At 64.1% G+C, this 54,146-nt stretch carries 61 protein-coding genes (2 of these 61 only partly in view); 25 read left to right on the forward strand and 36 right to left on the reverse strand.

Translation table 11 applies throughout. The features are described from left to right. From D8Z78_RS10105 to D8Z78_RS10115, 3 genes are all read right to left on the reverse strand, one after another. Positions 1-48, reverse strand: the 5' end (the start) of a protein-coding gene (locus tag D8Z78_RS10105; RefSeq protein ID WP_121630543.1) for an RbsD/FucU family protein. 381 nt of this gene lie to the left of the window's left edge; the window shows 48 of its 429 coding nt (coding positions 1-48); it begins with the start codon at positions 46-48; its stop codon lies off the left edge, out of view. A gap of 84 nt (positions 49-132) precedes the next feature. After that, a complete protein-coding gene (locus D8Z78_RS10110) occupies positions 133-339 on the reverse strand; it encodes a cold-shock protein (protein ID WP_121630542.1) in 207 nt (68 codons plus the stop codon). Positions 340-576: 237 nt separating this feature from the next. Continuing rightward, the gene (locus D8Z78_RS10115) at positions 577-783 is read right to left on the reverse strand and encodes a cold-shock protein (RefSeq protein ID WP_121630541.1); all 207 of its coding nucleotides are present in this window, start codon (positions 781-783) and stop codon (positions 577-579) included. 217 nt (positions 784-1,000) lie between these two features. Between D8Z78_RS10115 and D8Z78_RS10120 the strand changes: the two genes are divergently transcribed. After that, positions 1,001-1,474, forward strand: coding sequence for a DUF2938 family protein (locus D8Z78_RS10120; RefSeq protein ID WP_121630540.1), 474 nt, complete (start codon positions 1,001-1,003; stop codon positions 1,472-1,474). A gap of 35 nt (positions 1,475-1,509) precedes the next feature. Here D8Z78_RS10120 and D8Z78_RS10125 read toward each other — a convergent pair whose 3' ends face one another. Then, positions 1,510-2,343 carry a hypothetical protein gene (locus D8Z78_RS10125; RefSeq protein WP_128910763.1) on the reverse strand — a complete coding sequence of 278 codons (834 nt, stop codon included), beginning with the start codon at positions 2,341-2,343 and terminating at the stop codon, positions 1,510-1,512. Between the two features lie 134 nt (positions 2,344-2,477). Then, on the reverse strand, positions 2,478-4,133 hold the full coding sequence (ettA, locus tag D8Z78_RS10130; protein WP_121630539.1) for an energy-dependent translational throttle protein EttA: 1,656 nt from the start codon (positions 4,131-4,133) through the stop codon (positions 2,478-2,480). 299 nt (positions 4,134-4,432) lie between these two features. Here ettA and D8Z78_RS10135 point away from each other — a divergent pair, with 299 nt between their 5' ends. From D8Z78_RS10135 to dacB, 3 genes are all read left to right on the forward strand, one after another. Next, entirely contained in the window at positions 4,433-6,847 is a 2,415-nt protein-coding gene (locus D8Z78_RS10135) for a methyl-accepting chemotaxis protein (RefSeq protein ID WP_164932940.1), read from the forward strand. 87 nt (positions 6,848-6,934) lie between these two features. Then, the gene (locus D8Z78_RS10140; RefSeq protein WP_240672078.1) at positions 6,935-7,555 is read left to right on the forward strand and encodes a nicotinate-nucleotide adenylyltransferase; all 621 of its coding nucleotides are present in this window, start codon (positions 6,935-6,937) and stop codon (positions 7,553-7,555) included. A gap of 56 nt (positions 7,556-7,611) precedes the next feature. Beyond that, complete coding sequence (gene dacB, locus D8Z78_RS10145) at positions 7,612-9,114, forward strand: D-alanyl-D-alanine carboxypeptidase/D-alanyl-D-alanine endopeptidase (protein ID WP_121630537.1); 1,503 nt, start codon at positions 7,612-7,614, stop codon at positions 9,112-9,114. A gap of 4 nt (positions 9,115-9,118) precedes the next feature. On the opposite strand, the gene D8Z78_RS10150 is transcribed toward dacB, so the two are convergent. Continuing rightward, entirely contained in the window at positions 9,119-9,547 is a 429-nt protein-coding gene (locus tag D8Z78_RS10150) for a L,D-transpeptidase (RefSeq protein WP_121630536.1), read from the reverse strand. Between the two features lie 201 nt (positions 9,548-9,748). Next, positions 9,749-10,171 (reverse strand): tellurite resistance TerB family protein, encoded by a 423-nt coding sequence (locus D8Z78_RS10155; protein WP_121630535.1) that lies wholly within the window; start codon positions 10,169-10,171, stop codon positions 9,749-9,751. Between the two features lie 100 nt (positions 10,172-10,271). On the opposite strand from D8Z78_RS10155, the gene D8Z78_RS10160 reads away from it, so the two are divergent. Further along, entirely contained in the window at positions 10,272-11,849 is a 1,578-nt protein-coding gene (locus D8Z78_RS10160; protein ID WP_121630534.1) for a lysine--tRNA ligase, read from the forward strand. A 51-nt stretch (positions 11,850-11,900) separates the two neighbouring features. Here D8Z78_RS10160 and D8Z78_RS10165 read toward each other — a convergent pair whose 3' ends face one another. Next, positions 11,901-12,518, reverse strand: coding sequence for an ImmA/IrrE family metallo-endopeptidase (locus D8Z78_RS10165; RefSeq protein WP_121630533.1), 618 nt, complete (start codon positions 12,516-12,518; stop codon positions 11,901-11,903). Positions 12,519-12,686: 168 nt separating this feature from the next. Here D8Z78_RS10165 and D8Z78_RS10170 point away from each other — a divergent pair, with 168 nt between their 5' ends. Next, the gene (locus tag D8Z78_RS10170) at positions 12,687-13,100 is read left to right on the forward strand and encodes a DUF4864 domain-containing protein (protein ID WP_121630532.1); all 414 of its coding nucleotides are present in this window, start codon (positions 12,687-12,689) and stop codon (positions 13,098-13,100) included. 120 nt (positions 13,101-13,220) lie between these two features. Beyond that, positions 13,221-15,512 (forward strand): right-handed parallel beta-helix repeat-containing protein, encoded by a 2,292-nt coding sequence (locus D8Z78_RS10175; RefSeq protein ID WP_121630531.1) that lies wholly within the window; start codon positions 13,221-13,223, stop codon positions 15,510-15,512. A 68-nt stretch (positions 15,513-15,580) separates the two neighbouring features. Here D8Z78_RS10175 and D8Z78_RS10180 read toward each other — a convergent pair whose 3' ends face one another. Further along, entirely contained in the window at positions 15,581-16,249 is a 669-nt protein-coding gene (locus D8Z78_RS10180; protein WP_121630655.1) for a hypothetical protein, read from the reverse strand. A gap of 123 nt (positions 16,250-16,372) precedes the next feature. On the opposite strand from D8Z78_RS10180, the gene parA reads away from it, so the two are divergent. Both parA and D8Z78_RS10190 read left to right on the forward strand, forming a co-directional pair. Further along, complete coding sequence (gene parA / locus D8Z78_RS10185) at positions 16,373-17,014, forward strand: ParA family partition ATPase (RefSeq protein ID WP_121630530.1); 642 nt, start codon at positions 16,373-16,375, stop codon at positions 17,012-17,014. Between the two features lie 23 nt (positions 17,015-17,037). Continuing rightward, on the forward strand, positions 17,038-17,883 hold the full coding sequence (locus D8Z78_RS10190) for a DUF6206 family protein (protein WP_121630529.1): 846 nt from the start codon (positions 17,038-17,040) through the stop codon (positions 17,881-17,883). A gap of 28 nt (positions 17,884-17,911) precedes the next feature. Here D8Z78_RS10190 and D8Z78_RS10195 read toward each other — a convergent pair whose 3' ends face one another. Further along, positions 17,912-18,346 (reverse strand): thiol-disulfide oxidoreductase DCC family protein, encoded by a 435-nt coding sequence (locus D8Z78_RS10195; protein WP_164932941.1) that lies wholly within the window; start codon positions 18,344-18,346, stop codon positions 17,912-17,914. Between the two features lie 124 nt (positions 18,347-18,470). Then, the gene (fsa, locus tag D8Z78_RS10200) at positions 18,471-19,124 is read right to left on the reverse strand and encodes a fructose-6-phosphate aldolase (protein WP_121630527.1); all 654 of its coding nucleotides are present in this window, start codon (positions 19,122-19,124) and stop codon (positions 18,471-18,473) included. 93 nt (positions 19,125-19,217) lie between these two features. On the opposite strand from fsa, the gene D8Z78_RS10205 reads away from it, so the two are divergent. From D8Z78_RS10205 to uvrC, 6 genes are all read left to right on the forward strand, one after another. Further along, positions 19,218-21,407, forward strand: a complete 2,190-nt coding sequence (locus tag D8Z78_RS10205) for a primosomal protein N' (RefSeq protein ID WP_121630526.1) — start codon at positions 19,218-19,220, stop codon at positions 21,405-21,407. Positions 21,408-21,559: 152 nt separating this feature from the next. Next, positions 21,560-22,354, forward strand: a complete 795-nt coding sequence (locus tag D8Z78_RS10210) for a S49 family peptidase (RefSeq protein WP_121630525.1) — start codon at positions 21,560-21,562, stop codon at positions 22,352-22,354. Between the two features lies 1 nt (position 22,355). Beyond that, a complete protein-coding gene (locus D8Z78_RS10215; RefSeq protein ID WP_121630524.1) occupies positions 22,356-22,544 on the forward strand; it encodes a hypothetical protein in 189 nt (62 codons plus the stop codon). Positions 22,545-22,546: 2 nt separating this feature from the next. Further along, positions 22,547-23,494: a calcium/sodium antiporter gene (locus D8Z78_RS10220; protein ID WP_121630523.1), complete on the forward strand. Its 948-nt coding sequence runs from the start codon at positions 22,547-22,549 to the stop codon at positions 23,492-23,494. Between the two features lie 10 nt (positions 23,495-23,504). Then, a complete protein-coding gene (locus D8Z78_RS10225) occupies positions 23,505-24,293 on the forward strand; it encodes an SDR family oxidoreductase (RefSeq protein ID WP_121630522.1) in 789 nt (262 codons plus the stop codon). 308 nt (positions 24,294-24,601) lie between these two features. Further along, the gene (gene uvrC, locus D8Z78_RS10230; protein ID WP_121630521.1) at positions 24,602-26,470 is read left to right on the forward strand and encodes an excinuclease ABC subunit UvrC; all 1,869 of its coding nucleotides are present in this window, start codon (positions 24,602-24,604) and stop codon (positions 26,468-26,470) included. Here the strand turns inward: uvrC and D8Z78_RS10235 are convergent. Continuing rightward, complete coding sequence (locus D8Z78_RS10235) at positions 26,467-27,348, reverse strand: sulfotransferase domain-containing protein (RefSeq protein WP_164932942.1); 882 nt, start codon at positions 27,346-27,348, stop codon at positions 26,467-26,469. The genes uvrC and D8Z78_RS10235 overlap by 4 nt on opposite strands. A gap of 157 nt (positions 27,349-27,505) precedes the next feature. Between D8Z78_RS10235 and D8Z78_RS10240 the strand changes: the two genes are divergently transcribed. Then, positions 27,506-28,261, forward strand: coding sequence for a dienelactone hydrolase family protein (locus tag D8Z78_RS10240; protein ID WP_240672080.1), 756 nt, complete (start codon positions 27,506-27,508; stop codon positions 28,259-28,261). Positions 28,262-28,308: 47 nt separating this feature from the next. Here D8Z78_RS10240 and D8Z78_RS10245 read toward each other — a convergent pair whose 3' ends face one another. From D8Z78_RS10245 to D8Z78_RS10275, 7 genes are all read right to left on the reverse strand, one after another. Next, complete coding sequence (locus tag D8Z78_RS10245) at positions 28,309-28,740, reverse strand: acyl-CoA thioesterase (protein WP_121630518.1); 432 nt, start codon at positions 28,738-28,740, stop codon at positions 28,309-28,311. Next, positions 28,737-29,492, reverse strand: a complete 756-nt coding sequence (locus tag D8Z78_RS10250) for a TIGR02186 family protein (protein WP_121630517.1) — start codon at positions 29,490-29,492, stop codon at positions 28,737-28,739. The genes D8Z78_RS10245 and D8Z78_RS10250 overlap by 4 nt, the downstream gene beginning before the upstream one ends. Next, positions 29,492-30,400 (reverse strand): sulfite exporter TauE/SafE family protein, encoded by a 909-nt coding sequence (locus tag D8Z78_RS10255; RefSeq protein WP_121630516.1) that lies wholly within the window; start codon positions 30,398-30,400, stop codon positions 29,492-29,494. The genes D8Z78_RS10250 and D8Z78_RS10255 overlap by 1 nt, the downstream gene beginning before the upstream one ends. A 199-nt stretch (positions 30,401-30,599) precedes the next feature. Next, positions 30,600-31,568 carry an ABC transporter permease gene (locus D8Z78_RS10260; RefSeq protein ID WP_121630515.1) on the reverse strand — a complete coding sequence of 323 codons (969 nt, stop codon included), beginning with the start codon at positions 31,566-31,568 and terminating at the stop codon, positions 30,600-30,602. Further along, positions 31,568-31,987, reverse strand: a complete 420-nt coding sequence (locus D8Z78_RS10265) for a hypothetical protein (protein WP_128910764.1) — start codon at positions 31,985-31,987, stop codon at positions 31,568-31,570. Before D8Z78_RS10265 ends, D8Z78_RS10260 begins: the two co-directional genes overlap by 1 nt. Continuing rightward, positions 31,984-33,078, reverse strand: coding sequence for an ABC transporter permease (locus D8Z78_RS10270; protein ID WP_121630513.1), 1,095 nt, complete (start codon positions 33,076-33,078; stop codon positions 31,984-31,986). Before D8Z78_RS10270 ends, D8Z78_RS10265 begins: the two co-directional genes overlap by 4 nt. A 74-nt stretch (positions 33,079-33,152) precedes the next feature. Then, the gene (locus D8Z78_RS10275) at positions 33,153-34,754 is read right to left on the reverse strand and encodes an ABC transporter ATP-binding protein (protein ID WP_128910765.1); all 1,602 of its coding nucleotides are present in this window, start codon (positions 34,752-34,754) and stop codon (positions 33,153-33,155) included. A gap of 130 nt (positions 34,755-34,884) precedes the next feature. On the opposite strand from D8Z78_RS10275, the gene D8Z78_RS10280 reads away from it, so the two are divergent. Further along, the gene (locus D8Z78_RS10280) at positions 34,885-35,616 is read left to right on the forward strand and encodes a helix-turn-helix domain-containing protein (protein WP_121630511.1); all 732 of its coding nucleotides are present in this window, start codon (positions 34,885-34,887) and stop codon (positions 35,614-35,616) included. A gap of 73 nt (positions 35,617-35,689) precedes the next feature. Further along, positions 35,690-36,070 carry a VOC family protein gene (locus tag D8Z78_RS10285; protein WP_121630510.1) on the forward strand — a complete coding sequence of 127 codons (381 nt, stop codon included), beginning with the start codon at positions 35,690-35,692 and terminating at the stop codon, positions 36,068-36,070. Between the two features lie 166 nt (positions 36,071-36,236). Here D8Z78_RS10285 and D8Z78_RS10290 read toward each other — a convergent pair whose 3' ends face one another. The 3 genes from D8Z78_RS10290 to tsaB all read right to left on the reverse strand — a co-directional run bounded on the left by D8Z78_RS10290 (position 36,237) and on the right by tsaB (position 38,338). Next, complete coding sequence (locus D8Z78_RS10290; RefSeq protein ID WP_121630509.1) at positions 36,237-37,241, reverse strand: BMP family lipoprotein; 1,005 nt, start codon at positions 37,239-37,241, stop codon at positions 36,237-36,239. Between the two features lie 120 nt (positions 37,242-37,361). Then, positions 37,362-37,775: a GNAT family N-acetyltransferase gene (locus tag D8Z78_RS10295; RefSeq protein WP_121630508.1), complete on the reverse strand. Its 414-nt coding sequence runs from the start codon at positions 37,773-37,775 to the stop codon at positions 37,362-37,364. Further along, positions 37,772-38,338, reverse strand: coding sequence for a tRNA (adenosine(37)-N6)-threonylcarbamoyltransferase complex dimerization subunit type 1 TsaB (gene tsaB / locus D8Z78_RS10300; RefSeq protein WP_121630507.1), 567 nt, complete (start codon positions 38,336-38,338; stop codon positions 37,772-37,774). Before tsaB ends, D8Z78_RS10295 begins: the two co-directional genes overlap by 4 nt. A 110-nt stretch (positions 38,339-38,448) precedes the next feature. Here tsaB and D8Z78_RS10305 point away from each other — a divergent pair, with 110 nt between their 5' ends. Beyond that, a complete protein-coding gene (locus tag D8Z78_RS10305; protein ID WP_121630506.1) occupies positions 38,449-38,784 on the forward strand; it encodes a cupin domain-containing protein in 336 nt (111 codons plus the stop codon). 119 nt (positions 38,785-38,903) lie between these two features. Here the strand turns inward: D8Z78_RS10305 and D8Z78_RS10310 are convergent, their stop codons facing one another. After that, on the reverse strand, positions 38,904-39,467 hold the full coding sequence (locus D8Z78_RS10310; RefSeq protein ID WP_121633433.1) for a NifU family protein: 564 nt from the start codon (positions 39,465-39,467) through the stop codon (positions 38,904-38,906). A gap of 132 nt (positions 39,468-39,599) precedes the next feature. On the opposite strand from D8Z78_RS10310, the gene gdhA reads away from it, so the two are divergent. Beyond that, entirely contained in the window at positions 39,600-40,943 is a 1,344-nt protein-coding gene (gene gdhA / locus D8Z78_RS10315) for an NADP-specific glutamate dehydrogenase (RefSeq protein ID WP_121633431.1), read from the forward strand. Here gdhA and D8Z78_RS10320 read toward each other — a convergent pair. Genes D8Z78_RS10320 through D8Z78_RS10335 form a run of 4 tightly spaced genes read right to left on the reverse strand, consistent with a single transcriptional unit; the run spans position 40,940 to position 43,363 of the window. Beyond that, the gene (locus D8Z78_RS10320) at positions 40,940-41,323 is read right to left on the reverse strand and encodes a VOC family protein (protein WP_121633429.1); all 384 of its coding nucleotides are present in this window, start codon (positions 41,321-41,323) and stop codon (positions 40,940-40,942) included. The two genes, gdhA and D8Z78_RS10320, sit on opposite strands and share 4 nt — an antisense overlap. Before the next feature lie 12 nt (positions 41,324-41,335). Continuing rightward, positions 41,336-41,791 (reverse strand): universal stress protein, encoded by a 456-nt coding sequence (locus D8Z78_RS10325; protein ID WP_121633425.1) that lies wholly within the window; start codon positions 41,789-41,791, stop codon positions 41,336-41,338. 54 nt (positions 41,792-41,845) lie between these two features. Then, a complete protein-coding gene (locus D8Z78_RS10330; RefSeq protein ID WP_121633423.1) occupies positions 41,846-42,496 on the reverse strand; it encodes a hypothetical protein in 651 nt (216 codons plus the stop codon). A 3-nt stretch (positions 42,497-42,499) separates the two neighbouring features. Next, positions 42,500-43,363: a branched-chain amino acid aminotransferase gene (locus D8Z78_RS10335; RefSeq protein WP_121633420.1), complete on the reverse strand. Its 864-nt coding sequence runs from the start codon at positions 43,361-43,363 to the stop codon at positions 42,500-42,502. Positions 43,364-43,493: 130 nt separating this feature from the next. On the opposite strand from D8Z78_RS10335, the gene D8Z78_RS10340 reads away from it, so the two are divergent. Further along, positions 43,494-44,696, forward strand: coding sequence for a hydantoinase/carbamoylase family amidase (locus tag D8Z78_RS10340; protein WP_121633416.1), 1,203 nt, complete (start codon positions 43,494-43,496; stop codon positions 44,694-44,696). A 30-nt stretch (positions 44,697-44,726) separates the two neighbouring features. Beyond that, positions 44,727-44,915, forward strand: coding sequence for a hypothetical protein (locus D8Z78_RS10345; protein WP_121633413.1), 189 nt, complete (start codon positions 44,727-44,729; stop codon positions 44,913-44,915). Here D8Z78_RS10345 and D8Z78_RS10350 read toward each other — a convergent pair. From D8Z78_RS10350 to D8Z78_RS10360, 3 genes are all read right to left on the reverse strand, one after another. Then, positions 44,912-45,652: a sulfite exporter TauE/SafE family protein gene (locus D8Z78_RS10350; RefSeq protein ID WP_121633410.1), complete on the reverse strand. Its 741-nt coding sequence runs from the start codon at positions 45,650-45,652 to the stop codon at positions 44,912-44,914. The genes D8Z78_RS10345 and D8Z78_RS10350 overlap by 4 nt on opposite strands. 158 nt (positions 45,653-45,810) lie before the next feature. Continuing rightward, complete coding sequence (locus D8Z78_RS10355; protein WP_121633407.1) at positions 45,811-46,113, reverse strand: chorismate mutase; 303 nt, start codon at positions 46,111-46,113, stop codon at positions 45,811-45,813. Between the two features lie 28 nt (positions 46,114-46,141). Beyond that, entirely contained in the window at positions 46,142-46,738 is a 597-nt protein-coding gene (locus D8Z78_RS10360) for a TetR/AcrR family transcriptional regulator (RefSeq protein WP_121633404.1), read from the reverse strand. 87 nt (positions 46,739-46,825) lie between these two features. Between D8Z78_RS10360 and D8Z78_RS10365 the strand changes: the two genes are divergently transcribed. Genes D8Z78_RS10365 through D8Z78_RS10375 form a run of 3 tightly spaced genes read left to right on the forward strand, consistent with a single transcriptional unit; the run spans position 46,826 to position 48,377 of the window. Further along, positions 46,826-47,233, forward strand: a complete 408-nt coding sequence (locus tag D8Z78_RS10365; RefSeq protein WP_121633402.1) for a hypothetical protein — start codon at positions 46,826-46,828, stop codon at positions 47,231-47,233. After that, positions 47,233-47,736 (forward strand): anthrone oxygenase family protein, encoded by a 504-nt coding sequence (locus tag D8Z78_RS10370; protein WP_121633400.1) that lies wholly within the window; start codon positions 47,233-47,235, stop codon positions 47,734-47,736. The genes D8Z78_RS10365 and D8Z78_RS10370 overlap by 1 nt, the downstream gene beginning before the upstream one ends. Continuing rightward, on the forward strand, positions 47,736-48,377 hold the full coding sequence (locus D8Z78_RS10375) for a LysE family translocator (RefSeq protein ID WP_206169666.1): 642 nt from the start codon (positions 47,736-47,738) through the stop codon (positions 48,375-48,377). Before D8Z78_RS10370 ends, D8Z78_RS10375 begins: the two co-directional genes overlap by 1 nt. Positions 48,378-48,575: 198 nt before the next feature. Here D8Z78_RS10375 and D8Z78_RS10380 read toward each other — a convergent pair whose 3' ends face one another. The 6 genes in view from D8Z78_RS10380 to xdhB are tightly spaced (at most 27 nt apart) and all read right to left on the reverse strand, a layout consistent with a single transcriptional unit that may run on beyond the window. Beyond that, the gene (locus D8Z78_RS10380; RefSeq protein WP_121633395.1) at positions 48,576-49,652 is read right to left on the reverse strand and encodes a BMP family ABC transporter substrate-binding protein; all 1,077 of its coding nucleotides are present in this window, start codon (positions 49,650-49,652) and stop codon (positions 48,576-48,578) included. Between the two features lie 27 nt (positions 49,653-49,679). Beyond that, positions 49,680-50,603 (reverse strand): ABC transporter permease, encoded by a 924-nt coding sequence (locus tag D8Z78_RS10385; protein WP_206169667.1) that lies wholly within the window; start codon positions 50,601-50,603, stop codon positions 49,680-49,682. Positions 50,604-50,615: 12 nt separating this feature from the next. Continuing rightward, on the reverse strand, positions 50,616-51,701 hold the full coding sequence (locus D8Z78_RS10390) for an ABC transporter permease (RefSeq protein ID WP_121633393.1): 1,086 nt from the start codon (positions 51,699-51,701) through the stop codon (positions 50,616-50,618). Positions 51,702-51,722: 21 nt separating this feature from the next. Beyond that, positions 51,723-53,246: an ABC transporter ATP-binding protein gene (locus D8Z78_RS10395; protein ID WP_121633390.1), complete on the reverse strand. Its 1,524-nt coding sequence runs from the start codon at positions 53,244-53,246 to the stop codon at positions 51,723-51,725. After that, positions 53,213-54,139, reverse strand: a complete 927-nt coding sequence (xdhC, locus tag D8Z78_RS10400; RefSeq protein WP_121633389.1) for a xanthine dehydrogenase accessory protein XdhC — start codon at positions 54,137-54,139, stop codon at positions 53,213-53,215. Before xdhC ends, D8Z78_RS10395 begins: the two co-directional genes overlap by 34 nt. Further along, positions 54,129-54,146 carry the 3' end of a xanthine dehydrogenase molybdopterin binding subunit gene (gene xdhB, locus D8Z78_RS10405; RefSeq protein ID WP_121633387.1) on the reverse strand. It continues 2,430 nt past the right edge of the window, so the window shows 18 of its 2,448 coding nt (coding positions 2,431-2,448); the start codon falls outside the window, past its right edge; the stop codon is at positions 54,129-54,131. Before xdhB ends, xdhC begins: the two co-directional genes overlap by 11 nt.

Raw genomic sequence — 54,146 nt, forward strand, 5'->3', positions numbered from 1 at the left:
CGTCCAGAGCAGGTCGGGCGAGAGAATGGATGGGATGTTTCGTAGCATGGTGTCCTCCTGCGCGGCAGGAGAGACGTTTCTTGCGTTCAGCGCAAGAGGGTGGGCGGGGCCGAGGCCCCACCCGGAAACCGCTCAGAGCAGTTCCAGATCCGAAGCGGAGACCTTGCCGTCGCGGCCTTCACGCAGTTCGTACTGGATTTTCTGGTTGTCGGCGAGGCCGGTCAGACCCGAACGTTCCACGGCGGAGATGTGGACGAACACGTCCTTGCCGCCTGCGTCGGGTTGAATGAAGCCGTAGCCTTTGGTGGTGTTGAACCATTTCACGGTGCCAGTGGCCATCGTGGAGTCTCCTGTAAATTACCGCTCGCGGGAGTGCAGCGGCTCGGCGTAGGTCAGAGCAGTATCGGTTGCTCTGTCGCCGGATGAGGGAGACAGGTAGGCGATAGTGGTAACTTTAGCGCATCCCGTATCGCAGATTGCGTGATTCTGGGCAAGAACGATTGCGTTAACGTTGTATGAAGATCGCGCAGGTTTGGCCGGGCGGAGGCCGCCCGGTCCGGTCATGTCAGGCGCTGCTTAGAGCAGTTCGAGGTTGCCTGCGGACTCTTTGCCGTCACGGCCGGTCTGCAGCTCGTAGCTGACTTTCTGGTTGTCGGCGAGGCCGGTCAGGCCGGAACGCTCGACTGCAGAGATGTGCACGAACACGTCCTTGCCGCCCGATTCCGGTTGAATGAAGCCGAAGCCTTTGGTGCTGTTGAACCATTTCACGGTGCCGTTAGCCATCGTGATGTCTCCTGTCAAATATCCGCACGCGGAAGTGCTGCGGGTCGGCGTAGGTCAGAGCAAATCCGGTGCTCTGTCGCCGTATGAGGGAGACAGGAAAGCGAGTCTGGTAACTGTAGCCCCCCGCACATGACAGGTGTGCCGAGTCGGCACAAGGATAATCGTGTTTGCGTTGTCGGTTGTTTCCGGACAGGTTGACTCAAAACGGGAGGGGACGATGGGTTTGATCTGGGCAGGCGTGCTGATCGGGATCGGCGGGACGGTGGCGATGGACCTGTGGGCTTTGGTCTTGAACCGGGTGTTCGGGCAGGGCTTGCCGAACTGGGGCAACGTCGGGCGCTGGGTCGGCTGGTTGTTCCGGGGGCGGGTGTTCCACGACGATATCGCCGCGGCGACCCCGGTGCGGGGCGAAGTCGCCTTGGGCTGGGCGTTCCACTATTTTGTGGGTGTGGTCTATGGCGTGGTGTTCGCGCTGATCGTCGGGCGCGCGTGGTTCGGAGACCCGACGTTCTGGCAAGCGTGGCTGTGGGGGATCGTGACGATCTCGGGCGGCTGGTTCCTGCTGCACCCGGGACTGGGGCTGGGCTGGGCCTTGTCCAAGGTCGATAAGCCGTGGAAGGCGCGGGGCATGGGCTTGGTCGCCCATACGGTGTTTGGGTTCGGGATGTGGGTAGTGGCGTTGGTGGGGTGATGCAAGAAGAACACCGCCTTCCTGCGCGACACCCTCTATAAATGTCGTGTCTTTGCGCGTGCCGCGCCAAACTTTAGCGCCAGTGCAAAAAGTAGAATAAATTTCCAGAGGTTATCTCGAAAGTCAACAATCCTCTGCGCCCTCTCTGCGCGTGATTTGTCCCTTGCGATCAGATTCGCAACATACTTCTTTTGCTCCGAGGTCATTCTTGGAGCGTAGCTGTCTGGGTTGAATGTGTGTGGCTTAACTGGTTTCAGGAAAGTGCAAACAAACGAAGAATAATAAAAACTCTGCATATGCTCTGCGGCTGTTCCGATGTAAGCTCCGATCTTCTCGTATTCTTCAGAGGTTGTGTGGCGAGTCCAAGATCTCAGTTGTCTATCTCTGAAACTTCGAATTTGTTCGCGTACAACTATGGAGTCTGCTCGGCTCGTGTATCGATTTGAATTTTTTGCGATTTCGCGCCTCATGTCACGTGCCATGAAGCCAATTACTCCACCGGCCTCTATCATCTTTCCGACTTCTTGAGAGAAACCCCTGCAGACTGCAGTGGCCGCATCGCCATCATTTTCAAATTGTTGGTCAAAAACAGGGCTCACCTTGCTCGTATACTGCACCATTTCAGCTGTCGCTCGACAGTACTGGGACACCCTTGCAGATGGGCAGAGTGCATTCGCCTCTTCTACAGTTCTTAGTAGGCTACCTAAGGATTTTCTGAGTTCCACAGGAAACGAGATTTCACCCGCGTCGGCACTAACCGAAATAGTTGCACTATTTCGGAATGCTTCTTGGGCTCGGCGTTCAGCGAGTTGCTTGACCTTCTCCTCGTCAAACGGTGCCGGATTGTAGGATATGAGCAAGATGCCCATCGCCGCCAAGGGAATATATAAAAGGTCGACCCTATCCCACTTTGCTGAATTACTGGTCCAGTGGCCCAGTAGAAATGATAGGGCGAAAACTAAAACTGCATAAATCGTTAAAGTCTGCCACCCTAGCAAATCGGCTACCTCACAAATTTCTTGAACTTCACCCGCTTCGGCTCCAGCGCATCTGCTCCCAGCCGACGTTTCTTGTCCTCTTCGTAGTCGGCGAAGTTGCCTTCGAACCACTCTACGTGTGCCTCGCCCTCAAACGCAAGGATATGCGTGCAGATGCGGTCGAGGAAGAAACGGTCGTGAGAGATCACCACCGCGCAGCCGGCGAAATCCACCAAAGCGTCTTCCAAGGCGCGGAGGGTCTCGACATCCAGATCGTTGGTCGGTTCGTCGAGCAGGATGACGTTGCCGCCCTCCTTCAGCAGGCGCGCCATGTGGACGCGGTTGCGTTCGCCGCCTGACAGCAGGCCGACCTTCTTCTGCTGGTCGCCGCCCTTGAAGTTGAAGGCGCCGCAATAGGCGCGGGAGTTCTGCTCGGCGTCGCCCAGCTTGATGATCTCGGCCCCGCCAGAGATCGCCTCCCACACCGTGGCGTTCGGGTCCAGATCGTCGCGGGACTGGTCGACATAGGAGAGTTTCACCGTGTCGCCGAAGTCCACCGTGCCCTCGTCAGGCTGTTCCTGACCGGTCAGCATCTTGAAGAGCGTGGATTTGCCCGCGCCGTTCGGGCCGATCACACCGACGATGCCACCGGGGGGCAGAGAGAAGTCCAGCCCCTCGATCAACAGCTTGTCGCCCATGGCTTTTTTCAGGCCCTCGACCTCGATCACCTTGGCACCAAGGCGGGGGCCGTTGGGGATGATGATCTGGGCGCGGCCCAGCTTTTCGCGCTCGGACTGGCCCGCCATCTCGTTGTAGGCGGCGATACGTGCCTTGGATTTCGACTGGCGCGCCTTGGCCCCCTGCCGCATCCATTCCAGTTCGCGTTCCAGCGTCTTTTGCTTGGCCTTGTCCTCGCGCGCTTCCTGCGCCAGTCGCTGGGCCTTTTGTTCGAGCCACGCGGAATAGTTGCCCTCGTAGGGAATGCCGCGGCCGCGGTCCAATTCCAGAATCCAGCCGGTGATGTCGTCAAGGAAGTAGCGGTCGTGCGTGACGCAGAGGATCGTGCCCTTGTACTCGATCAGGTGATTTTGTAGCCATGCGATGGTTTCGGCGTCGAGGTGGTTGGTCGGTTCGTCGAGCAGCAGCATCTCGGGCGCTTCCAGCAGCAGCTTGCACAGCGCGACGCGGCGGCGTTCACCGCCCGACAGGGTGGCGACATCCGCATCATCCGGGGGGCATCGCAGGGCCTCCATCGCGACGTCGATCTGGCTGTCGAGATCCCAGAGATTCTCGGCGTCGATCTGATCCTGCAGTTGCGCCATCTCGTCGGCGGTCTCGTCGGAATAGTTCATCGCCAGTTCGTTGAAGCGATCCAGCTTGGCCTTCTTCGCGGCGACGCCCAGCATGACGTTTTCACGGACGTTCAGGCTTTCGTCCAGATGCGGTTCCTGCGGCAGGTAGCCGACGCGCGCGCCCTCGGCGGCCCAGGCCTCGCCGGAGAAATCCTTGTCGATGCCGGCCATGATGCGCAGCAGGGTGGATTTACCGGCACCGTTGACGCCGACCACGCCGATCTTGACCCCCGGCAGGAAGGAGAGGCGGATGTTCTCGAAACACTTCTTGCCGCCCGGATAGGTCTTGGAGACACCGTCCATGTGATAGACATACTGGTAAGAGGCCATCGTTTCGCTCCCGGAAAAAGACGTTTGATGCGGGTTATCGTGTCTGGTGCGTCCGTGCAATGGCGGGCGGCAGCATCCCGCGTCGCAAGCGGCCGCTGGTCCGCCTGAAAAACTGTGTCGTGCAATCCGTTGGGCTGCCGCTTCGGCCAAGCGGCTGGGGGCAGGGGATTTTGCCGCCCCGGCGACGGCCTGGCCCCTGAAAATCGGATTTGCGATTAATTTGATCTAAACCTGTCCGGTTCATGACTTGCTGCCAGTAACGAGAAATGCTTGCCGAGAACGGATCGGAGACTCGAGAGATGAGCCAAACTGCCCCGCGCAATTCCACCAATTTCTGGAGCCGCCTTACGCTGAACTGGAAGATGCCCATCCAGATCGCTGTCCCGACGCTGGCCATCGCGGTTGCGGTTTCGCTGTTCAGCTATTTTCAGGCGAGCAAGGCGCTGGACGAACGCCGTGAGGCAAGCTTCGAGTCGACGCTGCACCAATATTCCCACGGGCTGAAAACCCTGCAAGAGGAGACGGTCGAGGACCTGCTGCTCAAGGCCGAAGACCGGACCGTGGTCGAGGCGGTCAAGCTGTTCACCATGGCGTTCGAGCGGATCGGAGAGGGGGCGGGCGACCGTATCCGCGAAATCGCCTCGGCAGAGTCCGTCACGCTGGCCGAGGAATTGGCCGACCCGACATCGGTCTGGCGGCAGACGCATATCAACTATCACAACACCATGAAACGCTTTCTCGACGCGCGGGGATATTACGACGTGTTCCTGTTCGATCTGGCCGGCAATGTCGTCTACTCTGTCGCTGCCGAAGCCGATCTGGGCACGAATTTCGTCACCGGCCCCTACGCCTCTTCGGGCTTGGGCAAGGTGTTTCGGGACGCGCTGCGGGCCGAGGACGGAACGTATGTCGCGACCGCCTTCGAACCTTATCTGGCAAGGGGGGGCGCTCCGGCGCGTTTCGTCGGCGCCCCGGTCCACGACCAGACAGGGCGCACCATCGGTGTCGTCGCGTTCGAGACTTCGACTGCGCGGTTGAAAAGCCTGATCGGCGACAACGAGTTGCTGGGCGAGACCGGGCAGGTCTATGTCATGAACGACGATAGGCTGGCGCTGACCCCGGCGCGGTTCGAGGGCGGCCATGCGGCGTTCCAGAAGCTGCCGCCAAAGCCGTATCTTACGGCCTTGCTGGCCGAGGGCGGCGAAATTTCCCTCGATGATGCCATCGGGCTGCGGGGCGAAGTGGCGGTGGTGCGCTCGCACAGCGAACCGATCGACGGGACCAACTGGCATCTCATCCTCGAACAGGACAGGGCCGAGGCCATGGCCGTCGAGGCTGAAATGTTCAACAGCTTGCTGATCCAGTCGGTCGTCGTGCTGCTGGTGGTGCTGGGTGTCGCGTTCTTGGTGGCCCGCCTGCTGACCGGGCGGATTGCGGCGCTGTCGGGCACGGTGACGGCCATCGCAAACGGGGATTTCGGCGCGGCCAATCCACAGGCCCGGACAGGTGACGAGATTGGGGGCATCGCCCGCGCGCTCGAAAGCTTCAAGTCGGGGCTGGCCGAGGCAAAGGCCGCCGAACAAGAGCGCGAGTCGCGGGCCCGGCATCAGGAAACCGTCGTCGAGACGCTGCGCAGCGCATTGGCACGCCTGTCCGAAGGCGATCTGAATTGCCAGATCCACGAGAAGATGGGTGCCGAATACGACGCGTTGCGCGGTTATTTCAATGAAACAGTCCAGTCACTTGGGGTGATCATCGGCGAATTGCGCGCCAGCGCGGAGGCCATCGATGCGGATGCTCGCGACATGAATGACGGCGCTGACGCTCTGTCGCAGCGGACGGAGAACCAAGCCGCGACCCTCGAAGAGACCGCCGCCGCCATGGACGAGATCACATCGAGCGTCACCTCCACCGCAGACGGAGCGCAGCGGATCGTCGAGGCGATTTCCGTTGCCCGTGACGAGGCGCAGCGCGGCGAAGAGGTCCGCAGCCGGGCGGTGCAGGCCATGAGCAAGCTCGAGTCGTCCTCCAAGGAGATCGGCCAGATCATTCAGGTCATCGAGGATATCGCCTTTCAGACCAACCTGCTGGCGCTGAATGCCGGGGTCGAGGCGGCCCGCGCGGGCGAGGTCGGCCGGGGCTTCGCGGTCGTCGCCTCGGAGGTGCGCTCGCTGGCCCAGCGTTCGTCCGACAGTGCCGCCGAGATCCGCAGCCTGATCGTCAATTCCAACGCCAACGTGACGAATGGCGTGCAACTCGTCTCCGAGATGGGAGAGGCGATCGAGAAGATACTGGGCGAAGTCGTCTCCGTGTCCGACCGGGTGAAGGATATCGCAGCTGGGGCATCTGATCAGGCGACCGGCTTGGCCGAGATCAACAACGGCATCGCCATGCTGGACCAAGTGACCCAGCAGAATGCCGCCATGGTCAACGCAAGCGTGGCCTCTGGCCGGGCGTTGCGGGAAAAGGCGACGGGGCTGCGTTCGCTGGTCGCGCGCTTCCGTATGGACGGTGGTGCCTACGCAAGCGCGACCGTTCCGGCCCGCAAGGCCACGGACCACCGGCCCAGCCCGCATGCGGACACATCCGACTTGGGCTGGAACAGCGCAGACGCGCAGCCCATAGCCAGCCAAGGCATCGGCGCTGCGGCCATCGGTGGGCTGCCCCCTGCTGCCCATGCCAAAGGCGGATCGACGCTCTGGCAGGACTTCTGACCGCGGATCGGGCACCTTCGGGTGCCCGTTCTTGATGCCGGTCCCCGAAGCGCCTAAGCCTGTCGGAGGACGACAAGGGGGTGCCGCGTGACGACGGAGCGATGTCTGGCCGGAACTGACGGTCTGCGGGTCGGGCTACTGGGCGGGTCCTTCGATCCGCCGCATACCGGGCACCTGCACCTGTCGCTTGAGGCGCTGAAGCGTTTTGGTCTCGACCGCGTGGTCTGGCTGGTAAGTCCCGGCAATCCGCTCAAACCCGATGCGCCTGCCGCCATGTCGCGCCGGATGCAGGCCGCCGCAGCCCTGATCGATCATCCGGCGATCTGTGTCAGCGCCTTCGAGGAGCGACAGGGCACCCGCTACACTGCGGAAACGCTGCGGGCGTTGCAGCATCGCCATCCCAAGGTGCGTTTCACTTGGCTGATGGGGGCGGACAACCTTGCCCAGTTCCACAGGTGGCGCGACTGGCAGGACATCGTTGCGCGCGTGCCGATCGGTATCGTCGCGCGCCCCGGACATCGTCAGAAAGGCCTGAATGCCAAAATGGCCCGGGTCTTTTCCAAGGCGCGTTTGCCAGCCAGCGCCTCGACCGCGCTGGGCGGGGCGCAAGCGCCCGCTTGGTGCTTTGTCAACATGCCGATGCGGGCCGACAGTTCGACAGCCTTGCGCGCCGAGGGGGCTTGGTCCCGGGTGGCTGCGAAGTTGTGATCAAAATGCCTCAGAGTCCTGTTGAACGCGCTCATGGGATTCGCTTAGATCGCAGCATGACGAACCGTATTTCCAGACGCTTTTTCCTTGCGGGCGCCGGCGCGCTTGCAGGCCTTTCGGTCGGTCCGGCCCTCGCTGCGGCACCGGAGACCTCGCTGCGGCCCGTGGCGCGCGGCGCCGACCTGTTCAAGCTGAGCCAGACACCCGTCGACGAACTGATCGCCAAGGCCCGGCTCAACGGCACGGTGGGCTTTGCGGTGTCCGATGTGACCACCGGCGCCGTGCTCGAAGAGCATGGTGCCGAGACCGGTCTGCCCCCCGCCAGTGTCGCCAAGGCGCTGACCGCCAGCTATGCGCTGGAAACGCTGGGGCCGGGTTTCCACTTCGAAACCCGTATCCTCGCCACCGGTGGCGTGGTCGAGGGCGTCGTGCAGGGGGACCTGATTCTGGCCGGGGGTGGGGACCCGACCCTCGATACGGACGCGCTGGCGGGATTGGCGGCGAAGCTGTCCGAGGCGGGCGTGACCGGCGTCAAGGGACGCTTCCTAGTCTGGGGCGGTGCCTTGCCGGAAATGCGGGATATCGATCCGTTGCAGCCCGACCATGTCGGCTACAATCCTGCGGTGTCCGGGCTGAACCTGAACTACAATCGCGTGCATTTCGAATGGCGTCGCGCGGGCGGGGCCTATGATGTCACGATGGAGGCCCGGTCCGCCGCCTACCGACCAGCGGTCAACATGGCCCGTATGGAGGTCGTCCCGCGCAGCTTGCCCGTTTACACCTATGTCGATCGCGGGGGCCGCGATGAGTGGACGGTCGCAAAAGGCGCATTGGGCGATGGCGGCGCGCGCTGGTTGCCGGTGCGCAAGCCGGTCCTCTACGCGGGAGAGGTGTTTCAGAGCTTGGCCAAGGCCTACGCGATTTCCCTGTCTCCGCCGGAGCTTGTGACCGATCTGCCAGAGGGCAGGCTGATGGCGACGCATGAAAGCGCGCCCTTGCGGGTGATCCTGCGTGACATGCTGAAATGGTCGACCAACCTGACCGCAGAGGTGGTTGGTTTGACGGCATCGCGGGCGCGGATGGGCGCGACGCCTGCCAATCTCAGGGCCTCGGCCGATGAGATGAACCGCTGGGCGCGCGAGACGCTTGGCCTGAGCGATATTGCCTTGGTCGACCATTCCGGACTGGGCGAGGATAGCAGGATCAGTGCCGCCGAAATGATGATGGCGCTCGGGAAGCTGCGCAAGCGCCTCGGGCTCAAGCCGCTGCTCAAGGCGTTCCCCATGCGCGATGCCAAGCGTCGCGTCATCGAGGACCACCCCCTGAAAGTGCATGCCAAGACCGGGACATTGAACTTCGTCAGTGGTCTTGCGGGCTTCATCGATCTGCCCGACGGGACCGAACTGGTCTTCGCAATCTTCACCGCCGACCACGACCGGCGCGCCGAGCTGTCGGATGCCGAACGGGAAAATCCCGAAGGCGGCAGCGCCTGGAACATTCGTGCCAAGACGCTGCAGCAAGGCCTGATCGAGCGCTGGGGCGCGCTCTATTCCGGGTGAACCGTCAGTTCTGAATCACCACCTGCATGTTCTGCTTGCCCACTTCTTGGGTCAGGCGAAACAGCACGGCAGCATGTTCCGGATGCAGACGCACGCAGCCAGCCGAGGCCGGACGCCCGAGCCGGCTAATCTGATTCGTCCCGTGGATCGCGTAATTCCCGTTGAAGAAGATCGAGTAGGGCATCGGCGCGTTGTTATACAGGCTCGACTTGTGATGCCGCGACAGCCACTTCGCCGTCCATGTGCCGCGTGGCGTGTACTTGCCCGACCGGGCCGTCGACACCGGCCAGTTATACGCCACCTTGCCGTTATAGATCACGGTCATGGTCTGGGTGGAAATGTCCACCTTGGCCACCAGCGGCGCGGCGAGCGTTGCCAGCGGCATCAGGCACAGGGCGGCCACGCCCAGAACACTGGTCAAAAATCGGTTCATTAATGTCCCTCCAGGTAGGTTCTGCGTCCAAAAGGGCAGCGGACGTTTTTCTACTGAAACAATATTAGCCAATGCTGAAAATTTGAGTCCGGGAATCCTGACCCTGAGCTGCACGAATTGTGACAATCCTGCAATGATTGCACGGGTTTGGGTCATCCCGGCAGCCAGCGGGACGCTTTTTCCATGCAATTTTGCCGATTATTACAGCGACAGGTGGCGCGCCCGAGCCCCGCGTTCGATCGCGGCGGCGTGCAGGCGGTCGATGTTCAGCTCATAGCGAATCTCTTCGAGCAGGCGCAGTTCGGTTTCCTGAAGCGTGCCATCCGCCGCGGCGACGTCACAGGCCAGTGCGTAGGCGGTCTCGAACAAGCGTTCCGGCAGGTTGTCGCGAATCAGGCCAAACAGCGCGTCAAGTCCGTCTTCCTGCTCGAACAGGTCCATGACCAGCGCCGAGACGACACGCACTCGGTCGGTGTCGTAACTCGCAAAGATCGGCAGCATGTTTACCGCCGAATCGATCTTGACCAGTTCCACGGTGCGCACGTTCTCGTCCGAGGCAGAAATGGCGATCATCAGGGCCACGAGGCAGTCCTGAGGGGAAAGCGGATGGGCGGTGTCTTGCATCTTGCGGCCTTTCGCATCTGCGGCATTCGCTGCAATTTATTGACGCGGGAGCCCGCGCACAATAGGAAGCGCGCGTCCATCCCTACAGGAGTGTCTTGAGATGTCCGAACTGCGCGACGCCGCGATGAGTGCAAAGGCCTGGCCTTTCGAAGAAGCGCGCCGGATTCTCAAACGCTATGAGAAGAAGCCGCCCGAGAAGGGTTACGTCCTGTTTGAAACGGGTTACGGCCCGTCCGGCCTGCCGCATATCGGGACGTTCGGCGAGGTGCTGCGCACCACGATGATCCGGCGTGCCTTCGAGGTGATCAGCGATATTCCGACGCGCTTGATCTGTTTCTCGGACGATCTGGACGGCATGCGCAAAGTGCCGGGCAACGTGCCGCAGCAGGACATGCTGCGCGAGCATCTGCAAAAGCCCCTGACCTCCGTGCCCGATCCCTTTGGCACGCATGAGTCGTTCGGCCATCACAACAACGCCATGTTGCGGCGGTTCCTCGACACGTTCGGGTTCGAGTACGAATTCTACTCGGCGACCGAGTTCTACAAGTCGGGCCAGTTCGACGAGATCCTGCTACGCGCGGCTGAAAAGTATGATGACGTCATGGCGATCATGCTGAAATCGCTGCGCGAAGAGCGCCGTCAGACCTATTCGATTTTCCTGCCGATCCACCCGGAGACGGGGCGTGTGCTGTACGTTCTGATGAAGAATGTCGACGCCGCCAAGGGCGAGATCACCTTTGACGACGAGGACGGGCGCGAATGGACGTTGCCGGTGACGGGGGGCAACGTGAAACTGCAGTGGAAGCCGGACTTCGGCGCGCGCTGGGCGGCGCTGGGCGTCGATTTCGAGATGTACGGCAAGGACCATTCGACCAACACGCCGATCTATGATGGCATTTGCCGGGCGCTTGGCGCACGCGCGCCTGAGCACTTCACCTACGAGCTGTTCCTTGACGATCAGGGGCAGAAGATATCGAAGTCCTCTGGCAACGGCATCTCGATCGACGAATGGCTGACCTATGCGTCGACCGAGTCGCTGTCATATTTCATGTTCGGCAAGCCGAAGACGGCCAAGCGGTTGTATTTCGACGTGATTCCGAAGGCGATGGATGAATACCATCAGCAGCTGCGGGCCTATCCGAAGCAGGATCTGACCGCGCAGTTGAACAACCCGGTCTATCACATCCATAACGGCGATGTGCCCGAAAGCCGGATGGTGGTGCCGTTCTCGATGCTGTTGAACCTAGCCAGTGCGGCGGGCGCGCATGACAAGGAGACGCTTTGGGGCTTCATCCGCCGCTACGCGCCCGATGCGACCGCCGAGACGCATGCCGATCTGGATGCTGCCGCCGGGTATGCGGTGAAATATTGCGAGGACTTCGTGCTGCCGACCAAGACGTTCCGCGCGCCGGACGCACAGGAGCGTGCCGCGATGGAGGATTTGGCCGAGCAATTGCGCGCCCATGACGGCGCCACGGATGATGAAACCTTGCAAAGCATGGTCTTCGCCGTGGGCAAGGCCCATGGGTTCGAGAACCTGCGCGATTGGTTCAAGGCGCTGTACGAAGTGCTGCTTGGCCAGTCGCAGGGCCCGAGGTTCGGCGGGTTCATCGCGCTGTATGGCGTGGCCGAGACCGTTGCGCTGATCGAAAGAGGCCTGAACGGCGAACTGGGCTGATACAGCCAACGAACTTGCAAAGGGCGTTCGCGTTGCGGGCGCCCTTTTGCGTCAGATGCGCCGTCCGACGGTGATGCGACCGCTTGGGCGCGCAGGTTCCTCTGGCGCTGAGGCGGGCGGGGGCGCGAATTCCTCGGCATGGGTCAGGGTCAGCCACTTCGCCCGATCGTAGACCGCCTGCGTCGGGACGTTCAGGGTTTCTGCGCAAAGCTGCGCGCGGCCCTCGTACCAGAGGCTGCGGAACTTGTCGGCGGGCATCAGCAGGGCAAACGCGAAGCGGCGCGCCTCTTGCACGATGTCGTCATTGCCGGCGTAGAGCGCCTGAATGCCCTTGCCCGGCTGCGCGTCGCGCGTATGCGGCACGTGCAGCAGCCAATGCCCGATACCACAGGCGGTGGCCAGTCGGTCATGGCGGGGCTTGCCGTTCTTGGGCAGCCAGATCACCGCGCGCCGGTCCAGCGGCACGTCCAGCAGAATTTCGTTCGGCTTGTCGGAATATTCCACGTCGACATTCAACGCCCGGCACAGCGAGTCGAGCGGCCCGCCGTCGTTCAGCGACATTTGCGGGTTTTGCGCGAGAAGGTCGTCTATGATGGAATGGATTTCCCCGTCTGTGTAGCCGGGCGTTTCCGGCTCCGTGTAGGGGTAATTCGGATAGGCCCTTGGCATGTTGCGTGTCCCTGATTGTCAAGCGATCGAACTGGTCACTCCCGCCAATGCAGCGCGGGATTGAACGGGCTTAGCACGCGATTCCTTTCAAGACCCTGAATGTGAGAATTTGCCACGCTTTTGACCTAAGCCGGGCGAGGCCTATCTGAAATGAGAGAGGAGAAGCTCATGCGCAGAACGGGATTGGCACTGATTTTTTCACTGGTGATGACCGGCACGGTCATGGCCCAGTCGGCCGAAGACGGCGCGGCGATCCAAGGCGTGATCGGCGACCAGATCGAGGCTTTCAAAGCGGATGATTTCGGGCGGGCCTTTACCTTTGCCGGCCCCGGCATTCAGGGGATGTTCCGCTCGCCCGAGAATTTCGGCGCGATGGTGCGCGGCGGTTATCCGATGGTCTGGCGGCCGCAATCTTTGCGCTTTGGCGACCTGCGCGAAGAGCGCGGCGCGCTGATGCAGCGGATCATCGTGCAGGATGCGCAGGGCATGACCCATGTTCTGGATTATCGCATGGGTTTTTATGATGGTGAATGGCGGATCGATGGCGTCACCATGGTGCGCGCGCCCGATGTCGCAGCCTGACCGGGGTGTTGCGCGCCGCCGACGCGCAGCGCGCGGTGCGGTTCCAGAGCGTTAGGACTCCGTTGATACTTCCCTTTCCCGAGCGGGGCGACATGGCCCGATGCGAGGAAAGGGATCTCGATGAACAAGGCGATTACCGACGGATTGGTCTTCATGCCGCCGCAGTTTGCGGTGGACACCCTGGGGCAATGGTCGCGCGGCGATGGCACGCCGGGCTCCGACACCTATGCAAGCCTGCCCTCGGCGGCGTTCGTCCCGGCGGATCAGGATTTTGGCGGTTGCCTTGAGATCCAAAAGACCACCAGCACGCAAAAGCTGCGTTACATGGGCCAGACGCCGCTGCCGACCGGCTGCTATCTGCGCATCACCGCGCGGGTGAAGTGCACAGGCGGTGCGCTGCCCACGGTGCGTATCGCGGCCTGGGCCGGGAATGCCGGTGGCAACGCGGTGACCGGGATCGACCTGACAGGCCCGCAGGTCACGCTCCAGAATTATGGTGAGATCGTCGAGGTCACGGCCATCGTCGGCGCGGGCGACCGTGGTGGCGTCGATATGGTGTGGGGCAATGAACCGATCTATGGCCATTTCGGTCTGGATCTGACCGGCCCCAATGGCGGCGTCGTCCGCATCGACGACATCGAGATCGAGGACGTCACGGGCGTTTTCCTGCGCGACATGCTGGGTTGGGTCGACGTGCGCGATTACGGGGCCAAGGGTGACGGGTCGACCGATGACACGGCTGCCTTCGTCGCTGCCGACAATGCCGCGAACGGTCGCCGGGTGCTGGTGTCGGCGGGCACCTACCGCCTGGCGCAATCGGTGACCATGAACAGCCGAGTGGTGTTCGAGGGCACCCTGACCATGCCGACCGACGCGATCCTGTCGCTGACCAAGGATTTCAGCCTGCCGGTTTATATCGATGCCTTCGGCGGCGACGAGGAGCTTGCCTTCAAGAAGGCCGTTCAGTCGCTGATGAACGGTGCCGATCACGAAAGCCTCGACATGGCGGGTCGGCGCGTGTCGATCACCGAGCCGCTCGACCTTCAGGCGGCTGTACCCAATCGGCTGTTCTATGCGCAGCGCCGCGTGATCCGGAACGGCCAGTTGCGCGCCGAGGGCACGACCGCTTGGGACAAGGACGTCGTCACCTCGGCGGCGACCTACTCGGCCTCGAACGATGGCAAGCTCACGCAGGTGAACAATGCCGCCAACATTCAGGTCGGCAGCCTTGTCGAAGGGGCAGGTGTCGGGCGCGAGGTCTATGTGCGGTCCGTCAACGTCTCGGCGCAGGAGGTGACGCTGTCGCAGCCCCTGTCCGATGCGGTGGGGCGGCAGACCTACACCTTTACCCGCTTCAAATACATGCTGGACCTCAGCAATTTCGAGCGTCTCAACGTGTTCGAACTCGAAGGCATCGAGTTCCAGTGCAACGCCGTCGCCTCCGGCATCCTTCTGCCGCCGCTGGGCGCGATCAACGTCATCCGCAACTGCGTCTTCAACCGGCCCGGTGATCGCGGCATCACCTCGATCGGCGATGGCTGCCAAGGCATGCTGATCGACCATTGCCAGTTCCTGTCGAACGAAGGCGGCCTGCTGAGCCAGAACCGCACCAGCATCGGCCTGAACACCAACGCCAACGACGTCAAGATCCGCAATTGCCGGGCCTCGCAGTTCCGCCATTTCGCGGTGATCAGTGGCGCGCATAACATCCTGTCCGGCAACCACTTCTTCCAAGGGGACGATGCCTCGAACGGGACGCGCTCGGCGGGGATCGTGATCACCACGCGGGCCTGCAATACGCAGATCACCGGCAACTACATCGACAACGCCTTTATCGAATGGACGAACGAGCGCGAGCCGGAACCGGACTATACTGGCGGCTTCGGTTTCGCGGGCCTGTCGGTCACCAACAACGTGATGCTGGCGTCGAATGTTGCGCCGTGGTTCAGCCATATCGTGATCAAGCCCTATGGCTCGGGGCATTTCGTCAACGGCATGAACGTGTCGGGCAACACCTTCCGCTGCGTGCAGGCCACGATGTACCGCGCCGAGCGCGTCGACACGACCTATGCGCCGCTTGACCTGACCCGGATGCGCGGTGTGAATTTTCAGGGCAACACCTATCACAACATCGTCTCGGGCGGGGAAAACCCGCTGCGAATCCAGCATTCGCAGAACAGCCATGACGCGACCTGGGAAGTCGACACGCTCTACCGTCTGCCGTTCGAGGGCTACGCGCTGGATGTCGAAAGCGTCGTCACCCGCTCGCGTCCGCGCAACCCGTCGAACGTCTCCAAGTTCGACATGCCCTACACCCTGACCGAACAGGGCGGGCAAAAGGACAAGGTCCATCTCGTCTGGAACGAGCCGATGGTCGGCGACGTGACGGTCGTCGTGCGGATGGACAAGTAAGCGTTCAAAGGCACTGGCCGGTGGTCGGTGTGGCCGGTTCCCGTGCGGGGGACCGGCCTATTGCGTGTTCAGAAGTCCAGCCAGACCCCCATCTTGAGCCCCATGGACGTATCCCCGGTCAGGCCCCAGGTCGCGCCTGTTTCCAGCTTGACCCGCTTTCTGCGGCCAAGGGGCGTCACGAGCGACGGCGCGAGGCGCACGAAGGCCGGGTCGAGCGCGGTTTCCCCGGTCTGGATCTGGACGATCAACTTGCGGTCGCGTGGCAGGTTTCGCCCCCAGGTGACGTCGAGCTTGTAATCGGTGGTGCCGCGATCAAGGTGGATTTCGGCGACGCTGTCGATCGACACCCAGCCATTGGGACGCCCCCAGCCAAAGGACACACCGGGGCGCAGCACCCAATCGCCGGAAATCTGCCCGAAGCCCAACTGCCCGGAGACCACCGGCCCACGATCCTTGTTGCGCAAGGGCAGCTGGAAGAAGGCGATCTTCTTGCCGGAACCGGACACGGCGTGGCCGAGATCGAAGCCGATGGTCAGGCGGTCGGTCAGGCCATATTCGAGATAGGTGGTATAGTAGTTCGAGGTCGGCTCCGCCGAGACCCAAGTCGACACGTCCTGGGGCCATGACAGCCGCACCGCGGAGGAGGCAAAGCCCGCCCCCTTCTGTCGCGGCCATGCTCCCGCCTGCGCCTGAACGGCGACGAGAAACGTCAGGAACAAGGCCAGGATGCGCGTCATGATGTCCGAATGTCGCCCGAAGAAGGTTAAGAGCGCGTTAAGCAAGGTCATAGGCACGGCGAAGGGCTGGATTGTTCCATGCTGCGGGTGCAAAGTGGCGCGGGTGACGCAGGGGGACGATTCATGGCCGGTCAAGTGATTACTGTCGCGCAACAGAAGGGCGGATCTGGCAAGACCACTCTGGCGGTGCACATGGCTTTGGGCTTTCGGGCGCGCGGGCAAAGCGTCGCGCTGGTCGATCTCGACCCGCAGGGCTCGCTGGGCCGGTGGTTCATGATGCGGCTCGAAGACGACCCGTCGCTGTGCGAGGCCATGGATTTCGCCACGTCCTCGGCTTGGGGGATTTCCTACGAGTGCCGCAAGTTGGTGGCCAGCCATGATATCGTCATCGTCGACACGCCACCCAAGGCGGATAGCGACCTGCGCCCGGCGCTGCGGGTGGCGGATCTCGTGCTGGTGCCTGTGGCGTCCTCGCATGTGGACCTGTGGGCCACCGAGGGCGTGCTGGACCTTGCCGAGCGGGAAAACAAGGCAGCGCTGCTGGTGCTGAACCGGGCCCGTCCGGGCACGCGTCTGGGGGCCGAGGTGGCCGAGGCCGCGCGCGGTCTGGGCGCGGAACTGGCGGACACCGTATTGGCCAACCGCGTCGGCTATGCCGAAAGCATGGGACGCGGGCGCGGCGTGACCGAGGGGCCCAAGGGGCCGGGCCGCGACGAGGTCATCGCCCTGACGGCAGAGGTGGCGGACCGGCTGGCAAAGGTTTAAGGGTCGCCGCGAAGGAGACGCCGATGACCGATCTTGCCGCCCTGTCCGACCTGATCCGCCGCGACGCCAGCGCGCGGGGCCAGACCATTTCCAAGCTGGGCTATTTCTGCGCGCCCTTCCAGCCGCAAGACGGGCCGTATGCCGACCGGGTCATCAAGGTCTATCGCGGCTTGCGCGATGCCGCGGCTCTTGACCGGCTCAAGACCTGTCACGACGACTACGTCGAGGCGCTGAACGCAGCGGATGTGGGCTTGCCCGAGACAGATTTTCACCTGCTGGACATGGACGGGATACGGGTGCCGGTGATCGTGCAGGCGGCCCTGCGGACGGATCGTCTGATGCGCCCGCTGATGCAATCGGAACCTCTGGATACGACCCTTGAGATGATGGAGGCCGCCGGCGCGGTGATCGCGCGGTTCTGGCACTGGGCCGAGGGACAGGAGAGGCGTATCGGCTTTCATCCCTCGATCCGGAATTTCGCCTATGTCGATGGGACCGCACGGTTTTTCGACACCTTCCCGCCGCTGATCCACTATTCGCGCGACGAGATGGGGCAGATGTTGCTGACCTTCTCGGACAAGCGGCTGATGCGCATCGTGGGCCCGCTCTTGAAACGCAAGGTGACCGGCATTCAGGACGAATGGTACGATCCGGCAGAGACGCTGGTGGGGCTGGTGGGCTCGGCCTGTCGCTTGCGGCCTGCCGATGCGCACGCCTACCTCGACTGGGGGCGCGACTTCGCAAGGCGCGAGATGGCGCCATGGGCGGATGCCGCGCTGTCCGGCATGCAAGAGCCGCCGCGCCTGCCGGGCTACTGGACCGGGTTCCGCAAGCTCTTGGGCCTTCAGGGAGAGCCGAACCTGAAATAGGATCGGGTTAACCCCATCCTACCCCCGGTCACACCCGTTTGTTCAGTTTGCGGGGCGGGGCTGCGGGTCTGGAGGCAAGGATGAACCTTTCGCGATCCTGCGCAGGCGGCACATAACAATCCCTGCGTCCGAACCACTTGTATCGATTGCGCGCCACGAGGTCATAGACCATGTCGCGCAAGGGGCGCGGGACGAAACGCAGCTTGCGCAGGTGGTGCCAAGGGGCCTCCAGCGTGTTCACCAATGCCAGCGCAGCATCCGACCGGGTCAAGGCCCGCGGCCCGTCGACCACGACAAACGTCCGGTCCAGCATCCGCTGGCTGATCCCGTGCTGCTTGGCGAGCGCCGTGCCCTCGGGCGACCAAGCCGACAGGAACCGCGTTTCGCGGCGGGTCTCATGGCGCAGCAGGAATTGCACCCAGCGCGAACACAAGACGCATTCGGAATCGAAGATGACGATCACGCGCGACCTTTTCCTTTCCCCCGGGGACGTGCCTAGCAGGGCAGGGTAAACAGATGTCAAACACGCTGCAACAAAGTAGGGCGGGGATGAACCCCGCCCTGCCAAAAGCCGTTCAAACCCCGGATCAGAGGATCTTGATGCCTGCCGCTTCGATATCGGCGACAAACGCGGCAAGGCCTTTGTCGGTCAGCACGTGGTTCGCCATGCCCTTGATCACGGCGGGCGGGGCGGTGGCCACGTCGGCGCCGATCTTGGCGCATTCGCTCATGTGGTTGGCGGTGCGGATCGACGCGGCAAGGATCTGCGTCTCGAACCCATAATTGTCATAGATCTCGCGGATATCCGCGATCAGTTCCAGCCCGTCCACGTTCAGGTCGTCCAGACGCCCGATGAAGGGCGAGATGAAGGTTGCGCCAGCCTTGGCCGCCAGCAGCGCCTGATTGGCGCTGAAACACAGCGTCACGTTGACCATCTTGCCCTCGTCCGCGAGCACCTTGCAGGCCTTCAATCCGTCCCAGGTCAGCGGCACCTTGACGGCGATGTTGTCGGCGATCTCGGCCAGCTTGCGGCCCTCGGCGATCATCGTCTCGGCGTCGGTGGCGGTCACTTCGGCGGAAACCGGGCCGTCGACCAGATCACAGATTTCCTTGGTCACTTCCATGATGTCGCGACCCGACTTCTTGATGAGCGAGGGGTTGGTGGTTACGCCATCCACCATGCCCAGATCGTTGAGCTCGCGGATTGCATCGATATCGGCAGTGTCGACGAAGAATTTCATGGGGGCGGCCTCCGGGCTATCAGCTTGGCATTCGATGCGGCGTGTCTTACCTGAAAGAAGGGCCGCCCGAAAGCCCGGAGTTCAGGGGCAGCGATGCAGTCATTCTATGCACATGGGGACTTGATCGGCGTGTTGACGACGCAGCCGATCGACCGTGTGCTGGATTACAAGGCGCCCGAGGGTGGCTGTTTCGAGGGCGCTTTCGTCGAGGTGCCTTTGGGGCCGCGCAAGGTGCTGGGCGTGGTCTGGGGGCCAGGGAAGGGCGATTTCGACCGGTCCAAGGTGCGCAGCGCGATCCGGGTGTTGGATGCGCCGCCCATGCGCGCGGAAATGCGCAGCTTTTTGGACAAATGCGGCGCGTATACGCTGACGCCCCCCGGTGCGATGCTGCGGCTGGCAACGCGCGCGCCGGGCTTGGGCGATCCGCCTTCGATGCGCAAGGTCTATCGCCGGGGCGAGGGCCTGCCCGACCGGATGACAGATGCGCGCCGCAGGGTGATCGACGCCTCGGAAGAGATGGGTGGGCTTGCCCTGACACTGGCGGAACTGGCCGAGGCGGCCGGGGTGACGACATCCGTGGTCAAGGGCCTGCTGGCCTCCGGCGCGATTCGCGAAGAAGAGTCCACGCGCGACACGCCCTTTCCGCTGCTCGACCCCGAATACGGCGCAAAGGACCTGACAGAGGATCAAGCGGCCGCCTCCGAGGTGTTGCGCGCGGGCCAGCGCGCCGGTGACTACGAAACCGTCCTGCTGAAGGGCGTGACCGGCTCGGGCAAGACCGAAGTCTATCTCGAAGCCGTGGCCGAAGCGCTCCGCCAAGGGCGGCAGGCGCTGGTCCTGCTGCCGGAAATCGCCCTGTCCGGAGAATTCCTGCTGCGGCTGGAGGCGCGGTTCGGCGCGCGCCCCGCCGAGTGGCATTCCGGCGTCACCATGACCGAACGCCGCCGCGTCTGGCGCATGGTGGCCGAGGGCCACGCGCAGGTCGTCGTCGGCGCACGCTCCGCGTTGTTTCTGCCGTTCCAGCGGCTGGGCTTGATCGTTGTCGATGAGGAACACGATACCAGCTACAAACAGGAAGAGGGCGTGATGTATAACGCCCGCGACATGGCCGTGCTGCGCGCGTCGATCCTTGGCGCGCAGGTGGTGCTGGCCACCGCCACGCCCAGCCTTGAAAGCTGGGCCAATGCCGAGGCGGGCAAGTATAAACGTCTGACCCTGACCAGCCGCTATGGCCCCGCGATCCTGCCCGAGATGCGTACCATCGATATGCGGCGCGAGGACCTGCCCGCCTCGCGCTGGATTTCGCCTACGCTGCGCCGCGCCGTCATGGCGCGGATGGAGAAGGGCGAGCAGGCTTTGCTGTTCCTCAACCGGCGGGGCTATGCGCCGGTCACGGTCTGCCGGGCCTGCGGCCAGCAGATCGGCTGTGACCACTGCGACGCGCGCATGGTCGAGCACCGTTTCCTCAAACGGCTGGTCTGTCACCAATGTGGTGAGAGCAAACCGATCCCCACCGTCTGCCCGCATTGCGAAGCCGAGGACAAGCTGGCTCCGGTTGGCCCCGGTGTCGAACGCCTTGCCGAAGAGGCGGCCAGCCTGTTCGAGGGCGCGCGGATCGCCGTGCTGTCTTCGGACCTCTACGGCACGGCGCGCGAACTCAAGGCGCAGATCGAGGCGATTGCGCAGGGCGGGGCCGATATCATCATCGGCACGCAACTGGTGGCCAAGGGACACAACTTTCCCAAGCTCACTTTGGTGGGCGTGATCGACGCGGATCTGGGCCTGCAAGGCACCGACCTGCGCGCGGCAGAGCGGACCTTTCAATTGATGCGGCAGGTCGCCGGGCGCGCGGGGCGGGCGGACAAGCCGGGGCAGGCCTTGTTGCAGACATTCCAGCCCGAACACCCGGTGCTCCGCGCCATCCTGTCGGGCGATGAAGAGGCCTTCTGGTCGGTCGAGGCGGATGAGCGTCGCGTGGCCGGCATGCCGCCCTATGGCCGGCTGGCGGGGATCATCCTGTCGGGCGAGGACGTGCAGAAGGTCTTTGACCTTGGCAATGTGCTGGCGAAGAAGGACGTGCCGCTGCGCCGCATCGGCGCGGTGGTCTATGGCCCGGCACCGGCCCCGATCGCCCGGGTGCGCGGGCGCCACCGGGTGCGGCTGCTGGTGCGCGCCGACAAGGGCGCACCGCTGCAAGCGGCGCTGGCCGAGTGGGCAGGGCAGGTCCGGCTGACCGGCGATCTGCGCTTGCAGATCGACATCGACCCGCAAAGCTTCTTTTGACGGGCAAAAGGGGCTCTGCACCTCGGCCTGCGGCCTCACCCCGAGGTATTTGTGGACCAAAGAAGCCCTGACGCCGGGTTTGTAGGTCACGGTGCGGCGCAATTTCGGCGTTTGGCTTGTTTGTCCGTTGGGGCGCCTCTACATGCAGGCACATGAAACGCTGGATCCCTTTCCTGAAAAGCGGCCCCCGGGTGCATGTGGTGCGCCTGCAAGGGGCCATCGGTGCGCCGGGGCGCAGTTCCATGAGCGACCGGTCCGTGGCGCCGATGCTGGAAAAGGCGTTCAAGGGCAAACCGGATGCCGTCGCGCTGGAGATCAACTCGCCCGGCGGCTCGCCGGTGCAGTCCTCCCTGATCGGCGCGCGCATCCGACGGCTGGCCGAAGAGAAGGACGTGCCGGTTTACGCATTCTGCGAGGATGTGGCGGCGTCTGGCGGGTACTGGATCGCGTCGGCGGCGGATGAGATCTGGGGCGATGCGTCCAGTATCCTTGGGTCCATCGGGGTGATTTCCTCGGGCTTTGGCGCGCATGTGCTGCTGCAACGGCAGGGGATCGAGCGGCGGGTACACACGGCGGGCAAGTCGAAAAGCATGCTCGACCCGTTCCGCCCCGAGACCGAAGAGGACGTGGCGCGGCTGAACCGCCTGCTGGAACAGCTGCACGCGACCTTCATCGCGCAAATCAAGGCGCGGCGTGGCGACAAGCTGGCGGATGACCCCGACCTGTTCACCGGCGAGGTCTGGATCGGGCAATCGGCGGTCGATGTCGGGCTGGCCGATGGTGTGGGCCATCTGGTGCCGATGATGAAGAAGCGATTTGGCGACAAGGTCAGCTTCCGCCGCTTCGAGGCAAAGAAGCCGCTGCTGCCACGGCTGGGCATGCAGGCGGTGCAGGGGGCGTTGGGCGAGATCGAGGAACGCGCGGAATTCGCGCGGTTCGGGCTCTGACGTGATTGCAAAGATCGTCTTCATTTTTCTCGCGGTCATCGCGGTGCTGGGCATGTTCGGCAAGTGGCGCATGCCCGGCAAGGACGCGCTGAACGCAATGAAGCGCAAGACGCTGGATGCGCGCAAATGCCCGAAATGCGGGCGCTATTCGATTGGCAAAGGGCCGTGTGACTGCGGCAAGAGGGGCTAGGAATGGTCTTTGTCTACGCGGTGATCGGTCTGCTGATCCTGCTTCTGGCGGGGGATGCGCTGGTGAAGGGCGCGGTGAACCTGTCGCTGCGCGTCGGTATTCCGGCGCTGATCGTCAGCCTGACGATCGTGGCCTTTGGCACATCCGCCCCGGAGCTTCTGATCTCGGTCAAGGCGGCGACGGAGGGCGTGCCGGGCATCGCGCTGGGCAACGTGGTGGGGTCGAACACCGCCAACGTCCTGCTGGTGCTGGGCATCCCGGCGCTGATCACCGTCATGCACACCAGCACCTGCGACACCCGCAAGAGCTATGCCCAGATGATCGTCGGCACGCTGCTGTTCATCGTGCTGGCCTTTCGGGGCGTCTTTGACTGGATGGCGGGGCTTGTTCTGCTGGCGGCGCTGTCGTGGATCCTGTTCACCCAGCTGCGCGAGGCGCTGGCGCACCGGCGCGCGGGCAAGGCCGATGCCGAGTTGGAAGAGCCCGAAGGCGCCGACCCGGACATGCCGTGGTGGAAGATCATCCTGTTTCTCGCGCTGGGTCTCATCGGCCTGCCGCTGGGCGCCGATCTGCTGGTCGACAGCGCACGCGAGATCGCGCTGATGTATGGTGTGCCGGACACGGTGATCGGCCTGACGCTGGTGGCGGTGGGCACCTCGCTGCCGGAACTGGCGACGACGGTCATGGCGGCGCTGCGCAAGCAGGCGGATGTGGCCATCGGCAACGTGATCGGCTCGAACACCTTCAACCTTCTGGCGATCATCGGCATTGCGTCGCTGATCGCACCGATGCCGGTCGACCCGGAATTCCTTGAATTCGACCTGTGGGTCATGCTGGGCGCATCGCTGATCCTGATCCCCTTCGTCTATTTCGGGCGCGATCTGGGTCGCGTCTGGGGCGCGCTCTTGTCGACGCTTTATGTGGGCTATGTGATCCTCGTATTGATCTAGGAGAGGTTGCATGAGCGAGGCAAAGAGGGCGCTGGTCACCGGCGGCGGCAAGCGATTGGGGCGGGCCATGGCCTTGGCCTTGGCCGAGGACGGCTATGACGTGGCGGTGCATTACGGCAGCTCGGTTTCCGAGGCGCGCGACACCGCTGGCGAGATCGCCATGCTGGGGCGGCAGGCGGTGACCGTGCAGGCCGACCTGCTGGACGAGGCACAGGTCGAGGCCTTGCTGCCCGCCGCGTCCGAGGCGCTGGGCGGCCCGATCCATGTGCTGATCAACAATGCGTCGATCTTTGAACACGATACGCTTGCATCGGCCACGCGAGAGGGCTGGGACCGGCATATCGAAAGCAATCTGCGCGCGCCTTTCGTGTTGACGCAGGCCTTGGCGGAGCAGATCCCCGAGCCTGCGCGGGACGCGCGCGGCGAGCCTGTGGCGCAGGGGCTGGTGGTCAACATGATCGACCAGCGGGTGCGCAAGCTGACGCCGGAATTCATGACCTACACGATTGCCAAGATGGGGCTTTGGGCCTTTACCCAGACGGCTGCGATGGCGCTGGCGCCGCGCGTTCGGGTCAACGGGATCGGTCCCGGCCCGACGCTGCGCGGCGGCCGCCAGAGCGAGGAACAATTCGCCCGCCAGCGCGCGGCGACGGTGCTGGAACGCGGGGCCAATCCGGATGATATCTGCGCCGCCCTGCGCTATTTCCTTGGCGCCCCGGCGATCACCGGCCAGCTGCTTTGTGTCGATGGCGGACAGCACCTGAACTGGCAGACGCCGGACGTGGTGGACGTGGAATGATGCGGGGGCGGCGCAAGTTTTGCACCGGTCACGAAGTCTTAACAAACCCGTTACAAATTTGCTAAGAAAGCCAAGGGTTTGCACTTCGCGTGATTTTTTCATTAATGTAATCAGGTGCTTATAGGATTGCCCAAAAATTGTGCAATCCGGCGAAGTGGCGAAAACTTAAGGAAAAAAACCGGATGCCAAGAATGTACCTACAGACTTATCCACAGAAAGCGTGGATGTAATCCCGCTTGATCCCGGCGCTGCTGCATTGCAGCCAAACACGGGAATCGGACACTGACGCAAGGTAAGGGAATACCGCGATGACAGAGGTGGACAGCACCCAGCCGCAGCCCAAGGGGCACGAGGTCATCCAGTCTTATTTGCGCCTGCTGGACAGCTCTCCGGGGGTGTACCGGATGCTCGATGAGCAGAGCCGCGTCCTGTATGTGGGCAAGGCGCGCAACCTGCGCGCGCGGGTGTCGAATTATGCCCGGCCCACGGGCCATTCCCGGCGGATCGAGCGGATGATTTCCGAGACTGCCAGCATGATGTTCCTGACCACCCGGACGGAGACCGAGGCGCTGTTGCTGGAACAGAACCTCATCAAGCAGCTCAAGCCCAAGTTCAACGTGCTCTTGCGCGACGACAAGTCGTTCCCGAACATCCTTGTCACCGATCACGACTTTCCGATGATCACCAAGCATCGTGGCGCGAAGAAGGACAAGGGCAGCTATTACGGCCCCTTCGCCAGCGCCGGTGCGGTCAATCGCGTGCTCAACCAGTTGCAAAAGGCGTTTCTGCTGCGCAACTGCTCCGACAGCCAGTTCGAGACGCGCACGCGCCCCTGCCTGCAATACCAGATCAAGCGCTGCACTGCGCCCTGTGTGGGCAAGATCACCCCGCAGGACTACGCGCGCAGCGTGGCCGATGCCAAACGCTATCTTTCGGGCAAATCGACGGAAATTCAGGCCAAGCTGAAGGACCAGATGGTCGAGGCCTCCGAGGCGATGGAGTTCGAGCGCGCCGCCGCCCTGCGCGACCGCATCCGCGCCCTGACACAGGTGCAGACGGCGCAAGGCATCAACCCGCAGACCACCGCCGAGGCCGACGTGATCGCGCTGCATATGGAAAGCGGGCAGGCTTGCGTTCAGGTCTTCTTCATCCGGGCGAACCAGAACTGGGGGAACCGCGATTTCTATCCGCGCGTGGCCGAGGATGTGGGCGCGCCCGAGGTGATGGAGGCCTTCCTCGGCCAGTTCTACGACCAAAAGGACCCGGCGCGGCTGTTGCTGCTGTCCCACGGTATCGAGGATGAGGACCTGATGGTGCAGGCCCTGTCCGACAAGCTGGGCCGCAAGGTCGAGATCAACGTGCCCCAGCGTGGCGAAAAGGCCGAGCTGGTGGATGGGGCCCTGCGCAACGCCAAGGAAAGCCTCGCGCGCAAGATGTCGGAAAGCGCGACACAGGCGAAACTGCTGCGCGGTGTGGCCGAGGCGTTCGGGCTGGACAATCCGCCCCAGCGGATCGAGGTCTACGACAACTCGCATATACAAGGCACCAATGCCGTTGGCGCGATGATCGTCGCGGGGCCCGAGGGCTTCATGAAGAACCAGTACCGCAAATACAACATTCAGGGCGACGACCTGACCCCCGGCGACGATTTCGGCATGATGAAAGAGGTGCTGAACCGCCGCTTCAAGCGCCTGCTGAAAGAGGACCCGGACCGCGACAAGGGGCTGTGGCCCGACCTGTTGTTGATCGACGGCGGCGCGGGGCAGGTCAGCGCGGTTGCCGAGATCATGCGCGAGCATGGCGTCACGGACGTGCCGATGATCGGCGTCGCCAAGGGCGTGGACCGCGACCACGGCAAGGAGGAATTCCACCGTCTGGGCGAGCGCCCCTTTGCCCTGCGGCGCGGCGATCCGGTGCTGTATTTCGTGCAACGCCTGCGCGACGAGGCGCACAGGTTCGCCATCGGCACCCACCGGGCGAAACGCGCAAAATCCCAGATGGCCAACCCCTTGGACGAGATCAGCGGCGTCGGCGCCTCGCGCAAACGCGCGCTGCTGGCCCATTTCGGCTCGGCCAAGGCGGTCAGCCGCGCCAACCTGTCCGACCTGACGGCGGTCGAGGGCGTGTCAGAGGCGCTGGCCGAACGCATCTACGCGCATTTCCACGAAAAGGGCTAAGGCGCGCCAGCGCTGCCGAATTCCAGCCAGACGCGGTCCGCTTGGGTCAGTTCTGCATTCATCATCGTGTCATAGGCGGCCACCTCCGCCTGTGTCAGCACATCGTGCCATTGCCCGCAGGTGCCGCGGTGAAAGAAGTCGCTCTCCGAGGCAAACGCACCCTTGCGCGCGGCGGGCACATAGCGGTCCGCATGCGCCTTCATGTTGTCGAAGGTCGCGGCCTGCACAAGCTGCGCCATGAGGTCGTCGGGATGGGTGATGCCCATGATCCGGGCGACACGCGCCACCGCGCCGGGCAGGTCGCGCAACATGTCGGCATAGTGGAACAGGTGCACGTTGGGCCGGTCCGCCAAGGCCTTGGCGGCTTGATAATGGCGCAGGATATGGGCGAGGGGCGCAAGGTCGCCGTCGAACCCTTCGGGGCCACCGTCCAGAAAATGGCGGAAGGTGGCGCCGTTGGGGTCGTCCTCGGGATACCACGCCTTGAAGACCGGCATCGGCACGATCCGGGTGTGGTTGCGAAAGGAAAAATGGACGTCCAGCGGATGGCGGAAGACGCAGATGTACTGCGCCTGATCGTGAACGGGCAGGCCGTCCATGGGCGTGTGGCTCTTCATGCTGCGACGGTCGCTGCGGGCGTCGAGCCCTTTGGCGAGGTCGTCGACCGCGCGCAGGCGGATGTCGACCCAAGGCATGTTCTGCGCCAGTTGCGGATCGACCTCCGGATTGCCGGACAGCAGCAGCGCGATGATCGTCTGCATCCACGTGGTGCCGCTTTTCGGCGGGGTCGCGACGATCACGTCATCGGGTCGGATCGCCACCCTGTCCCACCGCCGGTTGTCGGTCAGCGGACCGAGATAGAGCTTGCGCTGCGTCATGCCGGGCGTCTCCTCGTGTGGCGTGCAGGATGTGGGCCGCAGCCATCCTAGCAGGCCCCGGCGAAACACCAACCCGCCGCATGTGTTGTGCGGCGCCGTTGAAACCTGCCGGGCCGCTCTACCTTTGAGGGGCATCGTTCAGACAGGGAGGCATATGATGATCCGGACGACCATGACTGCCGCGGTACTTGCACTGGCCTTTGGGCAATCGGTTTCAGCCGAGTTGATGGGCCAGTCGTTCGAATACGAGGTCGATGGCACGACCTTTCAGGGCTATGTCGCCCGCAACACCGACCTGCCCGAAACCAAGGGCACGGTGCTGATCGTCCATGATTGGGACGGGCTGACCGAATACGAGGAAAAGCGCGCCGACATGCTGGCGGCGCTGGGCTATACGGCGGTGGCCATCGATGTCTATGGCAAGGACAACCGCCCCACCAACATGGATGAGAACCGGGCCCGGTCGGGCGAGCTATATGGCGACCGCGAGATGTTCCGCGCGCGCCTGTCGGGCTCGCTGGAGGCCGCACGCGGCCTCGATGGTGTGACGGATGACGTGGTGCTGATGGGCTATTGCTTTGGCGGGGCTGCGGCGCTCGAGGCGGCGCGCTCGGGCATGGAGATCGACGGGTTCGTGTCTTTCCACGGCGGGTTGCCGACGCCGGAGGGGCAGGATTACAGCGCAACGGCTGCGCCGGTTCTGCTGCTGCATGGCACCGCCGATCCGGTGTCCGGTCCGGCGGATCTGGCGCAGATCGTCGGCGAGATGTTGGAGGCCGGGGTCGAACATGACGCCCAATTGTATGGCGGGGCGCGGCATTCGTTTACCGTCTGGGGGTCGCGCGACTACGATCTGGCGGCAGATCAGGCCAGCTGGGACGCGCTGCTGAGCTTCCTCGACGACCGGCTCTGACGCGGGACGGGCGCGCAAGGCTTTTCGAAAAGCCTTGCACGCGCGGATTACATCATAAGCGTGCTCAGGGCTTTGCGCACATCCTTCGGCAGGGGGGTGGGGCGCCCCTGCGTGTCGGTGAGGACCATGGTAAAGAACCCCTCGGTGCAGGCCGTGTCCGCGTCATTGCGGAACAGTCCGACCTCGTAACGAAACGACGACCGCCCGAGATGGCCGATCCGCAGCCCGGCATGGATCATGTCCGGAAAGCCGGCCTCCGCGAAGAAGCGGATGCCGGTTTCCACCACGACAAAGCGCAGGCTGTCGGGGCCGGTGATGGACAGGCCCTGATCCAGCTGCCACAGGCTGACAGCCGTGTCGATGATCGAGAGGTATTCGGCATTGTTCATGTGACCCAACGCGTCATTGTCTTTCCACCGGGTCGGGATGGCGTGAAAGGCGCGATAGGCGCTGCGGGAGGCGGGGCCGGGGCGTGTCATTGCTGTCTGATGATCCTGAAGAGGGTCGAGGCGCCCCAGCCGGCAATGGCGGCGATGGCCAGCGACAGCAGGCCATAGACCAGCGGCTGCTGTCGCGACAACGTGAACAGCCAGCGTTCCAGCCCGACCTTGCGCACCTCGATCTCGGTTTCCAGCTTCGACACCACGGCGCCGCCGCGTGTCAGGAAGATGCGGGTGGGGTAGGTGCCTTCGGTCAGGTTGGCGGGCAGGGTGATGGAAGTGTCGAACAGGGTTTGTTCGCGCAGGTTCACGCTGGCTTCGTTCAGTTGGTACAGGTCGTTGCGCTCGCGGATGCGGATCAGCGCCTCGGTGAAGCTTTGGGAATCCGCGATTTCCATCGGTGCACCGACCGACCGGATCGCCTGTGGGATCGAGACCCTGTGGCGCAGGTCCTCGACATGGCTGATCGACTCGGACCAGGCGGCAGAGGTGGCGATGGCGTAGAAGGAGGGCGCGCGGTCGACCTCGACGCTCAGCGTGTTGACCCAGATCCCGGCAACACGCGACTTGCGGCGGACGTCGACGGGCACCGATGGCCCGGCCACGGTGACGATGACCTGAAGCGGTTCGGCGTTGATCGGCGTCTCGCGCTTGATCGCGCCGAAGATCAGGATTTCGGACCCGTCGAAATCGGTCGAGATCGAAATCTGATCGCGCGACAGCCCCAGAACCACCTCTTCGGCCTCGACCGGCAGGGCCAGACAGGTCAGAAGGGCCAGCAGCCATCGCATCACTGCACCTCGGCGATGGAGTAGAGCTCGGACGGTTCGATCAGCAGTTCCAGCCCCAGTTTCAGGCAGACCGCCAGCACCAGCGCCGCCAGCAGGACGCGCAACTGCTCGGCCTTCAGTCGCGTGCCGATCACCGTGCCGAATTGCGCGCCGATCACGCCGCCGACCAGCAGGAACAGCGCCAGCGCGATGTCGACCGTGTAGTTGGTCGCGGCGTGCAGCGTGGTGGTGAAGGCCGCGACGAAGATGATCTGGAAGAGCGAGGTGCCGATGACGACCTTGGTCGGCATGCCGAGGATGTAGATCATCGCGGGCACCATGATGAAGCCGCCGCCCACCCCCATGATCGCCGCCAAGACGCCGACCATCAGGCCCACGCCCAAGGGCGGGATGACCGAGATATAGAGGCCCGAGGTGCGAAACCGCATCTTCAGCGGCAGGCCGTGGACCCAGTTGTGCTTGCGCCGGGCCGGGGGCGCGCCGCGGCGGGACTTGCGCAGCGCCCGGATGCTTTCGATCATCATCAGCGCCCCGATGATGCCGAGGAAGACCACGTAGAACAGGTTGACCAGCAGATCGACCTGCCCGAGGCTCTTGAGGTGATTGAAGAGCATCACGCCGAAGCTGGCGCCGATGATGCCGCCGATCAGCAAGACGGTGCCCATCCTCAGGTCCACGGTCTTGCGTTTGAGATGGGCCAGCACACCCGAGATCGACGAGGCGACGATCTGGTTGGCGCCGGTGGCGACGGCCACGGCGGGCGGTATGCCGATGAAGAACAGCAGCGGGGTCAAAAGGAAGCCGCCCCCCACGCCGAACATGCCCGATAACAGCCCGACCAGCCCACCAAGGCCGAGGATCAGGAACATGTTGACCGAAACCTCGGCGATGGGGAGGTAGATCTGCATGGATATTGGTAGGCCCATACGCGCGGTGTTTGCAAGTGCAGCGCGACCGGCCTGTTGCCGAAATGTGCGCCTTTGGCGCGCTCTTGCATCTGGGGGGCAGGCCCCCCAGACCCCCGTTTCGGGGGCTTTGCCCCCCTGCGCTGACGCGCATTCCCCCCACGGTATTTGGGGCCAGAAGAAGGGGCGCCCTCGGGCCGGGTCAGCGCTCCTTGATATAGGGGTCGCCGCCCGCGCGGGGCGGGATGGCCTTGCCGATGAAGCCTGCGAGGATGATCACCGTCAGGATGTAGGGCAGCGCGTCGAGAAGCTGGACCGGGACCGAGACGGTCAGGACGGCTTCGACGATGTCGGGGCGCAGGGACAGGGCCTGCAGGAAGCCGAAGAGCAGGCAGGCATAAAGCGCGTACCAAGGCCGCCACTTGGCGAAGATCAGTGCCGCAAGCGCGATATAGCCCCGCCCGGCGCTCATTTCCCGGACGAAGCCGGCCTGCAGGCCGGTGGCGAGGTATGCCCCCGCGAGGCCACAGAGCACACCTGCGATGGCGATGGCAGCATAGCGCAGGCCCGCGACCGAGACGCCCGCGGTGTCGACGGCTTCGGGGGCTTCGCCAACGGCGCGCAGGCGCAGGCCGAAGCGGGTGCGGTAGAGTATCCACCAGGTCAGCGGAACCATGGCAAAGGCGACATAGACGAGGATCGAATGGCCGGAGATGACCTCGGCATAGAGCGGGCCGAGGATCGGGACGGGGCGCAGGGTTTCGGCCAGCGGCAGGGTCAGTTCGCTGAACCGTCCGCCGGACAGAAGCGCGGGGGTTCTGCCGCCTTGGCCGAACCAGTCCTGCGCGATCAGCACGGTCAGGCCCGATGCAAGGAAATTGAGCGCGACCCCGGATATCAACTGGTTGCCGTGGAAGGTGATCGAGGCAAGGCCATGCACCGCCGACAGCAGCATGGCGGAGACGATGCCCGCCAGCAGGCCCATCCAGACGGAGCCGGTCGAATAGGCGATGGCGGCGGAGAAGAAGGCGGCGATCAGCATCTTGCCCTCGAGGCCGATATCTATGATGCCGGAGCGCTCGGAAAACAGCCCGGCAAGGCAGGCCAGCAGGAGCGGGGTGGAGAGGCGGATGGTGCTGTCGAGCACTTGCAGCAGGAAGGCATAATCCATCAGGCGGGCTCCGGCAGTTCGATGAAGGGAAAGAGGGCGCGGAAGCGGGTCCGGACCTCTGGGTGACGGTCGAGCGCCGCAGCGGCCCGTGCGGGCGTGGTCACCGGGTCATGATCGGTCGGGGCAGGTCGGCCCCGCAGATGGGCGATACCGGCCAGCGCGTCGCTGGGGCCATTGGCGTCCAGATCCGGTTCGTAGGGGGTGAAGGGCACGATTTCGAGCACCGCGAGGGCGCGGCGGGCGTCGTCGTCCAGCATCGAGAGGTCGAAAAACCAATCGGGGATCTGCCCTGCCGGTGTGCGGGTGATGACGTGGTCAGCCCAGTCGCGGAACTCCGCCAGCGAGATGGCGCGCGTCAACAGGGCAGCCATGGCAAAGCCCAGATCGGCACTGTCTTGCTTTAAAATGCGTGCAGTCATGCCTTGTCCCGTCCGAAGGCGAGGAAGAGTTTCTCCAACGGCATGCGCACCATGTTGTCGAGCGCCCCGGTGAACAGGATCACCAGCGCCTGGATCACCATGCCCAATTCGCGCGGGATGTTGTTCCAGAAAGCGAGTTCCGCGACGCCTTGGTAGAGAAACCCGAACAGCAGCGCCGCGAGAAAGACCCCAAGCGGGTGCGATCGCCCCATCAGCGCCACGGCAATGCCGATGAAGCCCGCGCCCTCGGGGGCGTTCAGGACCAGCCGTTCGGCCTCGCCCTGCGTGGTGTTCAGGGCCATCATCCCGGCCAGCGCCCCGGAGATCAGCATGGCAATGACGGTGATCCTGACATTCGGGATGCCGGCATAGCGGGCGCCGGTTTCCGAATGTCCAAACGCCCGGATCTCATAACCCAGCTTGGTCCGCCAGATCAGCAGCCAGACGAGGATGCAGGCCAGAACAGCCACGAAAAAGCTGACATTGGCCGGTGATCCACGGAACAGCGGATTGCCATCAGAGGCGAACATGTCGAAGAAGGTCGGCAGATGGGTGGCCGCAGGAAAGCTCGCGGTGGCCGGTTCCATTGCGCCGGTGGGTTTGAGCAGGTTGACCAGAACATAGTTCAGCAAGGCGGCCGCGATGAAGTTGAACATGATCGTGGTGATCACGATATGGCTGCCGCGCTTGGCTTGCAGGTAACCGGGGATCAGCGCCCATGCGGCCCCGAACAGCCCCGCCGCCGCGATCGTGAAGATCAGCGAAACGCTCCAATGCGGGAACGGGATGTAAAGACAGACCAAGGCGACGCCCAGCCCGCCCAGCATGGCCTGCCCCTCGCCGCCGATATTGAACATGCGCGCATGAAACGCCACGGCGACGGCAAGGCCGGTGAAGATGAAATTCGTGGCATAGTACAGCGTGTACCCCCAGCCAGTGGACTTCATCAGGGCGCCGTCGACCATGGCCATGAAGGCGGTGATCGGGTTCTCGCCGATGGCAAGGATGACCAGCGCCGACAGGAAGGCGGCGATCAGGATCGAGAACAGGGGAACAAGGACCGCATCGGCCCAGGCGGGCATCTTATCCATGTGGTGCTGACTTTCGGATGGTTGTGCGGGTGGACGCCGTCGGCGAGGCGGTCTGGATCGAGAAACGGCAGAGGTCAGGCATGCTTTGACGCCTCGCGCGCTTCCTTCGCCCGAAGGTTTTCCTCGATCGCGTCGATGGCGCGTTTGCCTTGCGTATCGGTAACGCCCGCCATCAGCAGGCCCAGTTCGGTCTGGTCGGTTTCCGAGGGCAGGCGTTCGCCCATGATCTGGCCGTCGAACATTACGGCGATGCGGTCGGAAAGGCTCATGATCTCGTCCAGTTCGACCGAGACCAGCAGCATCGCCTTGCCCTTGTCGCGCAGGCGGACGATTTCCTGATGGATGAATTCGATGGCGCCAATATCCACGCCGCGCGTGGGCTGGCCAATCAACAGGATATCCGGGTCGCGCTCGATTTCGCGGGCCAGGACGATTTTCTGTTGGTTGCCGCCGGAAAAGTTGCGCGCGGCGAGGTTCGGGTTGGGCGGACGGACGTCGTAGCGGTCCATCTTGGCCTGCGCCTCGGCCTTGATGGCGGCGTTGTCCATCAGCGGGCCTTTCTGGATCGCGGGATCGCGGTGGTAGCCGAAGACGGTGTTTTCCCATGCGCTGAACGGCAGGATCAGCCCCTCGTGGTGGCGATCCTCGGGGACATGGGCGATGCCGCGCGCGCGCCGCGATTGGCCGTCAGAATGCTGGCCGGTCAGGTCGATCTCTTGCCCGTTGACGCGGATCGTGCCGGTGGCATGGGTCATGCCGCCAAGAACGCGCAGCAGTTCGGTCTGGCCGTTGCCGGACACGCCCGCGAGCCCGACGATTTCGCCAGCGCGCACATCCAACGAGATGCCTTTGAGCCGTTCGACCCCGGCGCTGTCGGTGTGGCGCAGGTCGCGGATTTCGAGGATCGTGTCCTTGGGCTGGGCCGGTTTCTTGTCGACCCGCAGCAGCACCTTGCGCCCGACCATCAGTTCGGCCAGTTGCTCGGGCGAGGTCTCTGCGGTCTTGACCGTGGCGGTCATCTCGCCCCGGCGCATGACGCTGACCGTATCGGTGATCTCCATGATTTCGCGCAGTTTATGCGTGATGAGGATGATCGTCTTGCCCTCGCGCTTCAGCCCTTCGAGGATGCGGAACAGGTGGTCGGCCTCGGCCGGGGTCAGCACGCCGGTCGGCTCATCCAGGATCAGGATGTCGGCCTCGCGGTAGAGCGCCTTGAGGATTTCCACGCGCTGCTGGTGGCCGACGCTGAGGTTCTCGATCAGGGCGTCGGGATCGACGTTCAGTTCGTATTCCTCGGCCAACTGCTTGAGCACACCGCGCGCCTTGGCGAGGCTGGGCCGCAACATGGCGCCGTCTTCGGCGCCGAGGATGACGTTTTCGAGCACGGTGAAGTTCTGCACCAGCTTGAAATGCTGAAAGACCATACCGATCCCGGCATCGATCGCCGCTTGGCTGTCGGTGATGTCCTTCTTGGTGCCGTTGATCCAGATCTCGCCCGCATCGGCCTTGTAAAAGCCGTAGAGGATCGACATCAGCGTCGACTTGCCCGCGCCGTTTTCGCCGATGATGCCGTGGATCGTGCCGGGCATGACCCGGATCGCGATGTCCTTGTTGGCCTGCACCGGGCCGAACGCCTTGGAAATTCCCTTGAGTTCGATTGCGGGTGCTGCCGTCATGGAGCCGTCCTTTATTACCATGTGGTCAGTATTTGCAGAGGAGACCGGGCTTGAACAGAGAAAACCTGTCTTGCCGCTGCGTCGCACCGACGGCCTGTGCAAATCAGGAGCGGGCGGCTAGCATCGCGACATGTACGATCCGAAAGGTAATGGCAGGGACCGCGCCGTCGACACGGTGCGCTTCGTCGAAGCGCAGCCGCCCATGCACCTGCGCGGGATCGTGCATCGGTTCCTCGACCTGCGAACCGAGGGCGCGCTGGATCACGATTACCGGTTCCACGCCTTGCCCGATGCCTGCACCTACGTGGTGTTCGACCAATTGGACCGGAATGTGTGTGGCGTCACGCGCCTGCGTGCCTCTGCCGAGGAGTTGAACCTTGGGCGCGCGTTTCATTTCACCAATATCCGCCTGCTGCCCGGCGTCTGGCAGGGGCCGCGCGTGCATGGGCAGATCGACAGCGCCTATCGCGGCGACTTGCCTCTGGTGGATGTGAATCAGCGCCTCGACGGTCTGGATTTCGTCGCAAAGCAAGCGGTTCTGGTGGCGTTGGTCGAAGACCTGCAGGCGCGGGGGCTGGTGATCGCAAACCCGGTGACAGAGCGTATCTTTGCCGCGATGGACGACGTGTTTTCGGTGGCCGACATGGCCGAGGTGGTGGGCCTGTCGCCGCGCCAGTTGCAGCGGGTGCTGAAGCAGACCACTGGGTTCACCCCGCATGATTTCCTTAAGGTGCTGCGCCTGCAGCAATCGCTGAAGGGCGAGCCGTCCCTGTCCTATGCCGACCAGTCGCATTTCATTCATTCCTTCCGCAAGGCGACCGGATACACGCCGGGGCAATATGCGCGGAAATTCGATGTCTGAAATCTACAATACCGGGGCGTAAGGGGCGCTTACGGTCACGACATCTCTCAGGAAACACACAGGAGTGAACGAGATGTCCGGAATGAATGCAGTGGGTTGGTTCGATATCTTCGTGGATGATCTGGACCGGGCAACAGGCTTCTATGAAGCCGTGTTCGGTCGTCCGCTGGAGGCGATCGGCGATCCGACGGGCGAGACGCAGATGCGGGCCTTTCCGACTGAGATGACGGGGTATGGCGCGGGCGGGGCGATTTCGAAATCGCCCCATGCGGGGCCCGGCGCGGGCGGCACGGTGGTCTATTTCCAGACTGAGGATTGCGCGGTGGAAGAGGGGCGTGTTTCCGCAGCGGGCGGGATGGTTCTGAGGCCGAAATTCTCCATCGGAGAATTCGGGTTCGTCAGCCTGTGTCAGGACACGGAGGGCAACATCTTCGGGATCAGTTCCATGCGGTAAAACGGGGGGCCAAGGCTTTTCGAAAAGCCTTGGGACACGCAAATTCGAATTTGCGTATCAAGCGCCTTCGAAGGCGCTTGGATCAAGGCGCTTCGAAGCGCCTTGCCCCCGCCAAATGCAAAAGGCGGCCCCAGATCGGGACCGCCTTTCACGTACCAAAGCCGGATCAGAAGTCCAGCGCCGGGCAGCTGTCGTCAGCCGAATAGTCGTGAACCATGATCTCGCCATCGATGATCTTCTGGCGGGCTTCGTCCACGGCGGCCTTCATCTCTGCACCGACCAGCGATTCATTGTGCTCGTCCAGCGCATAGCCCACGCCCTCATCGGCCAGACCCAGCACCTTCACACCGGTTTCCAGATCGGCACCCGCCGTCATGGAATCATACACCGCCACGTCGACGCGCTTGAGCATCGAGGTCAGCATTGAGCCCGGGTGCAGGTAGTTCTGGTTGCTGTCCACGCCGATGGCCATCTTGCCCTCGTCGGCGGCGGTTTGCAGCACGCCCAGACCGGTTCCGCCAGCAGCGGCAAAGATCACGTCGGAGCCTTGGGAAATCTGCGCCTTGGCCAGTTCAGAGCCCTTCACCGGGTCGTTCCATGCGGCCGGCGTGGTGCCGGTCATGTTGGCGATCACGGTGGCGTCGGGATTCACCGCCTTGACGCCCTGCGCATAGCCGCAGGCGAACTTGCGGATCAGCGGGATGTCCATGCCGCCGACGAAGCTGACGGTATCGGTTTCGGACGCCATGGCCGCCATCATGCCGACCAGATAGCTGCCCTCGTGTTCGGAGAACAGGATCGACAGGACGTTCGGATGCTCGGCCGGATCGACGAATCCGTCGATGGTCACGAACTTGGTGTCGGGATAGTCCGCCGCGACCGATGCAATCGGCGAGGACATGGAGAAGCCGGTGGTTACGACCGGGTTGAAGCCGGCCTCGGCAAAGCGGCGCAGGGCCTGCTCGCGCTGCGCTTCGGATTGCAGTTCGATGTCGCGGAAGGACCCGCCGGTTTCCTCGGCCCAACGGGTCGCGCCGTTGAAGGCCGCTTCGTTGAAGGATTTGTCGAACTTGCCGCCGAGATCATAGATCAGGGCCGGGTCGGCCAGCGCTGCGCCTGCGCTCAGCGCGACGGCAGCGGCGGAACCGAGGATCTTGGTCATGAAGGTCATGGTACACTCCCAGTTGAAGGGCGCGTTGGTGCGCCCTTTCGGTTTTGATCAATCAATCAAAGACGTAGGGCAGGGGCAGGGTCAACCGGTTTTTGGGACCTTCCCGCCGGGGTCGTCACGTCAGGGCAGAGTCTTGCGCATCAATACGGCATCATCCCGCGTGCCGTCGGGTTGCGGGTAGTAGCCCTTGCGCAGGCCCGCGGGTTCGTAGCCGTGCTTGGCATAGAAGGCGCGGGCCGGGGTATTGGCGGCGGCGACCTCGAGAAAGACGGTGGTGACGCCTTGGCCAGCGGCGGCGCGCTCGAACGCATGCAGGGCGCGGCTGGCCTCGCCCGTGCCTTGGGCATCGGGGTCGCAGGCCAGTGCCAGAATCTCGGCCTCGTCCACGATGATCGTGGCAAGGACAAAGGCGTGCTCGGTATGGGTCAGATGCACGAAGGCGCGGGCCAGCGTCTCGGCAAACTCCTGCGCGGTCCAAGGGGCCATATGCCGATAGGCGCGGGCCGCGATGTCGGCCAGCCGGTCTGGCGTCACGGCAGGATCACCGGTGGCGCATCGCGCCCGGGCGCGGCATCGGCAGGCCGGACGTAGAGCGGCGCGGGTCGTGCGCCATCGGCGGGGGACTGCGCCGCCAGCCGCGCCATCACCTCGACATGCGCAGTGATCGTGTGTTCGGTCGACAGGGCACAGGCACTGCCGAGCATGCCGGGCGCAAGAACCGGCGGGCGCATCGTGTCATGGTCCATCAGGTAGACCTGATCGCGCGGCGCGGGAACCGCCGTCCGTGCGCAATTCGACAGGTGCCGGGTCGTCTGGAACAGCGACACGCCCACCGCCGGAATCCCCAGCCCCAGCGCCAGCCCGCGCGCGGCGCTGACCGAAATCCGGATGCCGGTGAAGTTCCCCGGCCCGATGCCCACGCCGATGCGCGTCAGGTCGGCCCAAGAGGCACCGCCCTCGGCCAGCAGCTCTTCGAGCAGCGGCATGAGGCGCTCTGCCTGCCCGCGCGCCATCTCTTCGACGCGGGTCAGCACGCGCTCGCCCTCCAGCAGGCAGGCGGCGACATGGGCAGAGGAGGTGTCGAAAGCGAGGATCATGCCCGCCTTATGCCGCGTGACCCGGGCTTGCGCAATGCGGGGCGGCGGTGCAGGCTGACCTTGGGTCAGGCCGCACATGCCGTGCGAGCGACCCTCAGGAGGGCAGCCCCATGCAATTTCCCGACTTCATCCGGGCCTTTCCGGCCATCGACGTGCCCTTTCCCGAGGATGTCGTCGAGACGGCGGTGATCCGTTCCGATGACGGACTCGTGGCATTCTTCACCTTCGTCAAGGACATGGACCTGCCGCCGCACGCCCATGGCGACCAGTGGGGGACGGTCGTCGCGGGCGAGATCGCGTTCACCATCGGCGGCGAGACCCGGACATACAGGGCAGGGGACAGCTATTCCATCCCCGCCGGTGTCGAACACGGCGCGCGGATCAAGGCGGGCACGCGGGTCATCGATGTCTTTGCCGAGCCGGACCGATACGCCATCAAATCCTGAACGGTAACGCAAAAGGCCGCCCCTCGGGACGGCCGTGCCCCCTGTCCCGGGCTTGACCCGGGACCTCTGGGTCAGATCTGGCGTGGAGGCCCCGGGTCAAGCCCGGGGCGCGTGTCAGATCAGACCGCGACGGGGCGGACTTCGGTGACTTCGGGGATGTAGTGGCGCAGCAGGTTCTCGATCCCCATCTTCAGCGTCAGGGTCGAGGAGGGGCAGCCCGCGCAGGCGCCCTGCATGTGCAGGTACACCACGCCGCGATCGAACCCGTGGAAGGTGATGTCGCCACCATCCTGTGCCACCGCCGGGCGCACGCGGCTGTCCAGCAGTTCCTTGATCTGGCCAACGATCTCGGCATCCTCGCCGGTATGTTCCGCATGGCCGCCCGATTGCGTGCTGCCATCGCTCATCACCGGCGCACCGGATTGGAAATGCTCCATGATCGCGCCGAGGATCGCCGGTTTCACGTGATCCCAATCGGTCGCATCCGCCTTCGTCACGGTGACGAAATCGTTGCCAAAGAACACGCCCGTGACGCCATCGACACCGAACAGGCGCTGTGCAAGGGGCGAACCACCTGCGGCCTCGGACGAGGGGAAGTCTGCGGTGCCCATCTCAAGCACGGTCTGGCCGGGCAGGAATTTCAACGTGGCGGGGTTCGGGGTCGGTTCGGTCTGAATGAACATCTGGATCACACCTTTCGTGGCTTGTCCCATATATGCGCACAGCACGGGCCAGCGTCAAGGATTGGAACCATTCTAAACTGTGCGTCGGAACCGCGCGCCCGGTGGCCGGTTGACCCCGGAAGAGGAGAGACCATGACCGACCGCCGCACCGCCTTGACCGAAAGCTTCATGCAGGACCTGATCGCCCGGACGCCCCGGCAGCCGGAATTCCACCAAGCGGTGCGCGAGGTCGCCCATGACGTGCTGACCATCGAAAAGAACGACCCCCGCCTGCACGCCGCCCGCGTTCTCGACCGGCTGTCGGAACCCGACCGGATCATCACCTTTCGCGTGACATGGGAGGACGACTCAGGCGCCGTGCAGATCAATCGTGGCTGGCGGGTGCAGACCTCGAACGCCATCGGCCCCTACAAGGGGGGCTTGCGCTTTCATCCCACGGTGAACCTGTCGGTGCTGAAGTTCCTTGGCTTCGAGCAGGTGTTCAAGAACGCCCTGACCGGCCTGCCGCTGGGCGGTGCCAAGGGCGGCGCGGATTTCGACCCCAAGGGCCGGAGCGAGGCCGAGATCATGCGTTTCTGCCATGCCTTCATGGCCGAGCTGTGCAAGTATATCGGCCCGGATCACGACGTGCCCGCTGGCGACATCAATGTCGGCACGCGCGAGATCGGCTATCTGTTTGGCGCCTACAAGAAGCACAAGGGGCAATTCCACGGCGCCCTGACCGGCAAGGGCGAAAGCTTTGGCGGCAGCGCGCTTCGGGTCGAGGCGACGGGCTATGGCTTGATCTATTTCCTGTGCCACATGCTGGGCGTGCAGGGGCGCAGCCTGCATGGCGTGCGCGTGGCGATTTCCGGCGCGGGCAACGTCGCCACCCATGCCGCCGAGATGGCGCTGCAAGAGGGGGCGATGGTCGTCAGCCTGTCGGACAGCACCGGCGTGTTGCTGGCCGAGGACGGGCTGACGCAGGACCATGTCGACTGGGTGCGCGCCCAAAAGGCGGCGGGGCAGGCCATCGACGATGCGCCCGGCGGGATGCGCTACGTCGCGGGCAAGGCCCCTTGGGGCGCGGTCGACGCCGAGGTGCTGTTGCCCTGCGCCACCCAGAACGAACTGGACGCCGATGCACTGGCGGCTGCCATCGACGCCGGTGCGGGGATCATCGCCGAGGGCGCCAACATGCCGCTGACCGCCGACGCCGTGGCGCTGGCCGACCGCAAGGGGCTGCTGCATGCGCCGGGCAAGGCCTCGAATGCGGGCGGGGTCGCCATCTCCGGGCTTGAGATGAGCCAGAACGCCCATGGCCGCTACCTGTCATCGGTCGAGGTCTGCCGCGCCCTGCGGGACATCATGGGCACGATCCATGACCAGATCCGCGCCGAGGCGGGCAGTGCGGCGCGTCTGGACTACCGCCGTGGTGCGAATATCGCCGGGTATCGCAAGGTCGCGCAGGCGGTGGCGGCGTTCGGGGTGATCTAGCGGCTCAGGTGCAACAGGTCCCAGCGGTTGCCGAACGGATCGCGGAACACGGCGACCGTGCCATAGGGTTCATGGCGCGGCGTTTCCTCGAACACGACGCCCGCCGCTTGTAGCCGGGCATGATGGGCGGAAAAGTCGTCGCTGTGCAGGAAGAAGCCCACGCGCTCGCCGGTTTGGGCACCGATGGCCGCGCGTTGCCGGTCCGTCACCGCCTTTGCCAGCAAGAGCCGCGTCTGACCCCCGGCGGGGGCCACCAAGACCCAGCGTTTGCCGCCGCCAAGGTCCGTGTCCTCGATCAGGTCGAAGCCCATGGCATCACGATAGAACGCGATGGCGGCATCATAGTCGGGAACGACCAGCGTGATGGCGTGCAGGTGCATCGTTTCGGCGTCTCAGGTGATCGCCTCAAGCCGTTCCTTGGACATGTCGCCGGGGACGATGGTGATCGGAACGGGCAGGCTGCCCGAGCTCTTGGTCATGTGGCTGACCAACGGGCCGGGGCCCTTTTTCGATTCCGCAGCCCCCAGCACGAGGATGCCGATTTCCGGGTCTTCGCGCACATAGGCGAGGATTTCGGCCACCGGGTCGCCCTCTCGGATCACCAGTTCGGGATCGACATTCTGCTTGTCGCGCATCCACTTTGCAAAGACCTCGAAATGCGCGTGGATGCGTTCGCGGGCCTCTTCGCGCATGATGTCGCCGACGCCGATCCAGTGGTTGAATTCATCCGGCGGAATGACCGACAGGATGGTCACGCCACCCCCGGATTTCTGCGCCCGCATGGCGGCAAAGCGCATGGCATTCAGGCATTCGCGGCTGTCATCGAGAACGACGAGGAACTTGCGCATTGTCTCTCCCACTTCTTGCGGGACTTTGACCGACAGGCGCGGCCCTGTCCAGCGTCATGCTATCAGCGGGGCGAGCAGGCCGGGATGTTCGGCGTTCAAGGTTTCGGCATCGGTGTCCGTGAGTCGAAAGACGGCCAGCGCCTGCCCGTTGTCCAAGGCCCAAAGGCGGGTGCCGTCGGGCAACAGGGTTTCAAGGTCACGGGCCATGCGGTCGAGCGTGTCGGGATCGAACCAGTCGCCATTGGCCTTGGGCGTCAGAGCGTGGCGCGTGTCGTCCAGCCGGTAGGTCACGCTTTCGCCGTCCGATGTCACGTCGTGTAGGCGGTCCGACAGGCCCGCCACGCGGGCGAGATCCTGCACCAGCAGGGCGTAGCTGTTCGGGTTGTCGGCCCCTTCCATGTCGATCATGGCGGCGCGGGGGCAAAACGGGCGGTCGTCCAGATGATCGGCGGGGCTGGCATAGGTCATCAGGATCAGCCGCCACGGGTCGGCGCGATAGGTTTCCTCTGGCCCCCATGCCAGCAGGTCGTCGCGGGTCAGCCCCGGCGATAGCGTCAGCCCCATCTCGGCCAATGTCCCGATCTGTGTGTCGAGAGACGGCCCTGCCTTGCGCCGCGCCTCCGGGCTGTTGGCGCGGACGGCGCCATAGACGACCAGCGCAGCGATGCCGAAGACAAGGCCGAACGCGATCAGCTTGAAGTCCATGGTTTATGCCGTCGATGCCGCCCAATCCCAATACATCTCGCGCACGCGCGCCGTGATCGGCCCGGCCTGATACTGGCGGTCCTCGATGGCGGTGACCGGGGTGACCTTGCTCATGTTGCCCGATAGGAAGACCTCGTCGGCGGTCTCGAAATCGGTGAATGTCAGCACGGTTTCATGCACGGTGACGCCCTCGGCCCGCAGGTTGGCGATGTGGCGGGCGCGGGTGATGCCGGACAGGAAAGTGCCGTTGGGAATGGGGGTAAAGACCTCGCCATCCTTGACCATGAAGACATTGGCCGTGGCGCTTTCGGCGACATTGCCCATCGCATCGGCCACCAAAGCGTTGCCAAAGCCGCGCCGGTTGACCTCGGCCAGCATGCGGGCGTTGTTGGGATAGAGGCACCCGGCCTTGGCATTCACAACGGCGCTTTCCATCACGGGGCGGCGGAAGCGGGTATAGCCCAGCGTCGTCGTGGCGGTGGCAGGGGCAAGGGGGATTTCCTCGAGGCAGATGGCAAAGCCGGTTTCCTCGGGCTGCGGGATGATGGCGGTCTTGTCGCCGTGGATGCCCCAATACATCGGGCGGATGTAGATCGGCGCGTCCTTGGGATAGGCGGACAGGCCCTCGCGGACGATGTCGAGCATCTGCTCGACGGTCATGGTTGGCGTCAGCATCAGCGCCTCGGCCGAGCGGTTCACGCGGGCAAGGTGGCGGTCGAGGTCCGGGGTCAGCCCGTGCGCCTGCCGTGCGCCGTCGAAGACGCCCGAGCCCAGCCATGCCCCGTGATCGGCAGCGCGGATGATCGGGGTGTCGCCGTCATGCCACTGGCCTTCGAAATAGGTGCGGATATTGGTGCCGGTGGCCATCTGTCTCTCCCTCGTTTTAGCGGCAGGCTAGGGCGAAGGCGGTTGGAGGTCCATAGGGTAGGATGGGTGATCACCCATCCTACTTGAGGCTGCGCCCGGGGATGCTAGGGTCGGGCAAGGAGGTGCCGCCATGATCCCCGTCCAACCCGACCGTTTCCTTGCCGACCTGCATGCCCTGCGCGCCATCGGGGCCTCGGGCGTGGGCAAGGGCGTTGTGCGCCCCGCCTACAGCCCCGACGACATCGCCGCCCGCGACTGGCTTGCGGGCCGGTTTGCCGAGGCCGGGCTGGAGGTCGCTTGGGACCCGATGGGGTCGGTCTTCGGGTTGGCCCCGGGCCAATCCTTCCTGATGGGCTCGCATTCCGACACCCAACCCGAAGGCGGCTGGCTGGACGGTGCCTTGGGCGTCATCGCCGCGCTGGAGATCGCCCGTGCCGCGCGCGAGGCGGGCGGGCCGCCCCTGTCCTGCGTGTCGTTTCAGGACGAAGAGGGGCGGTTCGGCGTGACCACCGGTTCGGCGGCATGGGCGCAGGCGCTCGACCGGGAAACGGCCCCGACGCTGGTCGACCGCGACGGCATCACGCTGGCCGAGGCGCGCGCCGCCATGGGCGACCGGCTGGGCGACTGGCTGGACCCCGCGCGGTTCACCGGCTTCATGGAGATGCATATCGAACAGGGTCCGCTTCTGGACCAGACGGGCGGCAAGATCGGCGTGGTCGAGGCCATCGTCGGCATTCGCGACATGGTGATCCGTTTTGAAGGCCAGCAGAACCACGCGGGCACCACGCCGATGCACATGCGCGCCGACGCCTTTCAGGCGCTGTCGGCCTTCAACCAGCGCATCAACGAGCGCTTCCGCAACGTCGTCACCCCCGCCACGGTCTGGACAATCGGCCATGTGGCGCTGCATCCGAACGCGCATTCCGTCGTCCCGGGCAAGGTCGCCTTTTCCATGCAGTGGCGCGATGGCGATGCCGACCGGTTGGACCGGATGGAGCAGATCATCCGCGACACCGCCGCCGAGATCGCAGCGGAGAAGGGCATGGGGCTGGAGTTCGGCTCGATGCTGGGCGTGCCGCCCGTGGCGATGGATGCGGGTCACCGCCGCGCGCTGTGCGCCGCCGCCGAAGCGCAGGTGCCCGGCGCATGGCGGGAAATGCCCTCGGGTGCGCTGCACGATGCGTCGAACATGGCGCGGCTGATGCCCGCCTCGATGCTGTTTGTGCCGTCGATTGGTGGGATCAGCCATGATTTCGCCGAGGATACGGACGAGGCCGATCTGGTCACCGGGCTGAAGGTGATGGCGGATGCGGTGGCACGTCTGACAAGCTGACCTGCGCCCGGTTTTGTGCTAAGCTACGGCATGGATCCGGTATCGCTTGCCTTTTACGCGACGGTTTGTGGGCTCTTGGGGCTGGCCGGCCCTTGGCTGGGCCGGGCCGTCGTGCGCTTGGCCGTTGGTGCCGTGGTCGGCTTGATCGCCGTCGCGGCGCTGCCTGCGATACGCGTGATGATGGGGCTGGCCGACAGCTATACGACGGTGATGCCCTAGATCAGGTCCGTCACGCCGCGCCAGATCAGCACGATGGATAGGATGAACAGCATCGACTTGATGACCTTCATGTAGACCGCTTCGGGCAGGATTTCCGTCAGGCGCCGCCCGATGAAGGTGCCGACGATTCCCGCCACCGTCAGCCCGGCGACCAGCGACCAGCTGAGCCCCTCGAACTGGCCGATGGCCCAGTAGGCAGGGATCTTGGTGGCGTTGCAGACGGCAAAGCTGAGGGCGATGGTGCCCGCGAATTCCAGTTTCGCCAAGCGCTGCGGCAGCAGGTAGGCCTGCGCGGGCGGCGCGCCGCTATGGGTCAGGAAGGACGTGATCCCCGTCAGCGTGCCCCAGAACAGGCCGATGCCCCAGCGTGGCTCGGTCTTGGCGATGTCCATGTTGCGCTGCAACCAACTGCGCGCCGTGTACCACAGCCCGATGAGGCCGGTGAAGATCAGCAGCAGGCTTTCCGAGGTCCACGGCGTGATGATCGTGGCGATGGCGATGCCGATCAGCATCCCGGATACAAGGATCGCCACGTTCGGGCGTGAGAAATCGCGGCGATACAGCCAGACGCTGACCCAATCGGTGACGATATAGACCGGCAGCAAGGTGGCGGCGGCGGTCAGCGGGTTCATGAACAGTGCCAGCATCGGCACGGCGATGGATCCGACCGAGGACAGGCCCCCCTTGGAGATGCCGACGATCATCGCGGCAAGGATCAACAGACTGGGTTCAAGCATGACAGGCTTGTGCCCGGTTGCGGTAACAGCCGCAAGGGGATTGCTGCGCGGTCCGGTCGATCCGGATTGGCCTGAGACGAGGGCACAACGTTGTCGACCGTCGCGTCGGCTTTTCCCAAGGTGTCAAAACGACACTCAGCCTTGGTTTTCCTGTCTGGCTATTCGCCAAGCTCCCGGATTTCGCGCTGAATGGACCATTCGATCAGTTCGGCCCAAAGGGTGCGTGCCAGTTCCGGATCCAGACCCTGTTCCGACGCCGTTGTGCTGACCTTGTCCAGCACCTCGGCCACCCGATCCGTCGTGCGCGCAGGCAGGCCTTCGATTTTCTTGAGGTCCACGGCCCGGTCGATATAGCGACTTCGGGTGACCAGCAGGCCTATGAGGTCCGCGTCGATGGCGTCGATCTGTTCGCGGAGATCGGCCATGGTCCGGCAGGCATCGGGTGCGAGAAGGGTGGTCATGTCTTGCAATCCTTTGGTCGTTTCGTCGTCAGCCAAGAAGTTGGCGAAGGAGCCTGACAGCCCGCTCGGATCGCTCTTGGCAATAGGTTTTTGATGGTTGCGGAAGGCGACCGATGACCCGTCTGATCTGCTGGTCGCCGACCAGCAAGTCGAGGTAAAGCGCCACGGCCTCCCCGGTCTGTTCGAACTCTAGCGCGCCTTCCTCGCGGGCGCGTTGCAAGACCCGTTCGAGAAGCGGGAAAACCGCCTCGCGCCCGGCCTTGGACAGGGTCGCGCCCAATTCACCGCTGCTGTCGGCAGCGGCGGCCCGGTTCAGCGCGACGGCCCTGTCGCCCGTGAGCAGGGTCAGCAGTTTCGGCCCAAGCGTGCCCAAGATGGACATCGCATCGTGGTCGCTCTCCAGTTCGGTTTCGAGATGCTCTTTCACCTCTTGTGCATTGCGCGTGACGAGCGCCTGAAACAGGCCCTGCTTGTCCCCGTACCAGTTGTAGAGCGTCTCGTTCGAAGCGCGGGCGTGTTTCGCGATGCCCAGCATCGACGTGCCGCCGTAGCCCTTGGCTTCCAGCACCGCATAGGCCGCGTCTTCGATCTGCTGTTGCCGCAGCGATCTTTTTTCCTCGCGCATTCTCGTCTCCTGCGTGTTGACAATATCCGTAACTGTAATTACGGATATTTGCAACCGTAATTTAATGTACGCATTTGGAGATGACCCATGACCCATGACGACCGTCAGGCCCTTGCAGCCCTGGCCACGCTGATCCTGCTGCAACTCATCATGCTTTCGGCGCTTTATGCCGGCATCCGGCCGCATCCGCCGATTGCGACCCCGCTCTTCGGGATCGCGCCGTTTCTTGGCGCCTCGGTCTGTGTCGCGGTGTCGGCGATGATCGTGCAGCCGCTTGCAACCCCCGTCGGGCGCGGACTAAGCGTGCTGGCGGCGCTGTTGGCGCTGGTGTCGTTCGGGCCGCAAAAATACTTCGATGCGCAGTTCACCCTGATCTGGCCCGCCGTGATCCTTGGCCAGGTCGCGGTGCTCGTGATCTGCGTTCGCGTCCTGAAGGCAGCCCGCCACGCGGGCGACACGGGCCACATCGCGGCCACGTCTTCGGGGCAAGCCTGATGGCCCGCCTTCTCATGCCGATGTCGATGCTTTCGCTGCTGAGCATCGGCGCGATTTTCGGCTTCTTCTATGCATGGGTCTGTTCGACCATGTGGGGCCTCGACGCAACCGACCCCCGTGTTGCCATCAAAGCGATGCAAGCGATGAACGCGTCGGTCCGCAACCCGGTCTTTTTCCCGGCCTTCTTCCTGACGCCAGTCATTCTTGGTCTGACCGCATTCATCGCGGCGCGTCAAAACTGCCGGAGGTCAGCGGCGTTGTTTGCGGCCAGTGCGGTGGTCTATTTCACCGGCGCGCTGCTGGTCACCGCATTGGTCAACGTGCCGATGAACGATGCCCTTGCGCAGGTGATCGTGCCAACGGACGAGAGCTTGGCCGCCGAGACATGGCACGGCTATTCCGCGCCATGGCAATTCTGGAATACGCTCAGAACCCTCGTCAGCGGGCTGGCCCTGCTTTTGACCGGCCTTGCCATCTATTCTTTGCACCCGGAGGCGTCGTGATGGAAGTGCACCTTCTGACATTCGCCCTTTTGGCGCTGGTCGTGGTGATGACGCCCGGACCGACGGTTCTGTTGGCCTTGTCCAACGGGTCCCGGTTCGGCCTTGGGGCGGCAGGCTACGGCATCGCAGGCGCGGCGCTGTCCGACGGCGTTTTGATCGCGGCGGCCGGTCTGGGGTTGGGCGCGATTCTGACCACATCCGCCGTTCTGTTCAACATCGTGAAATGGGTTGGTGTCGCGTATCTGGTGTGGCTTGGCCTTCAGATGGTGCGGTCCTCGGGTGTGTCGGAGGCGGTCCCCGCGCACCCAACCGGGCAAAGCCCGCGTGCATCCCGGTCCAAGCGGGCCTTGTTCCGCAAGAGCTTTCTCGTCGCGGTCACCAATCCTAAGGGCTACCTGTTCTTCACTGCATTCCTGCCGCAGTTCCTCGTCCCGTCCGAACCGCTGCTCATGCAATACGTCTTGCTCGCCCTCGTCTTCATTGCCGTCGACGTGGCGGTGATGGCCGCCTATGCCGGGCTGGGGGCAAGGGCCATTCGGTTTCTGAACGCCCGTGGCGCGCTTTGGATCGACCGGACCTGTGGCGGATTGCTCATCACCCTCGGCGGCGCTTTGGCACTCATCCGGCGCAGCGATGTGTAGCCGTCTGTTCGGCCCGCGCCCCACGGATATTCGGGCCATGTGCAGCATCCGGGTCCTCGCACTTGACGCGGGGGGACACCGATTGTCGGCGATACCGTTCCCCTGACGATGCCGGAAACGCCAAGGGGCCGACCTTGCGGGCCGGCCCCTGTTTATTCAGTCGGGAGGCCCCGGGGCAGGCCCGGGGCGGGTGTCGCCTTAGTTCGGCACTTCGGCGGTCAGACCTTCGACGTAGAAGTTCATGCCCAAGAGGTCGCCATCGGGCGCGGTCTCGCCCTCGGCCAGCCAGACGGAGCCGTCCTGCTTGTTGATCGGCCCGGTGAAGGGGTGGTACTCGCCCGAGGCGATCTTGTCCTTCAGTTCCAGCGCCTCGGCCTTCACGTCCTCGGGGACCGCGTCGGTGATGTCACCGATGCCGACCATGCCCGCGCCGATGCCGTCCCACGTGTCGGTCGATTCCCAAGTGCCATCCAGAACCGCCTGCACGCGGTCGATATAGTAGGGCGCCCAGTCGTCGATGATCGACGAGACGCGCGGCATGGGCGCGTATTCCGCCATGTCCGACGCCTGACCAAAGGTGATGACGTTGCCCGCCTCTTTCGCGGCGGCCTGCGGCGCGGTGGAGTCGGTGTGCTGCAGGACCACGTCCGCGCCGTTCTCGATCAGCGCGCGGGCGGCGTCGGCCTCTTTCGCCGGGTCGAACCACGTGTACAGCCAGATGATCGAGAATTCGACATCCGGGTTCACCTTCTTGGCGTGGATATAGGCCGAGTTGATGCCGCGGATGACCTCGGGGATCGGCACCGATGCGATGTACCCGATCTTGTTGGTCTTGGTCATCGAGCCCGCGATATGGCCCTGAATGGCGCGGCCTTCGTAGAAGCGCGCGGAATAGGTCGACACGTTGTCGGCCCGCTTGTAGCCGGTGGCGTGCTCGAACTTCACGTTCGGGAACTTCTCGGCCACGGCCAGCGTCGGGTCCATGTAGCCGAAGGAGGTGGTAAAGATGATGTCCGCACCGGACAGCGCCATCTGGGTGATCGCGCGCTCGGCATCGGCGGATTCCGGCACGTTTTCCTGATAGATGGTCTTCACGCGGCCATCGAAATGGGCCTCCATCTTCTGGCGGGCCTGATCGTGTTCGTAGGTCCAGCCCCCGTCACCCGGCGGTCCGATATAGATGAAGCCAGCGGTGACCTCCGGGTCCTGCGCGAAGGCGCCGGTGCCGAGGCTCAGCGCCAGAGCGGCAGAGGCGAGAAGCGTTCTTCTTTTCATTTTCAAACTCCCTGTTGGTTGAGTGTCTTAATGGGTTGCGTGGAAGGATCGTCCCAGCGAGGCAGGTGCGCCATGCACGCCGCGCGCCGAGATGATGACAAGCACGAGGATCGTGATGATATAAGGCGAGGCCGACAAGAGCGAGACCGGCACGTTCGCCCCTGCGGCTTGCAGGTTCAGCTGCAACACGGTGACGCCGCCGAAGAGGTAAGCGCCCACGGCCACGCGCCCCGCGCGCCAACTGGCAAAGACGACGATGGCCAGCGCGATCCAGCCTGCGCCGGCGGTCATGCCCTCGGTCCATTGCGGGACGCGGACGAGGGACAGGTAGGCCCCGCCCATGCCTGCGCAAGCCCCGCCAAACAGGATCGCCGCGATGCGGATCGGGATGACCTTGTAGCCCAGTGCATGCGCAGAGTCGTGGCTTTCGCCCACCGCGCGCAGGATCAGCCCGGCGCGGGTGTATTTCAGGAAGGCCCAGACCGCGACCACCAGCAGAAGCGAGACATAGACCATCGCGTCATGGCTGAACAGCATCCGGCCCACGATGGGCAGGTCCGACAATACCGGGATGTCCAGTTTCGGCATGGGGGGGGATTTCATCCCCTCATAGGGTTTGCCAATCAGGCTCGACAAGCCCAACCCTGCCAATGTCAGGCCAAGGCCCGTGGCGACTTGGTTCGACAGCAGGAACTGTGTCAGCAGGGCAAAGACGAGCGAGAGCGCTGCGCCAGCAAAGGCCGCAGCGACAAAGCCGAACCCCGGCGAGGTCAGGGTGACCGCCACGGCAAAGCCCACCACCGCGCCGGTGATCATCATGCCCTCGACCCCGAGGTTCAGCACCCCGGCCTTTTCCACCACCATCTCGCCGATGGCCGCCAGCAGGATCGGCGTGGCCGAGATCATGATCGAGGCTATCAGCAGCGCGGGGTTGATCGATCCGAAATCCATATCCGCTTCCCCTTATGCCGCCGCGCCTGCGCCGAAGCGCAGCCGGTAGTTCGTGAACACATCCGTCGCCAGCAGGAAGAACAACAGCATCCCCTGAAACAGTTGGATCGCGGCACCCGGCAAGCCCAGCATCAGCTGCGCCAGCTCGCCGCCGATATAGGTCAGCGCCATCAGCAGGCCCGCCAGCAGGATGCCCACCGGATGCAGACGGCCCAGAAAGGCGACGATGATCGCGGTAAAGCCGTAGCCCGCGTTGAACTTGTCGGTCAGCTGGCCTGCGGGGCCGGTGACCTCGAACAACCCGGCCATACCCGCCAGCGCGCCCGCCAGCCCCAGACACAGAAAGACGATCCGCGCCGGGCTGACGCCTGCGAACCGGGCCGCACGAGGGGCCTCGCCCGAGAGACGGATGTTGAAGCCCTGAATATGGCGGCTCATCAGCACATAGGCGGCGATTACCGCGATGAAGGCCGCGACGACCCCCCAATGCATGCCGGTATTGGCGACGATCTCGGCATTGTGCACCGCGTCCCATTGCTTGAAATTGCGCGAACCGGGGAAGCCCATGCCCTCGGGGTTCCTGAGCAAACCCGTCGACATGGCGATCAACACGTTCTGCGCCACATAGACCAGCATCAGCGACACGAGGATTTCATTGGTGCCGAACTTGGTCTTCAGCACCGCTGGGATCATCGCCCATGCCCAGCCCCCCAAGGCCCCCGCGACGATCATCAGCGGAAAGATCAGCACGTTTTCAGACGGGTAGAAGGCAAGGCCGACCCCTGCGCCGCAGACCGCGCCGATGATGTATTGCCCCTCGGCCCCGATATTCCAGATGCCGGCCTTGAAGCCGATGGACAACCCGATGGCGATCAGGATCAGCGGCCCGGCTTTGACCAGCAGTTGCGGCCGCGAATAGGCGGCGAATTGCGGGTGAAAGAGAGGGTCCCAGAAAATCGTGCGGATCGCCTCGAACGGGTCAGCGCCCAGCACCGCGAACAGCAGCCCGCCCACGATCATCGTCAGCGCCACCGCCAGAAGCGGCGTCGTCGCCGTCCACAGCCGCGAGGGTTCGGGGCGTTTCTCAAGCCGGATCATGCGCGGCCTCCTGCACTCGTCTCAACCGTCCACATGGGCGACCTCCATGTCATGCGCGCCGCCCATCATCAGGCCGATCTGCTCGATATCCAGCTCGGTCACCGGGCGGATGGACGACAGGCGCCCCTCGTTCAGCGCGCCGAACCGGTCCGAGACCTCCATCAGCTCATCGAGGTCCTGAGAGATCACCAAGACCGCCGACCCCTGCGCCGCAAGGTCCAGCAGGGACTGCCGGATGAAGGCCGCCGCCGCCGCGTCGACACCCCATGTGGGCTGGTTCACCACCAGCACGTCGGGGGTCTGGACGATCTCGCGCCCGACGACGAATTTCTGCAAGTTGCCGCCCGACAGCGCCCGCGCCGCCACATGCGGCCCCGGCGTGCGCACGTCGAAGCGTTCGATGACGTCCTCGGCAAAGGCGCGGCTTTTTCCCCACGAGATAAACCCGTTCGACAGCAGCCCCATCCGGCGAGAGGCCGTCAGCACGCCGTTCTCGATCAGGCTCATATCGGGGGCGGCTGCATGGCCCAGCCGTTCCTCGGGGCCCGACAGCAAACCCGCCTCGCGGCGCGCATTCGGGCCCATGCGGCTGACATCGCTGCCTTTCAGCCTAACCATGCCCGTCTCGGACAGCCGCTCGCCCGACAGGGCCGCCAGCAATTCGTCCTGCCCGTTGCCCGCAACGCCGCCAATGCCCAGCACCTCGCCCGCGCGCAGATCGAACCCGATCTCGCGCAGCGGCGTGCCAAAGCTGCCCGGCGCCGGCTGCGACAGCCCCTTGACGGACAAAAGCACATTGCCCAGCACCTTGTTCTGCGCCTGAGGCGCGGCAAAGCTGGAGCCGACCATCATCTCGGCCATCTCCCGCGCGGTGGTCTCGCTTGGGGTGCAGGTGCCGACATTCTTGCCCAGCCGCAGGATCGTCGCGTGGTCGCACAGTGCGCGGATTTCCTCCAGCTTGTGGGAGATATACAGGATCGAGGTCCCCTCAGCCTTCAGTTTCCGCAGCGTTTCAAATAGTATATCCACCTCTTGCGGGGTCAGAACGCTGGTCGGTTCGTCCATGATCAGCAGCTTGGGGTCTTGCAGCAGGCAGCGGATGATCTCCACCCGTTGCCGCTCGCCCGCCGACAGGGTGCCCACCGTGCGCGACGGGTCCAGCGGCAGGCCGTAGGTTTCGGACACCTCGCGGATTTGCCGCGCCAGATCGCGCATGGGCGGCGGCGTCTCCATTCCCAGCGCCACGTTTTCGGCCACGTCCAGCGCATCGAACAGCGAGAAATGCTGGAACACCATCGCCACGCCGGATTGCCGCGCCTCGGAGGGTTTCGACGGTGTATAGCCCGCGCCGCGCATCGTCATCGTGCCGTTGTCGGGCTGCACCAGCCCGTAGATCATCTTGACCAAAGTCGACTTGCCCGCGCCGTTTTCGCCAAGCAGCGCGTGAATCTCGCTTTCGCCAATGTCGAACGACACGGAGTCGTTGGCCACGACGCCGGGATAGGCCTTGGTCAGCCCATTGATGCTGAGGAGGGGTGTGTCCACTCTCTGTCGTCCCTTTTTGCAAGCGTGAGTAGCTGGGCCGCGACCCCGATGGCAATGGCATGTGGGGCCTTGCCCAGCTGTTTTTGCCCGATTGGGCAGCAGATGCGGTTTATTTGGGCGTCGGCATGTCCCAAAGCGCGCAAGCGTTTGCGAAACCTCGCCCATTTGGTGTCCGACCCGATCAGCCCGGCGAATCCAAAGCCGTGCTCCAGCGCCGCGTGGCATAGGGCCAGGTCCAACTCATGGCTGTAGGTCAGGATCAGGTGATGGGCGTGGTGCGGGGCCAAGGCCATGGCGCGTGCCGGTTCGGGCGTGGGCAGGGCGGTGATGCCGTCGGGGATGTCCGGAAACCGCTCCGGCCCGGTATCGACCCAAGTGATGGCCCAATCGGGCAAGGGGCTGAGCACATCGACCAGCGCCCGGCCCACATGCCCCGCGCCCCAAATCCACAAGGCCCGCGACGGGCGCAGGACGGGCTCGATGAACCAGCCTTGCACCATCTGTGCCACCGAGGCCGCGCCTTGTGCCCGCGCCCGGTCCAGCACGCGCTGCACCGCCAGCGGGCGGTCGCCCGGCCCCCGCGCGATCACATCGCCTTCGGGCACGGTCGTGGCATCAAAAACCTCGGTCAACAGCGTCACCGCCCCGCCGCAGCATTGTCCCAGTTCCGGCCCCAGCGCGTGCCGACTGAAGCCGGTTCGCGTGAACGCTGCCTGCGCCGCCTGCCATTCCAACGCGCCGCCGCCGATGGTGCCGGATTGACCGCCCTGCCAGACCAGCATCGCCGCGCCGACCTCGCGCGGCGAAGACCCCACGACCTCGGCGATCACCACGCGCGCGACGCGGCCATGCGCGGCCACCGCCGCGCGCAATCCGTCCAGATCAAACCCCATCGCGCAC

Origin of the sequence: Tropicibacter alexandrii, from assembly GCF_003667315.2 — a bacterium.
GTDB classification, from domain to species: domain Bacteria; phylum Pseudomonadota; class Alphaproteobacteria; order Rhodobacterales; family Rhodobacteraceae; genus Tropicibacter; species Tropicibacter alexandrii.

Bases quoted from the DNA above. Each gene is read 5' to 3' on its own strand.
- D8Z78_RS10110 (WP_121630542.1), bottom strand. From the start codon at position 339: ATGGCCACTGGCACCGTGAAATGGTTCAACACCACCAAAGGCTACGGC.
- D8Z78_RS10115 (WP_121630541.1), bottom strand. From the start codon at position 783: ATGGCTAACGGCACCGTGAAATGGTTCAACAGCACCAAAGGCTTCGGC.
- D8Z78_RS10120 (WP_121630540.1), top strand. From the start codon at position 1,001: ATGGGTTTGATCTGGGCAGGCGTGCTGATCGGGATCGGCGGGACGGTG.
- D8Z78_RS10125 (WP_128910763.1), bottom strand. From the start codon at position 2,343: ATGGGCATCTTGCTCATATCCTACAATCCGGCACCGTTTGACGAGGAG.
- ettA (WP_121630539.1), bottom strand. From the start codon at position 4,133: ATGGCCTCTTACCAGTATGTCTATCACATGGACGGTGTCTCCAAGACC.
- D8Z78_RS10135 (WP_164932940.1), top strand. From the start codon at position 4,433: ATGAGCCAAACTGCCCCGCGCAATTCCACCAATTTCTGGAGCCGCCTT.
- dacB (WP_121630537.1), top strand. From the start codon at position 7,612: ATGACGAACCGTATTTCCAGACGCTTTTTCCTTGCGGGCGCCGGCGCG.
- D8Z78_RS10150 (WP_121630536.1), bottom strand. From the start codon at position 9,547: ATGAACCGATTTTTGACCAGTGTTCTGGGCGTGGCCGCCCTGTGCCTG.
- D8Z78_RS10155 (WP_121630535.1), bottom strand. From the start codon at position 10,171: ATGCAAGACACCGCCCATCCGCTTTCCCCTCAGGACTGCCTCGTGGCC.
- D8Z78_RS10160 (WP_121630534.1), top strand. From the start codon at position 10,272: ATGTCCGAACTGCGCGACGCCGCGATGAGTGCAAAGGCCTGGCCTTTC.
- D8Z78_RS10165 (WP_121630533.1), bottom strand. From the start codon at position 12,518: ATGCCAAGGGCCTATCCGAATTACCCCTACACGGAGCCGGAAACGCCC.
- D8Z78_RS10170 (WP_121630532.1), top strand. From the start codon at position 12,687: ATGCGCAGAACGGGATTGGCACTGATTTTTTCACTGGTGATGACCGGC.
- D8Z78_RS10175 (WP_121630531.1), top strand. From the start codon at position 13,221: ATGAACAAGGCGATTACCGACGGATTGGTCTTCATGCCGCCGCAGTTT.
- D8Z78_RS10180 (WP_121630655.1), bottom strand. From the start codon at position 16,249: ATGACGCGCATCCTGGCCTTGTTCCTGACGTTTCTCGTCGCCGTTCAG.
- parA (WP_121630530.1), top strand. From the start codon at position 16,373: ATGGCCGGTCAAGTGATTACTGTCGCGCAACAGAAGGGCGGATCTGGC.
- D8Z78_RS10190 (WP_121630529.1), top strand. From the start codon at position 17,038: ATGACCGATCTTGCCGCCCTGTCCGACCTGATCCGCCGCGACGCCAGC.
- fsa (WP_121630527.1), bottom strand. From the start codon at position 19,124: ATGAAATTCTTCGTCGACACTGCCGATATCGATGCAATCCGCGAGCTC.
- D8Z78_RS10205 (WP_121630526.1), top strand. From the start codon at position 19,218: ATGCAGTCATTCTATGCACATGGGGACTTGATCGGCGTGTTGACGACG.
- D8Z78_RS10210 (WP_121630525.1), top strand. From the start codon at position 21,560: ATGAAACGCTGGATCCCTTTCCTGAAAAGCGGCCCCCGGGTGCATGTG.
- D8Z78_RS10220 (WP_121630523.1), top strand. From the start codon at position 22,547: ATGGTCTTTGTCTACGCGGTGATCGGTCTGCTGATCCTGCTTCTGGCG.
- D8Z78_RS10225 (WP_121630522.1), top strand. From the start codon at position 23,505: ATGAGCGAGGCAAAGAGGGCGCTGGTCACCGGCGGCGGCAAGCGATTG.
- uvrC (WP_121630521.1), top strand. From the start codon at position 24,602: ATGACAGAGGTGGACAGCACCCAGCCGCAGCCCAAGGGGCACGAGGTC.
- D8Z78_RS10235 (WP_164932942.1), bottom strand. From the start codon at position 27,348: ATGACGCAGCGCAAGCTCTATCTCGGTCCGCTGACCGACAACCGGCGG.
- D8Z78_RS10240 (WP_240672080.1), top strand. From the start codon at position 27,506: ATGATCCGGACGACCATGACTGCCGCGGTACTTGCACTGGCCTTTGGG.
- D8Z78_RS10245 (WP_121630518.1), bottom strand. From the start codon at position 28,740: ATGACACGCCCCGGCCCCGCCTCCCGCAGCGCCTATCGCGCCTTTCAC.
- D8Z78_RS10250 (WP_121630517.1), bottom strand. From the start codon at position 29,492: ATGCGATGGCTGCTGGCCCTTCTGACCTGTCTGGCCCTGCCGGTCGAG.
- D8Z78_RS10255 (WP_121630516.1), bottom strand. From the start codon at position 30,400: ATGCAGATCTACCTCCCCATCGCCGAGGTTTCGGTCAACATGTTCCTG.
- D8Z78_RS10260 (WP_121630515.1), bottom strand. From the start codon at position 31,568: ATGGATTATGCCTTCCTGCTGCAAGTGCTCGACAGCACCATCCGCCTC.
- D8Z78_RS10265 (WP_128910764.1), bottom strand. From the start codon at position 31,987: ATGACTGCACGCATTTTAAAGCAAGACAGTGCCGATCTGGGCTTTGCC.
- D8Z78_RS10270 (WP_121630513.1), bottom strand. From the start codon at position 33,078: ATGGATAAGATGCCCGCCTGGGCCGATGCGGTCCTTGTTCCCCTGTTC.
- D8Z78_RS10275 (WP_128910765.1), bottom strand. From the start codon at position 34,754: ATGACGGCAGCACCCGCAATCGAACTCAAGGGAATTTCCAAGGCGTTC.
- D8Z78_RS10280 (WP_121630511.1), top strand. From the start codon at position 34,885: ATGTACGATCCGAAAGGTAATGGCAGGGACCGCGCCGTCGACACGGTG.
- D8Z78_RS10285 (WP_121630510.1), top strand. From the start codon at position 35,690: ATGTCCGGAATGAATGCAGTGGGTTGGTTCGATATCTTCGTGGATGAT.
- D8Z78_RS10290 (WP_121630509.1), bottom strand. From the start codon at position 37,241: ATGACCTTCATGACCAAGATCCTCGGTTCCGCCGCTGCCGTCGCGCTG.
- tsaB (WP_121630507.1), bottom strand. From the start codon at position 38,338: ATGATCCTCGCTTTCGACACCTCCTCTGCCCATGTCGCCGCCTGCCTG.
- D8Z78_RS10305 (WP_121630506.1), top strand. From the start codon at position 38,449: ATGCAATTTCCCGACTTCATCCGGGCCTTTCCGGCCATCGACGTGCCC.
- D8Z78_RS10310 (WP_121633433.1), bottom strand. From the start codon at position 39,467: ATGTTCATTCAGACCGAACCGACCCCGAACCCCGCCACGTTGAAATTC.
- gdhA (WP_121633431.1), top strand. From the start codon at position 39,600: ATGACCGACCGCCGCACCGCCTTGACCGAAAGCTTCATGCAGGACCTG.
- D8Z78_RS10320 (WP_121633429.1), bottom strand. From the start codon at position 41,323: ATGCACCTGCACGCCATCACGCTGGTCGTTCCCGACTATGATGCCGCC.
- D8Z78_RS10325 (WP_121633425.1), bottom strand. From the start codon at position 41,791: ATGCGCAAGTTCCTCGTCGTTCTCGATGACAGCCGCGAATGCCTGAAT.
- D8Z78_RS10330 (WP_121633423.1), bottom strand. From the start codon at position 42,496: ATGGACTTCAAGCTGATCGCGTTCGGCCTTGTCTTCGGCATCGCTGCG.
- D8Z78_RS10335 (WP_121633420.1), bottom strand. From the start codon at position 43,363: ATGGCCACCGGCACCAATATCCGCACCTATTTCGAAGGCCAGTGGCAT.
- D8Z78_RS10340 (WP_121633416.1), top strand. From the start codon at position 43,494: ATGATCCCCGTCCAACCCGACCGTTTCCTTGCCGACCTGCATGCCCTG.
- D8Z78_RS10345 (WP_121633413.1), top strand. From the start codon at position 44,727: ATGGATCCGGTATCGCTTGCCTTTTACGCGACGGTTTGTGGGCTCTTG.
- D8Z78_RS10350 (WP_121633410.1), bottom strand. From the start codon at position 45,652: ATGCTTGAACCCAGTCTGTTGATCCTTGCCGCGATGATCGTCGGCATC.
- D8Z78_RS10355 (WP_121633407.1), bottom strand. From the start codon at position 46,113: ATGACCACCCTTCTCGCACCCGATGCCTGCCGGACCATGGCCGATCTC.
- D8Z78_RS10360 (WP_121633404.1), bottom strand. From the start codon at position 46,738: ATGCGCGAGGAAAAAAGATCGCTGCGGCAACAGCAGATCGAAGACGCG.
- D8Z78_RS10365 (WP_121633402.1), top strand. From the start codon at position 46,826: ATGACCCATGACGACCGTCAGGCCCTTGCAGCCCTGGCCACGCTGATC.
- D8Z78_RS10370 (WP_121633400.1), top strand. From the start codon at position 47,233: ATGGCCCGCCTTCTCATGCCGATGTCGATGCTTTCGCTGCTGAGCATC.
- D8Z78_RS10375 (WP_206169666.1), top strand. From the start codon at position 47,736: ATGGAAGTGCACCTTCTGACATTCGCCCTTTTGGCGCTGGTCGTGGTG.
- D8Z78_RS10380 (WP_121633395.1), bottom strand. From the start codon at position 49,652: ATGAAAAGAAGAACGCTTCTCGCCTCTGCCGCTCTGGCGCTGAGCCTC.
- D8Z78_RS10385 (WP_206169667.1), bottom strand. From the start codon at position 50,603: ATGGATTTCGGATCGATCAACCCCGCGCTGCTGATAGCCTCGATCATG.
- D8Z78_RS10390 (WP_121633393.1), bottom strand. From the start codon at position 51,701: ATGATCCGGCTTGAGAAACGCCCCGAACCCTCGCGGCTGTGGACGGCG.
- xdhC (WP_121633389.1), bottom strand. From the start codon at position 54,139: ATGGGGTTTGATCTGGACGGATTGCGCGCGGCGGTGGCCGCGCATGGC.